Annotated in this window: 60 protein-coding genes and 2 pseudogenes (1 of these 62 only partly in view); 38 read left to right on the top strand and 24 right to left on the bottom strand. The window is 67.2% G+C overall.

All coding sequences use genetic code 11. The features are described 5' to 3' along the window. The coding region (locus AC1DWT_RS16400) for a mycothiol transferase (protein WP_477921414.1) at positions 1-433 on the bottom strand (433 nt) is incomplete at its 3' end. A gap of 616 nt (positions 434-1,049) precedes the next feature. Next, entirely contained in the window at positions 1,050-2,267 is a 1,218-nt protein-coding gene (locus AC1DWT_RS16405) for an MFS transporter (protein ID WP_477921416.1), read from the bottom strand. A 91-nt stretch (positions 2,268-2,358) separates the two neighbouring features. On the opposite strand from AC1DWT_RS16405, the gene AC1DWT_RS16410 reads away from it, so the two are divergent. Next, positions 2,359-2,928: a TetR/AcrR family transcriptional regulator gene (locus AC1DWT_RS16410; protein WP_072948679.1), complete on the top strand. Its 570-nt coding sequence runs from the start codon at positions 2,359-2,361 to the stop codon at positions 2,926-2,928. Between the two features lie 111 nt (positions 2,929-3,039). On the opposite strand, the gene AC1DWT_RS16415 is transcribed toward AC1DWT_RS16410, so the two are convergent. Further along, entirely contained in the window at positions 3,040-4,317 is a 1,278-nt protein-coding gene (locus tag AC1DWT_RS16415; RefSeq protein ID WP_206015472.1) for a PucR family transcriptional regulator, read from the bottom strand. 351 nt (positions 4,318-4,668) lie between these two features. Between AC1DWT_RS16415 and AC1DWT_RS16420 the strand changes: the two genes are divergently transcribed. After that, positions 4,669-4,965, top strand: a complete 297-nt coding sequence (locus tag AC1DWT_RS16420) for an antibiotic biosynthesis monooxygenase family protein (RefSeq protein ID WP_072948680.1) — start codon at positions 4,669-4,671, stop codon at positions 4,963-4,965. 123 nt (positions 4,966-5,088) lie between these two features. Beyond that, complete coding sequence (locus tag AC1DWT_RS16425) at positions 5,089-5,865, top strand: GMC family oxidoreductase N-terminal domain-containing protein (protein ID WP_477921418.1); 777 nt, start codon at positions 5,089-5,091, stop codon at positions 5,863-5,865. A 15-nt stretch (positions 5,866-5,880) separates the two neighbouring features. Here AC1DWT_RS16425 and AC1DWT_RS16430 read toward each other — a convergent pair whose 3' ends face one another. Further along, a complete protein-coding gene (locus tag AC1DWT_RS16430; RefSeq protein ID WP_477921484.1) occupies positions 5,881-6,696 on the bottom strand; it encodes an IS5 family transposase in 816 nt (271 codons plus the stop codon). 165 nt (positions 6,697-6,861) lie between these two features. On the opposite strand from AC1DWT_RS16430, the gene AC1DWT_RS16435 reads away from it, so the two are divergent. From AC1DWT_RS16435 to AC1DWT_RS16445, 3 genes are all read left to right on the top strand, one after another. Continuing rightward, positions 6,862-7,200 (top strand): GMC family oxidoreductase N-terminal domain-containing protein, encoded by a 339-nt coding sequence (locus AC1DWT_RS16435; RefSeq protein ID WP_259376107.1) that lies wholly within the window; start codon positions 6,862-6,864, stop codon positions 7,198-7,200. A gap of 159 nt (positions 7,201-7,359) precedes the next feature. Then, on the top strand, positions 7,360-7,926 hold the full coding sequence (locus AC1DWT_RS16440; RefSeq protein WP_206015475.1) for a GMC oxidoreductase: 567 nt from the start codon (positions 7,360-7,362) through the stop codon (positions 7,924-7,926). 66 nt (positions 7,927-7,992) lie between these two features. Continuing rightward, on the top strand, positions 7,993-8,691 hold the full coding sequence (locus tag AC1DWT_RS16445; RefSeq protein ID WP_477921420.1) for a type 1 glutamine amidotransferase domain-containing protein: 699 nt from the start codon (positions 7,993-7,995) through the stop codon (positions 8,689-8,691). Between the two features lie 67 nt (positions 8,692-8,758). Here AC1DWT_RS16445 and AC1DWT_RS16450 read toward each other — a convergent pair whose 3' ends face one another. Continuing rightward, complete coding sequence (locus tag AC1DWT_RS16450) at positions 8,759-9,454, bottom strand: type 1 glutamine amidotransferase domain-containing protein (protein WP_206015476.1); 696 nt, start codon at positions 9,452-9,454, stop codon at positions 8,759-8,761. Positions 9,455-9,487: 33 nt separating this feature from the next. Further along, positions 9,488-9,964 carry a MarR family winged helix-turn-helix transcriptional regulator gene (locus AC1DWT_RS16455; protein WP_072948687.1) on the bottom strand — a complete coding sequence of 159 codons (477 nt, stop codon included), beginning with the start codon at positions 9,962-9,964 and terminating at the stop codon, positions 9,488-9,490. Between the two features lie 187 nt (positions 9,965-10,151). Between AC1DWT_RS16455 and AC1DWT_RS16460 the strand changes: the two genes are divergently transcribed. After that, on the top strand, positions 10,152-11,519 hold the full coding sequence (locus tag AC1DWT_RS16460; protein ID WP_072948689.1) for an MFS transporter: 1,368 nt from the start codon (positions 10,152-10,154) through the stop codon (positions 11,517-11,519). A gap of 229 nt (positions 11,520-11,748) precedes the next feature. Here AC1DWT_RS16460 and AC1DWT_RS16465 read toward each other — a convergent pair whose 3' ends face one another. Then, entirely contained in the window at positions 11,749-12,072 is a 324-nt protein-coding gene (locus AC1DWT_RS16465) for a hypothetical protein (protein ID WP_072948690.1), read from the bottom strand. A 215-nt stretch (positions 12,073-12,287) separates the two neighbouring features. On the opposite strand from AC1DWT_RS16465, the pseudogene AC1DWT_RS16470 reads away from it, so the two are divergent. From AC1DWT_RS16470 to AC1DWT_RS16490, 5 genes and pseudogenes are all read left to right on the top strand, one after another. Then, positions 12,288-12,440 (top strand): annotated as a pseudogene (locus tag AC1DWT_RS16470) (serine protease); the annotation flags it as partial. Positions 12,441-12,939: 499 nt separating this feature from the next. After that, on the top strand, positions 12,940-14,784 hold the full coding sequence (dnaK, locus tag AC1DWT_RS16475) for a molecular chaperone DnaK (RefSeq protein WP_477921423.1): 1,845 nt from the start codon (positions 12,940-12,942) through the stop codon (positions 14,782-14,784). Then, positions 14,781-15,431 carry a nucleotide exchange factor GrpE gene (grpE, locus tag AC1DWT_RS16480; protein ID WP_072937400.1) on the top strand — a complete coding sequence of 217 codons (651 nt, stop codon included), beginning with the start codon at positions 14,781-14,783 and terminating at the stop codon, positions 15,429-15,431. The genes dnaK and grpE overlap by 4 nt, the downstream gene beginning before the upstream one ends. Before the next feature lie 22 nt (positions 15,432-15,453). Next, positions 15,454-16,641 carry a molecular chaperone DnaJ gene (gene dnaJ / locus AC1DWT_RS16485; RefSeq protein ID WP_095861292.1) on the top strand — a complete coding sequence of 396 codons (1,188 nt, stop codon included), beginning with the start codon at positions 15,454-15,456 and terminating at the stop codon, positions 16,639-16,641. After that, positions 16,641-17,048 (top strand): heat shock protein transcriptional repressor HspR, encoded by a 408-nt coding sequence (locus AC1DWT_RS16490; RefSeq protein WP_072937428.1) that lies wholly within the window; start codon positions 16,641-16,643, stop codon positions 17,046-17,048. The genes dnaJ and AC1DWT_RS16490 overlap by 1 nt, the downstream gene beginning before the upstream one ends. 109 nt (positions 17,049-17,157) lie before the next feature. Here the strand turns inward: AC1DWT_RS16490 and AC1DWT_RS16495 are convergent, their stop codons facing one another. After that, complete coding sequence (locus AC1DWT_RS16495) at positions 17,158-17,304, bottom strand: hypothetical protein (protein ID WP_167372165.1); 147 nt, start codon at positions 17,302-17,304, stop codon at positions 17,158-17,160. Between the two features lie 47 nt (positions 17,305-17,351). Then, positions 17,352-17,828 carry a hypothetical protein gene (locus tag AC1DWT_RS16500; RefSeq protein WP_072937398.1) on the bottom strand — a complete coding sequence of 159 codons (477 nt, stop codon included), beginning with the start codon at positions 17,826-17,828 and terminating at the stop codon, positions 17,352-17,354. A gap of 263 nt (positions 17,829-18,091) precedes the next feature. On the opposite strand from AC1DWT_RS16500, the gene AC1DWT_RS16505 reads away from it, so the two are divergent. Then, positions 18,092-18,727 carry a response regulator gene (locus AC1DWT_RS16505; RefSeq protein ID WP_072937397.1) on the top strand — a complete coding sequence of 212 codons (636 nt, stop codon included), beginning with the start codon at positions 18,092-18,094 and terminating at the stop codon, positions 18,725-18,727. Between the two features lies 1 nt (position 18,728). Then, positions 18,729-19,913, top strand: coding sequence for a sensor histidine kinase (locus tag AC1DWT_RS16510; protein ID WP_095861291.1), 1,185 nt, complete (start codon positions 18,729-18,731; stop codon positions 19,911-19,913). Positions 19,914-20,013: 100 nt separating this feature from the next. On the opposite strand, the gene AC1DWT_RS16515 is transcribed toward AC1DWT_RS16510, so the two are convergent. The 3 genes from AC1DWT_RS16515 to AC1DWT_RS16525 are packed head-to-tail and all read right to left on the bottom strand — an operon-like array spanning position 20,014 to position 22,152. Then, a complete protein-coding gene (locus tag AC1DWT_RS16515; RefSeq protein WP_072937395.1) occupies positions 20,014-21,195 on the bottom strand; it encodes a zinc-dependent alcohol dehydrogenase in 1,182 nt (393 codons plus the stop codon). Next, entirely contained in the window at positions 21,192-21,599 is a 408-nt protein-coding gene (locus AC1DWT_RS16520; protein WP_095861290.1) for a ChaB family protein, read from the bottom strand. Before AC1DWT_RS16520 ends, AC1DWT_RS16515 begins: the two co-directional genes overlap by 4 nt. Before the next feature lie 58 nt (positions 21,600-21,657). Continuing rightward, entirely contained in the window at positions 21,658-22,152 is a 495-nt protein-coding gene (locus AC1DWT_RS16525) for a CinA family protein (protein WP_477921431.1), read from the bottom strand. Positions 22,153-22,326: 174 nt separating this feature from the next. On the opposite strand from AC1DWT_RS16525, the gene AC1DWT_RS16530 reads away from it, so the two are divergent. Both AC1DWT_RS16530 and AC1DWT_RS16535 read left to right on the top strand, forming a co-directional pair. Next, a complete protein-coding gene (locus AC1DWT_RS16530) occupies positions 22,327-23,904 on the top strand; it encodes an AMP-binding protein (protein ID WP_477921432.1) in 1,578 nt (525 codons plus the stop codon). A gap of 111 nt (positions 23,905-24,015) precedes the next feature. Next, positions 24,016-25,182: an FAD-binding oxidoreductase gene (locus AC1DWT_RS16535; RefSeq protein WP_095861289.1), complete on the top strand. Its 1,167-nt coding sequence runs from the start codon at positions 24,016-24,018 to the stop codon at positions 25,180-25,182. Between the two features lie 9 nt (positions 25,183-25,191). On the opposite strand, the gene AC1DWT_RS16540 is transcribed toward AC1DWT_RS16535, so the two are convergent. After that, on the bottom strand, positions 25,192-25,944 hold the full coding sequence (locus tag AC1DWT_RS16540) for an FAD-binding oxidoreductase (protein WP_072937390.1): 753 nt from the start codon (positions 25,942-25,944) through the stop codon (positions 25,192-25,194). A gap of 60 nt (positions 25,945-26,004) precedes the next feature. Next, on the bottom strand, positions 26,005-27,225 hold the full coding sequence (locus tag AC1DWT_RS16545; protein WP_477921435.1) for a globin domain-containing protein: 1,221 nt from the start codon (positions 27,223-27,225) through the stop codon (positions 26,005-26,007). 149 nt (positions 27,226-27,374) lie between these two features. On the opposite strand from AC1DWT_RS16545, the gene AC1DWT_RS16550 reads away from it, so the two are divergent. The 6 genes from AC1DWT_RS16550 (at position 27,375) to pyrE (ending at position 34,737) form a co-directional block, all read left to right on the top strand. After that, positions 27,375-28,457 (top strand): alpha/beta hydrolase, encoded by a 1,083-nt coding sequence (locus AC1DWT_RS16550; protein ID WP_477921436.1) that lies wholly within the window; start codon positions 27,375-27,377, stop codon positions 28,455-28,457. Between the two features lie 168 nt (positions 28,458-28,625). Further along, positions 28,626-31,178 (top strand): ATP-dependent chaperone ClpB, encoded by a 2,553-nt coding sequence (gene clpB, locus AC1DWT_RS16555; protein WP_477921438.1) that lies wholly within the window; start codon positions 28,626-28,628, stop codon positions 31,176-31,178. A 144-nt stretch (positions 31,179-31,322) separates the two neighbouring features. Beyond that, positions 31,323-32,294, top strand: coding sequence for a hypothetical protein (locus AC1DWT_RS16560; protein ID WP_477921440.1), 972 nt, complete (start codon positions 31,323-31,325; stop codon positions 32,292-32,294). Between the two features lie 112 nt (positions 32,295-32,406). Continuing rightward, on the top strand, positions 32,407-33,324 hold the full coding sequence (locus AC1DWT_RS16565) for a hypothetical protein (protein ID WP_477921442.1): 918 nt from the start codon (positions 32,407-32,409) through the stop codon (positions 33,322-33,324). A 67-nt stretch (positions 33,325-33,391) separates the two neighbouring features. Beyond that, positions 33,392-34,186, top strand: coding sequence for an SDR family NAD(P)-dependent oxidoreductase (locus AC1DWT_RS16570; protein WP_072937385.1), 795 nt, complete (start codon positions 33,392-33,394; stop codon positions 34,184-34,186). A 20-nt stretch (positions 34,187-34,206) separates the two neighbouring features. Next, a complete protein-coding gene (gene pyrE / locus AC1DWT_RS16575; protein WP_477921445.1) occupies positions 34,207-34,737 on the top strand; it encodes an orotate phosphoribosyltransferase in 531 nt (176 codons plus the stop codon). A gap of 54 nt (positions 34,738-34,791) precedes the next feature. On the opposite strand, the gene AC1DWT_RS16580 is transcribed toward pyrE, so the two are convergent. The 3 genes from AC1DWT_RS16580 to AC1DWT_RS16590 form a co-directional block, all read right to left on the bottom strand. Further along, on the bottom strand, positions 34,792-36,054 hold the full coding sequence (locus AC1DWT_RS16580) for an MFS transporter (protein ID WP_477921447.1): 1,263 nt from the start codon (positions 36,052-36,054) through the stop codon (positions 34,792-34,794). A gap of 32 nt (positions 36,055-36,086) precedes the next feature. Beyond that, positions 36,087-36,527 carry a MarR family winged helix-turn-helix transcriptional regulator gene (locus AC1DWT_RS16585; protein ID WP_072937382.1) on the bottom strand — a complete coding sequence of 147 codons (441 nt, stop codon included), beginning with the start codon at positions 36,525-36,527 and terminating at the stop codon, positions 36,087-36,089. 95 nt (positions 36,528-36,622) lie between these two features. Beyond that, positions 36,623-37,078, bottom strand: a complete 456-nt coding sequence (locus tag AC1DWT_RS16590) for an SRPBCC family protein (RefSeq protein WP_206015036.1) — start codon at positions 37,076-37,078, stop codon at positions 36,623-36,625. Positions 37,079-37,651: 573 nt separating this feature from the next. Here AC1DWT_RS16590 and AC1DWT_RS16595 point away from each other — a divergent pair. From AC1DWT_RS16595 to AC1DWT_RS16605, 3 genes are read left to right on the top strand one after another with little or no spacing between them, the layout of a single operon-like run. Further along, positions 37,652-38,023 carry an ArsR/SmtB family transcription factor gene (locus AC1DWT_RS16595; protein WP_095861439.1) on the top strand — a complete coding sequence of 124 codons (372 nt, stop codon included), beginning with the start codon at positions 37,652-37,654 and terminating at the stop codon, positions 38,021-38,023. Further along, positions 38,020-38,664: an SRPBCC family protein gene (locus AC1DWT_RS16600; RefSeq protein ID WP_072937380.1), complete on the top strand. Its 645-nt coding sequence runs from the start codon at positions 38,020-38,022 to the stop codon at positions 38,662-38,664. The genes AC1DWT_RS16595 and AC1DWT_RS16600 overlap by 4 nt, the downstream gene beginning before the upstream one ends. A gap of 16 nt (positions 38,665-38,680) precedes the next feature. Next, positions 38,681-39,190: a DnaJ family domain-containing protein gene (locus AC1DWT_RS16605; RefSeq protein ID WP_095861283.1), complete on the top strand. Its 510-nt coding sequence runs from the start codon at positions 38,681-38,683 to the stop codon at positions 39,188-39,190. A gap of 4 nt (positions 39,191-39,194) precedes the next feature. On the opposite strand, the gene AC1DWT_RS16610 is transcribed toward AC1DWT_RS16605, so the two are convergent. Further along, positions 39,195-40,463: a benzoate/H(+) symporter BenE family transporter gene (locus AC1DWT_RS16610; RefSeq protein WP_206015038.1), complete on the bottom strand. Its 1,269-nt coding sequence runs from the start codon at positions 40,461-40,463 to the stop codon at positions 39,195-39,197. A 243-nt stretch (positions 40,464-40,706) separates the two neighbouring features. On the opposite strand from AC1DWT_RS16610, the gene AC1DWT_RS16615 reads away from it, so the two are divergent. Next, positions 40,707-41,003 (top strand): hypothetical protein, encoded by a 297-nt coding sequence (locus tag AC1DWT_RS16615; RefSeq protein WP_276135468.1) that lies wholly within the window; start codon positions 40,707-40,709, stop codon positions 41,001-41,003. A 1-nt stretch (position 41,004) separates the two neighbouring features. Here AC1DWT_RS16615 and AC1DWT_RS16620 read toward each other — a convergent pair whose 3' ends face one another. Further along, entirely contained in the window at positions 41,005-41,646 is a 642-nt protein-coding gene (locus tag AC1DWT_RS16620; RefSeq protein ID WP_072937376.1) for a ScbR family autoregulator-binding transcription factor, read from the bottom strand. A 102-nt stretch (positions 41,647-41,748) separates the two neighbouring features. Between AC1DWT_RS16620 and AC1DWT_RS16625 the strand changes: the two genes are divergently transcribed. Continuing rightward, positions 41,749-42,477: a lysoplasmalogenase gene (locus AC1DWT_RS16625; protein ID WP_477921452.1), complete on the top strand. Its 729-nt coding sequence runs from the start codon at positions 41,749-41,751 to the stop codon at positions 42,475-42,477. Here AC1DWT_RS16625 and AC1DWT_RS16630 read toward each other — a convergent pair. Further along, a complete protein-coding gene (locus tag AC1DWT_RS16630; RefSeq protein ID WP_072937374.1) occupies positions 42,461-42,907 on the bottom strand; it encodes a DUF3592 domain-containing protein in 447 nt (148 codons plus the stop codon). The genes AC1DWT_RS16625 and AC1DWT_RS16630 overlap by 17 nt on opposite strands. Positions 42,908-43,021: 114 nt before the next feature. Here AC1DWT_RS16630 and AC1DWT_RS16635 point away from each other — a divergent pair, with 114 nt between their 5' ends. From AC1DWT_RS16635 to AC1DWT_RS16655, 5 genes and pseudogenes are all read left to right on the top strand, one after another. Next, the gene (locus AC1DWT_RS16635) at positions 43,022-43,624 is read left to right on the top strand and encodes a hypothetical protein (protein ID WP_095861280.1); all 603 of its coding nucleotides are present in this window, start codon (positions 43,022-43,024) and stop codon (positions 43,622-43,624) included. Between the two features lie 4 nt (positions 43,625-43,628). Continuing rightward, complete coding sequence (locus tag AC1DWT_RS16640; RefSeq protein WP_072937372.1) at positions 43,629-44,321, top strand: TrmH family RNA methyltransferase; 693 nt, start codon at positions 43,629-43,631, stop codon at positions 44,319-44,321. Between the two features lie 34 nt (positions 44,322-44,355). Beyond that, positions 44,356-45,474, top strand: a complete 1,119-nt coding sequence (locus AC1DWT_RS16645; protein ID WP_072937371.1) for a glycoside hydrolase family 76 protein — start codon at positions 44,356-44,358, stop codon at positions 45,472-45,474. Positions 45,475-45,541: 67 nt separating this feature from the next. After that, positions 45,542-46,897, top strand: a complete 1,356-nt coding sequence (locus tag AC1DWT_RS16650; RefSeq protein WP_206015042.1) for an LLM class flavin-dependent oxidoreductase — start codon at positions 45,542-45,544, stop codon at positions 46,895-46,897. Positions 46,898-46,903: 6 nt separating this feature from the next. Continuing rightward, positions 46,904-47,683 (top strand): annotated as a pseudogene (locus AC1DWT_RS16655) (GTP-binding protein); the annotation flags it as partial. Here the strand turns inward: AC1DWT_RS16655 and AC1DWT_RS16660 are convergent. After that, on the bottom strand, positions 47,680-48,345 hold the full coding sequence (locus AC1DWT_RS16660; protein WP_072937369.1) for a DedA family protein: 666 nt from the start codon (positions 48,343-48,345) through the stop codon (positions 47,680-47,682). The pseudogene AC1DWT_RS16655 and the gene AC1DWT_RS16660 sit on opposite strands and share 4 nt — an antisense overlap. A 25-nt stretch (positions 48,346-48,370) precedes the next feature. Beyond that, complete coding sequence (locus AC1DWT_RS16665; RefSeq protein ID WP_275957896.1) at positions 48,371-49,102, bottom strand: VTT domain-containing protein; 732 nt, start codon at positions 49,100-49,102, stop codon at positions 48,371-48,373. Between the two features lie 204 nt (positions 49,103-49,306). On the opposite strand from AC1DWT_RS16665, the gene fbaA reads away from it, so the two are divergent. Continuing rightward, the gene (gene fbaA, locus AC1DWT_RS16670) at positions 49,307-50,341 is read left to right on the top strand and encodes a class II fructose-bisphosphate aldolase (RefSeq protein ID WP_387485304.1); all 1,035 of its coding nucleotides are present in this window, start codon (positions 49,307-49,309) and stop codon (positions 50,339-50,341) included. 59 nt (positions 50,342-50,400) lie between these two features. Here the strand turns inward: fbaA and AC1DWT_RS16675 are convergent, their stop codons facing one another. Next, positions 50,401-51,567 carry an Rv0361 family membrane protein gene (locus tag AC1DWT_RS16675; RefSeq protein ID WP_477921457.1) on the bottom strand — a complete coding sequence of 389 codons (1,167 nt, stop codon included), beginning with the start codon at positions 51,565-51,567 and terminating at the stop codon, positions 50,401-50,403. 138 nt (positions 51,568-51,705) lie between these two features. Between AC1DWT_RS16675 and AC1DWT_RS16680 the strand changes: the two genes are divergently transcribed. The 4 genes from AC1DWT_RS16680 (at position 51,706) to AC1DWT_RS16695 (ending at position 54,730) form a co-directional block, all read left to right on the top strand. Next, positions 51,706-52,122, top strand: coding sequence for a DUF3151 domain-containing protein (locus AC1DWT_RS16680; RefSeq protein WP_072937365.1), 417 nt, complete (start codon positions 51,706-51,708; stop codon positions 52,120-52,122). Positions 52,123-52,186: 64 nt separating this feature from the next. Then, positions 52,187-53,254 carry an FUSC family protein gene (locus AC1DWT_RS16685; protein WP_083395590.1) on the top strand — a complete coding sequence of 356 codons (1,068 nt, stop codon included), beginning with the start codon at positions 52,187-52,189 and terminating at the stop codon, positions 53,252-53,254. Positions 53,255-53,326: 72 nt separating this feature from the next. After that, positions 53,327-54,253: a cation diffusion facilitator family transporter gene (locus AC1DWT_RS16690; RefSeq protein WP_072937363.1), complete on the top strand. Its 927-nt coding sequence runs from the start codon at positions 53,327-53,329 to the stop codon at positions 54,251-54,253. Positions 54,254-54,322: 69 nt separating this feature from the next. Next, a complete protein-coding gene (locus AC1DWT_RS16695) occupies positions 54,323-54,730 on the top strand; it encodes a hypothetical protein (RefSeq protein ID WP_477921460.1) in 408 nt (135 codons plus the stop codon). A 3-nt stretch (positions 54,731-54,733) separates the two neighbouring features. On the opposite strand, the gene AC1DWT_RS16700 is transcribed toward AC1DWT_RS16695, so the two are convergent. Then, positions 54,734-55,195, bottom strand: a complete 462-nt coding sequence (locus tag AC1DWT_RS16700; RefSeq protein WP_072937361.1) for a pyridoxamine 5'-phosphate oxidase family protein — start codon at positions 55,193-55,195, stop codon at positions 54,734-54,736. Positions 55,196-55,258: 63 nt separating this feature from the next. On the opposite strand from AC1DWT_RS16700, the gene AC1DWT_RS16705 reads away from it, so the two are divergent. Further along, positions 55,259-55,866, top strand: the 5' portion of a protein-coding gene (locus AC1DWT_RS16705) for a helix-turn-helix transcriptional regulator (protein ID WP_072937360.1). It continues 349 nt past the right edge of the window; the window shows 608 of its 957 coding nt (coding positions 1-608); its start codon is at positions 55,259-55,261; the stop codon falls past the right edge of the window.

Genomic DNA, 55,866 nt, shown 5'->3' on the forward strand with positions numbered 1-55,866 from the left:
CTCTTGGCTCTTGGATCATGGCGAGCAATGTCCATCGCATGCTGACGGTTCCCTCGCGGGGATTGTCCTTGGTGGCGTCGAGATCGAAGCCGGACGCGATCACTCGTGATCGTTCGCTTGCCCGCTCGAACTCGGCGATGACGTCGGTAAGCGATTCGTCGTCGGCGACGGCGAAGGTACGTTCATCGCGGCGCGAGTATCCATCGCATTCGGATTCGTCGAGGCCCGCCCAGAATCGTTGAAACCAGATCCGTTCCGCGGCAGCGGCATGCTTGATCAATGAGATCGGTGTCGTCAACGACGCGACGAGTCGACGGCGGGCATCGGCATCGGATAGGYCGCGTGTGGTCTCGATAAGTGCTTCACGATTGCGGTCGAGCATGTTCTCGATGATCGCGCGCTCGGTACCGTTGGTGATTCCGTGGGTGCTCATGCTTTCACTCCATTCTGTTGTGTGTTTGATGCCCGGCTCGTGCGATTTTGGGTCGGTCGGGCTGAATGACAGCAGGCGCGGTGCGGCGATCGATCTCGGATGAGGGACGAAATGTCCGGCGCCGGGAACGACCCGGAGAGGAAGAAGGGAATTCGATCCGCTCGCCGCACGAGGCGCGGTTGGGAAGCGGCAGGCGGGTCGGCGTCAACACTGTCGCCCAGGTCCGTCAGGATCCGTTGCCGTCTGGGCCGAGCATATCGCAGCGCCTGTCTCTCGTGGGCAGGGTATTCCGCTTGATCCGTCCTATGTCTGGTGCGTGGAGCAGCGGAGTGTCGAGGGATACGGGGGTGGTGGAGGTTGGCGTGAAGCAGCGCACGAAGTGCAAGTGTGCGGGCGCACGTGGTGGGTGACGGGTCCGGTCTCGCCGGTCGGGGCGTTGTGGAAGGGGACACTCCGCAGTCGCTATTGAATTACGTGCTTGATCGTTTGACCTGCGCTGGCTCGCTGTGCTCGTTTGCGCTACGAGTTTCGATGGAACGGTCGTACATCGGGTGATCTCGATCGTTCTCGGCATGATCCGGCGTGCATTCCTGTACCGAGCCGTGCGGACCGAAAGTTACTGTCGCCGGGCAGGTCCAGGGACGAGACCGGTGATCAGGGCGGCAAGCGCCATCGTGACGAGGACCGCGCCGTAGACGAGTTCGGTCTGCAGTAAGCCGAACGGTGCGACCATGCGGCCGGCGATGATGGCTGGAATGCTGAATGATAGATAGCTGACGACATACAGCGCCGCAAACAACTCGGCACGCTGGTGGGGTTGCACGAGTGGGCTGAGGCATTGAATGCTGCCGGAGAAGGCGGACCCGAAGCCGACGCCGGCCACTGCGGTGCCGATGAAGAACACGGGGCCGGAGCCGAAGACGACGCCGGACATTGCGATTGTCACTCCCGCCGCCAGCGCACCTGCACCGATGAGCGTGGTGGTTCGGCTGTCACGTTTGCGCAGAATGATGGGGGCCAGTGCGCCCACTCCGTTGAGAACGGCGATGGCAACCCCGCTGGCGAGTCCTGCGTGGATGTGCAGAATCTCGGTCATCGTCGACGGGATCAGGGAGAGGTAGAGACCTCCGAGCATCCACACGCTGATGATGGCCGGGACGCTGGCGAGAAAGACCGTGCGGGCCGCGGGTGGAATCGACACTCGGGGGATGAGCGAGGTGAGGGCGCCCGGGCGCGGTGTAGCCGATTCGGGGATGAAGAAGGTYAGCACGCTGGCGACGGCGAAGAACACGGCGAGTGGGATGAAGGTCGACAGCACCGGCGTGTCGGAGAACTGAAGGATCAACCCGGAACTGAGCGCGCCGAGCGCGAGGCCGGCAAGTGGCGAGACGCTGCCCAGCATGGCTCCGATGTGCTYCTTGTCCGGTGGGGCTGCCTCGACGATCGCCGCGGTCAGGGCGCCGGTGACGATGCCCGTCGCGAGTCCCTGCACGATTCGTGCGGCGATGATCCAGTGGACGTCATCGGCCGCGACGAACATGGCCATGGCGCCGACCTGTACGAGAATGCCGGTGACGACGACTGGTTTTCGTCCGATGTGGTCGGACACGGCACCGGCCGTCAACAGTGCGACCAGCAACGCGATCGCGTACACGGCGAAGATGATGGTGAGGGTGGACGCGCCCAGGGACCAGCGGTTCTGGAAGACGACGAACAGCGGCGAGGGAGCGCTCGCTGCGAAGAAGAACGCGAGCAGTTCCACGCTCAACAGCGGCAGGGCGAGGACTCCGGAAGTTCGTGCGGTGCGCTCGCGCGTGTGGATGGAGGTGGACATCCCTCTCCTTAAGGCGAAGATATGTGCATTAAGGATGACCCTAGATCGCATCGAACCCTTAAAGCAAACTACTGTGCGTTAAAGTAGCCTCATGTCGTCCGATTCTGTTCCCACCCGCCGCACCGGCGGCCGAAGCGCACTGGTCATCGCGGCGGTACGCGACGCCGTCGAGGATCTGATCGCCGAGAGCGGCGCGGACAAGGTCACCGTGCCGGCTGTCGCTGCTCGTGCGGGCGTGAGCCCCTCGAGCATCTACCGACGATGGGGGGACGTCGGAAGTCTCGTGGCCGAGGTTGCAACACTGCGCTTGGACCCCGATCGGCCGCTCCCCGATACCGGGAACATCGGCGACGACCTGCGGGCGTGGGCACGGGAGTTGTACGGACACCTCGCTCGCCCGACGAAGGCGTCACTGTTGCGGGCCTCCGCCGTGCTCGCCGACGACGGCGAGACCAACTGCCTGGCATCGCGCCGAGACGAAGCGGAGCGACTCGTCGAGCGTGCGCACGCGCACGGTCAGTTCACTCCCAGTGTGCGGCAGATCATGGACCACCTCGTTGCCCCCATCATCTATCGCATCACCTTCGAACCCGACACCGTCGACGCCGGATTTCCGGAAACACTCGTCGCCGAACTGGATCGGATCACAGAAACGGGGTGATGCGAACGGTCCGCGGGCGATTTCGTGGTGCAGTACCAACCGAATTGGTACCCGGACAACAAACCGAACACACGATGGTGAAGCACCGGCAGCCGCTCTACCTCCGAGAGCTCAGGACTCGCGACCGGACGGACCACGCGGGGTGTCCTGGCGCGCGTGCGGGGTGAGCAACTTGACGGCGACGAGGAGATCCAGGACGTCGTCGAAGCGCCGAAGGTCCTTTCCGGTCCGCTCCGCGATACGGTCCAGCCGGTAGTAGGCGGTGTTGCCGTGGACATACAGTGTCTCGGCTGCCGCCTTCGCATTGAGGTTGGCCTTGGCATAGGCCTCCAGGGTGTCGATGTACACGCGATCGGCGGCAAGGTCGTCTTCCACGAAACGCCGGACTGCGGGATCGATGAGACGGCGCGCGGTGTCGTCGCGTTTGGTGATGAGGTATTCGAAACTTGTCAGATCGTTCAGCGGCTTGACGCCCGGGCTGTCGGACAACGCTTCGCGGGCGGTGACGGCTTCGCCGTAGGCCCGAGGCACTGCACCGAGACCGCGGTGCACCGTGCTGATGCCGATCGTGAGTTCGATGCGCTGTGCGCGCAAGGTGTCGAAGGCATGAGACAGGCTCTGGGTGACCGTGTCGCTGCTGCCGTCATCCGCCGGGAAGATCCCGATGAATTCCCCGTGCCGGAAGGCGATCAGGCCGCGGGTACGGGTGTGGTCTGCGCCCGTGACGCCCAACGCACGGACGATTGCCTGTCGGCTTCCCCCGTCCGAGGCCGCGAGACCGGAAGCGACAACGATCGCCGAGCCGAGTTCGAGTCCCGCGGTCCGCAGCGTCGCCTGCCGGGAACCCACGGTGGGAGTCTTGCCGGCGAGCAGGTCGTCGACGAGGTCCCGCGCCGCCCTGGCCGCGTCCGCGAGTAGGAACTGCTGCGCCTCCAGGTACCCTTCTGCGGCGATCGTGCTGCCCGCTTCGATCACGCCCATGATGAATTTGACGGAGTCGGTCGCCGCGGCCTGAAGGTCGGGGTGTTGCCGGGCGATTTCGAGGACGCTCTCCCAGAGGGTCGACTGGCTGATCCGGAACGCCTGGAGGAAGTCGGCGAGCGGAATCGACTGTGTCACCCGGCGCAGGGCGTGGTTTCCGGTGATCCGGAAATCGTCGCGCGACGGGAATCGGTCCTGCGCCAGACTGTGCGCGAAGGTGTCGAAGACATCGCGGCAGTGAGCTGCGACGTCCTCCCGCAAACCGGGATCGGCATTGTCCCGATAACTCGGCACCTGCTCGCAGATCCGTGTCGCGGCGAGTGCGGCTACCTCGTGCACGGTGTCCTCGACGTGCTGTGCGAGTTCGCACGTGAGGTTCTGTGCGTCGGAGTGCGGTCGGTCGACCACGGGCGTCACCCCTATCGAAGTGCCGAAGACGACGTGCGTCCCGGTACGACACCACACGCCATACCTGGGTGCCGTTCGGAATTGTGGATACCTCACACGCTAGCCCGGTGCTGCGGCGTCCGGTCGCATAAGGCCTTGGTGCCGGTCAACGTACCCGCGCCGGGATCACTGCCGGCGCCCAGGGTGTCGGGCGTGGATAGTGGCCCACATCGATGCCCGGCCGTTGTCGATCGTTCACAGGGCAGTCTGTGATTCGGGCACTGTGTCCGACCGGATCAGTCTGCCTATCGTGTCGGTGGTGCGTCCATCGGGCCACTGCACATGGGTGCTTGTCGATTCCCGAGGGGTGTCATGGTTCGCGAACTCGCACAAATCGATGTCGACGCCGGAACGGCCGACTCGTTCGAAGCGGCGGTCGGAAGAGCCGTTGCACTGTTCGACGCCACCGCAGGGTGTACGGGCATTCGCTTATACCGGTCTGTCGAGGTCCCGAACCGATATTGGTTGGTCGTGGAGTGGGGCACGATCGACCAGCACACCGAATTCCGGAACTCTCCCACGTTCGGGCACTGGCGTGTCCTGGTCGGGGAGTTCTTCGCCGCGAGTCCGGTCGTCGAACACCTCGACCAGGTCGTGCTCGGATTCTGAAAGTCCTGCTGGAGCCTCATCCTGCGCAGGCAGATCTGCGACATGAATCGACGACAGGGCGATCCGAGCGGCGAATAATGTGGCAGGAGGCACGCGCCGTGGAATCGTTCGACGGGAGCATCCATGAGTCTTACCGAGTCGGAATACGAGTTCGTGATCGTCGGGTCGGGTGCCGGTGGAGGCCCACTCGCGGCCAACCTCGCCGCCGCGGGACATCGAGTGCTCCTGCTCGAGGCTKGTGACGACCACTCCTGCGTCTACTACCAGGCGCCGATCTTCCATGCCCAGGCATCGGAGGACGAAGACATGCGCTGGGACTACTTCGTCCGTCACTATCGAGACGACCACGCGCAGGCCGAAGATCCGAAACATACGCCCGACCGCGACGGCGTTCTGTACCCGCGAGGCGGGACGCTCGGCGGGAGTACCGCAATCAGCGCCATGATCACCGTCTGTCCCCACAACAGCGACTGGGACCGGATAGCGACCACCGTCGGCGACGACTCGTGGCGTGCCGAACGGATGCGGCCTCTGTTCGAACGAATCGAGCGGTGGCGGGACCCGACGACACCCGGAGCGGACCCTCCGGAGAACAATCCCGCACGTCACGGCTACAGCGGGTGGCTGGGAACCACGCGTGCCGACCCTGAGGCCGGCGGCCGTGAACCCTACTTCCTCGACATCATCGACACCATGGACCAGGCATCCCGCGAGCACGAACCGCCCGACGAAGACTGGCGGGAACCCCCGCAGGATCCCAACGACTGGCGGGTCGTCAAGTCCGGAGGAACCGGGATGATATTCATCCCGGTCGCCGTCACCGACGGCGTCCGCAACGGGAGCCGCGAGCGAATCCTCGGCGCGCAACGCGACCATCCGCAGAACTTAGAGAGCGTCTGAGAACTCCCGTTCGTGTCACGCTGTGCGGGCGAGTCGGCGTGACATGGTCGCGATCATGGCGATGTAGACCATCGCTTCKTGATGGTCGGGCCGCGTCTCGTAGTCACGGACACAGCGTCGGTGTTTGCAGATCCAGGCGAAGGTTCGCTCGACTACCCAACGCCGGGGAAGAACCTTGAACCCTTTGACACCGTCGGTTCGCTTGACGACCTGAACTGTCAGGGACACAACCCGTTTCGACCATTCGATCAGCCGACCGGCATAGCCGCCGTCCGCCCACACCAGGCTGATCGTCGAGAATCGGGCACGCAACGCGGCCAGCAGTCGGATGGCACCGTCGCGGTCTTGAATCCCGGCCATGGTTACCACGACCGCCAGTAGCAACCCGTTGGTGTCGACCGCGATATGACGTTTGCGGCCGTTGATCTTCTTGCCCGCGTCGTATCCCCGGCTCGACCGGGCAACGGTGTCGGCGCCCTGCACCGACTGGGAGTCGATGATCGCCGCGGACGGCAGCGGTTTCCGGCCGCCGTGGACCCGCGCCCGATCACGTAACGCGTCGTGGATCCGCTGCCATACTCCCGCGCGGACCCAGCGGGCGAAGATCGCGTACACCGTGGTCGCGGGCGGGAACTCCGACGGCAACTGCCGCCAGGCGATCCCACCTCGAACGACATAGAAGATTGCATCGAGTACGAGACGGCGGCAGTGTTTTTCGGGTCGGCCACCGCTGCCGGTGGTGTTGCCGGGTGGAGGCAGCAGTGGTTCGAGAATCGCCCATTGAGCGTCGGTCACCGAGGATGAAGAGTACACCGCGCACCGATGCCCGATCCCCGGATCCGGGGTAGGGCATGACGGACACAGTGCGATGAGCGATGATGGCAAGTGAACTCCTGGTCGGGTCGTGGCGTAAGCACCTACTGACCTACCAGGAGTTCACCCATTCCTCACCAGTCACACGCCGATCATCCCGAGTTTTCAGATGCGCTCTTACACATCGAATATTCGGCACTCGCCACCAAGATCGTGTTCGACGGAACGAGAGCCGTCGGCGTCGAATACATACGTGGGCGGCACGTGTACCGCGCCGACCCCCGAGCGAGACAGACGGACGGAACCTCTATCGCACCGCGCCGGATTGCGACCGCCACCGCCGAAGTGATCATCTGCGCGGGCGCGTTCAATACTCCCCAGCTCCTCAAACTCTCAGGGATCGGACCACGCGCCGAACTCGAATCGTTCGGAATCGACGTGGTAGTCGACCTGCCCGGAGTCGGGGAGAACCTCCAGGATCGATACGAGATCACCGTTGTCGACGAAACAGCCCACAACTAGCCCATTTTCGAGGGTTCGACCCTGGATGCGCCCAAACGTGGAGAGCACCCTGATGGCCTCTTCACCGAGTGGCGCGACAAACTCACCGGGCCCTACACGACCAATGGCACTCTCGCCGCATACGTCAAACGGTCGAGCAGTGCCCACGACGACCCCGACTTGTTCGTCTTCTCGCTACCGGTGTTCTTCCGCGGCTACTACCCGGGTTACTCGAGCGATTTCACGAAGAGTCACAACAGCATTTCGTGGGTCGTTCTCAAAGCACACACGAACAACACCGCCGGCAGCGTCCAATTGCGGTCCCCTGACCCCTTCGACACCCCGGACATCTGTTTCAACTATTTCGCCGAAGGAAGCGACGACGGCGGCGACGACCTGGCCGCGGTGGTCGACGGTGTCGAATTCGCACGCGCCTTGAGTGCCCGACTGCGCGGATTCGTCGCACACGAGGTTCTACCCGGTCCCAGCGTCCGCACGAGGGAGGAGATAGGTAACTACATTCGGCAACAGGCGTGGGGCCATCACGCGTCCTGCTCGTGCAAGATCGGGGCCGACGACGACCCGATGGCTGTTCTGGACGGACGGTTTCGGGTGCGCGGAGTCGAGGGACTCCGCGTTGTCGATGCATCGGTATTTCCCCGCATCCCTGGCTTCTTCATCGCCGCGGCGGTATGGATGGTGTCGGAGAAGGCATCCGACACCATCCTCGCCGAGTACTCCGGATAGCCGCGTTGCATCGCGCTCCACGCCCACCACTGTGAATTTTGTTTTCCGCGAGAGAAGGCGTACAACATGTCGGAATCGACTCGAATCCTGGTCATCGTGACCAACGCAGGGCAATACGAGAAGGTCGGCTACCGCACGGGGTTATGGCTGGGAGAACTGACGCATTTCTACGATTACGTCACCGATCACGGCTGTCAGGTGGACATTGCCAGCCCGGTAGGAGGATTCGTCCCCATCGATCCGGAAAGCCTCGCCCACGACGTCCTCGACGAACTCGGAACAGGCAAGCGGTACCGCGATCGCGAGTTCATGACTCTGCTCGACGATAYGATGAAGGTTACCGACGTCGATGTAGGGGACTACGCCGCCATCTACTTCACCGGTGGGCACGGTGTCATGTTCGACTTCCGGGGTGACGCATTGGGTGCCGTGACGGCCAAGTTCTACGACACCGGCCGCGTCGTGTCCGCCGTCTGTCACGGCCCGGCCGGTCTGCTCAATGTGCCGCTCGGGAATGGGGATCCGCTGGTCAAGGGAAAGAATGTCACCGGATTTTCATGGCCGGAAGAAGAGGCGGCGCAGCGAGCCGATGCTGTCCCCTTCCGATTGCAGGACGAGCTGAAGAAATTGGGTGCCAACTACAGCATGGCCGACAAACCCTTCGAGACCTACGTCGTCGAAGACGGTCGCCTGATCACCGGGCAGAACCCCGGGAGTGCCCGCGCAGTCGCTGAAGCGGTCGTGAAGGCGCTTCAGTCAACCTGAAATCCGGCCACGCATCAAGCGGCCCACCGGCCAGGAGTCGCGACGGACTCCTGGCCGACGGCCACACTCAGCCGAGCTGGCGGATGACGGCCTCGCCGACCTTGCGGGCACTGTTTGGATTCTGCCCGGTGATCAGGTGGCCGTCCTCGACGACGAACGGGTCGAAGGGATTCGGTGCGAGGGTGAACCGAGCTCCGCGGCTGCGCAGTTCGTCTTCCAGACTGAACGGTACCGCGTCGCCTCGCTGTGCAAGTTCCTCCTCCTTCCACGTGAATCCTGTCACCGAGCGGTCTTTCACGAGGTATTCGTCGTCGCCGACTTTGACATTGAGCAAACCCGTCGGACCGTGGCACACCGCGGACACGATCTTCCCGGCCTCGTAGAACTGTGCGATCAGTTCAGCGAGTGTCCGGCTCTGCGGGAAGTCGAACATCACTCCATGTCCGCCGGCCAGGTAGATCGCGTCGAAGTCCGCCGCATCCACCTCGGCCACAGACATGGTCTTGTCGAGAAGATTCATGAAATCGCGATCCGCATACCGGTTTCCGGTTCCGAGATCGCCGAGGAAATCGTGGGACAGGCTCTCGGGGTCGATGGGAACGCGTCCGCCCGCAATGCTGGCGATCGTCAGTTCCAGTCCGGCCTCTTCGGCCACATCCCAGAAGTGCGTGAGTTCCCCGAGCCACAGACCGGTGCGGTAACCCACCTTTTCGTACTCGCCGATGCTGGTGACGATGACGAGAACCTTCGAACGAGTTGTCATGTGCTGTTCTTTCGTGTCGTGAGTTGAGTGTTGTCAGGTCAGGTCGTCGCGGGAACCACGTGCAACTCTGCCGAGTAGCGAACGGAATACAACTCGCTCGTCCGCGGCGAGCACGCGGAGGACGGACTCTTCGGCGATGCGCACATCGTGTTCGAGGGCGGCATGGTGAGCGGTTCCGCGGTCCGTCGGGACGATCTTGCGGGCACGACGGTCCGCCGGATCCTGTACTCGCTCGACGAGACCAGCTTCTACCAGGGCATCGATCACGTAGGTGATGACGGTGCGATCGATTCCGAGGTAATCGGCAAGTCCGATCTGGGTCGGCAATTCCTTGCGCAGCACGGTGTGCAGCAATTGGTAGCCCCGCGTGCCATGGGGGAGATCGGCAACAGCCGGCGCCACGAGATCACTGAAGTGGCGCTGAAGTGTGCTGACCGACCAACCCAGGTCGCAGTCGACGTCCGCGGCACTCCCCGGCAGACTCGGCGGTTCCCCCGATGAATTGACCATGGAACGAACTGTAGGAATCGGCGTTCTGCGTCACCAGTGGATTGGTGACAAACTCATCTGTGCGCCCACACAAGTGAGAGGGACTGCGCCCCCGGGACTGTGACGCAGACCCAAATCGTCCCGTGGATGCTCACAATCTTCGCCGCCGCATCTCGCCGCCAGGTGAGAGGGCGGTCACAGTATGGCAATGACTTACACCGCCACTGCCGCCCCGCCCAGCCTCCGCGCCCAAGCCCGGAAGGCCTCGGTCGCTGCTGCGCTCGCCTCGTCGCTCGAGTGGTACGACTTCTTCATCTACGGCACCGCTGCCGCGCTCGTCTTCAACAAGACCTTCTTCGATACCGGGGACCCGGTAGTGTCCGCAGTCAATTCTTTCGCAACATTCGCCGTCGCGTTCGCTGCCCGGCCATTCGGTGGTGTGATTGCCGGGCACTTCGGCGACAAGGTCGGCCGCAAGCCGGTGTTGATCACCGCGATAGTCCTGATGGCCGTCGCGACGTTTCTCATCGGATTTACCCCGGACACCCAACTGATCTGGCTTGCACCGACATTCCTGATCATCCTCAGAGTTACGCAAGGACTGTCTCTCGGCGCCCAATGGGGAGGAGCGATGCTCCTTGCCACCGAGTACGCCCCGGAAAATCGGCGCGGCTTCTACGGGAGCTTCGCGCAGATCGGTGTGCCGATCGGCGTGCTCACGGGAAATCTGGTCTTCCTTGTGTTGAACGGGACTGTCGGTGAACCCGCCTTCCTGGCGTGGGCGTGGCGGATACCGTTCTGGATCAGCATCGTGATGCTCGGAGTCGGGCTCTACATTCACCGGTACCTCGAGGAAACCCCGGCATTCCGTGCCGCCGAGACGTCCCTTGCTTCCGCGGCGAAATCCACCTCACCCGTGCTCGAAGTTGTACGGAACAACTTCGCGACGATTCTGCAAGCGGCAGGCACGTTCATCGTCGTGAACGCCATCTTCTACGCCACTATCATCTCGTCGTTGCAGTACGCGAACGTGGTGCTGAAGATTGCGACACCCCAGGTCCTGCTACCAATCCTCGTCGGCGCGGGTGTGCAGGTAGTTCTCATGCCGGTGGCTGCGCTCGCCTCGGACATCTTCGGCAGACTACGTGTCTACGCGATCGGAGTCGTGGCGATCGGACTGTGGTCCGTACCGATGTGGTTGATTTTCAGCCAAGCGACCCCGCAGAACACTGTGCCGATCTGGGTGGCCGTCGTCGTCGCGTCGGCCTTGATCAGCATCTGTTACGGCCCACAAGCCGCGCTCTTCGCGGAGATGTTTCCCCCGCACGTGCGGTACTCAGGTGCATCGTTGGGATACCAGATCGCCACGGTCGTCGGAGGCCTCACACCAATCGTCATGGTGGCCTTGATCGACGGAGAACTCGGCAACGCGTGGAGATTCGCCGCATACGTCGTACTCCTCGCGTTGGTGGCGCTCGTCAGCGTCGGACTAATCCATCGCGGACACAACAACACGCACGGCGCCACCAGCAAGGGGATTGCCCCCACCTCTCGCAGCACCGCCGAAACTTGGTGAAGTATTGATCGACGTCGGAGAGGAGCGACACGCCTTGACGCTGCAAGCAAGGGGAGTTCGTGTGTATGCGTCGCTCTCTTGACCCTCGTGTTGTGGCTCGTGATTGAGGTGTGCTCATAGAACTCGACGCCACACCGGTCGAACAGGCCCACCCGTGTACTGGTCTCCGCAGGTGACAGACGGGCTGCCGCACCTCTCCGATAGCTGAAGGATTATCAGCCAACGATTTTCACCGTCCCTCCGGCGGCCACTTCCAGCCGCGGAGGGCGTAGTACTTCTCGCGGGGCTCACCGGTCCAACCATTGATGCCTTTCCGTGGAAGCCACCAGGCGTGGACCAGCAGGACGATCATGACCAAGGCGCCGAGCAGCACGAAGAACCAGAATCGCCCCGCTGTGCTGGAGACCAGGACCGACAGGCCACAAAACACGACCATCTTCCCGATCCGCCGCCATTTCGGGGTGTGCTCCTCCCAATGTCCCCACACGATGGTGCCTACTGCGGTGATCCCGCAGATCACGGCGATCTCAAACCAGTAGGGCCAGCTGCTCATCGTTCACCTTCCCATGATTCCGCAGCTACCGCAGCACCGATCCACACAATGCCTGACCCAACGTCATGGTGTAGCCGTCCCGGCCCATTCAAGGGTGCGATCACACAACTCGCGGGGCCGCCCTCGAGCGGACGGCACGGTCTGCGTGAGCTATCCGAGGAGCCCGCTGCGCTGGCAGGGTCGCCGCGCGGCTCGCGGCAATGTCCGTGCCCGGCGGCCCACCGGTGGTCGTCGGCTCCACGCTGGTGGCGATGGTCAACGCCAACCCCGTCGCCCCGTGTATCGGCCCGGAGATCGGCACCAACATCAATTCGATTGTCGCCGACATGAATGCAACGGGCGGGTACGGCGCCGGCTACCGGCCCATCTCAGTAGGCGGATACATAAGCTCCCGACCGACTGGCGGATCCGTCGTTGCACAGGCGCATCCAACCGCATCACTGTCCCGCCGGTCAGCACCCCGTCGGTGAAGGCGAAGTTGCCGTGGAATCGGGTGTTGATCGTGGCCAGTTTCGACCACCTGAATATTGCGGTGTTCCGTCGATCGAGTGGTTCGATCAGATGCCCTGGCACCATCGCCTCCTGGTGGGTCGTGTCGGGCGAGATTCGACCCCCATGGTTCGACGGGGTGCCCCGGTCCTCCAGCCCGCGCACGGGTCGTGTTGTTCCCTCCTTCGATGAGGTGGGACGCGGTGGTGCCGCGGCATCCAACGAACACTCCAATGTTGAGCGTCTAACGCTCAATTCTTCTTGACCTCATTTTAGGTCCGAGGGAAAATTGAGTCGATAACACTCAGGTTCGGTGGGTGTGAGGTCTAGCGGTTCCGCGAAGGACCACGCCCGCCAGGTGTGGTGCTGGAGGCGGTCATGGCTCGCGCGGTGGGAATCGATTTGGGGACCACAAACTCGGTGGTGTGTGTACTCGAGGGTGGCGACCCGGTGGTGGTCGCCAACTCGGAGGGTTCGCGCACGACACCGTCGGTCGTGGCGTTCGCGAAGAACGGTGAGGTGCTGGTCGGCCAGCCCGCCAAGAACCAGGCCGTCACCAACGTGGACCGGACGGTGCGGTCGGTAAAACGGGAGATCGGCACCGACTGGCATGTGGCAATCGACGACAAGAAATACAGCGCTCAGGAGATCAGCGCCCGAGTGCTGATGAAACTGAAGAGGGACGCGGAATCGTATCTGGGTGAGGACATCACCGACGCCGTGATCACCGTCCCCGCGTACTTCGAGGACGCCCAGCGTCAGGCCACCAAGGAAGCCGGCCAGATCGCCGGCCTCAACGTCCTGCGCATCGTCAACGAGCCCACCGCGGCCGCACTGGCCTACGGCCTCGACAAGGGCGACAAGGAACAGACCATCCTGGTCTTCGACCTCGGTGGCGGCACCTTCGACGTCTCGCTGCTCGAGATCGGCGACGGCGTCGTCGAGGTCCGCGCCACGTCCGGCGACAACCACCTCGGTGGTGACGACTGGGACGAGCGCATCGTCACGTGGCTCGTCGACAAGTTCAAGGCTCAGAACGGCATCGATCTGACCAAGGACAAGATGGCCCTGCAGCGTCTCCGTGAGGCTGCCGAGAAGGCGAAGATCGAACTGAGCTCGTCGCAGAGCACGTCGATCAACCTGCCCTACATCACCGTCGACGCGGACAAGAACCCGCTGTTCCTCGACGAGCAGTTGTCCCGCAGCGAATTCCAGAAGATCACGTCCGATCTCCTCGACCGCACCCGGGCGCCGTTCCAGGCCGTGATCAAGGACAGCGGCATCGCCGTCAAGGACATCGACCACGTCGTGCTCGTCGGTGGTTCCACCCGTATGCCCGCCGTCTCCGACCTGGTGCGCGAGCTGACCGGTGGTCGTGAGCCCAACAAGGGCGTCAACCCGGACGAGGTCGTCGCCGTCGGCGCCGCCCTGCAGGCCGGCGTGCTCAAGGGCGAGGTCAAGGACGTGCTGCTCCTCGACGTCACCCCGCTGTCCCTCGGCATCGAGACCAAGGGTGGCGTGATGACCAAGCTCATCGAGCGCAATACCACCATCCCGACCAAGCGGTCCGAGACCTTCACCACGGCTGACGACAACCAGCCCTCGGTGCAGATCCAGGTGTTCCAGGGTGAGCGCGAGATCGCCTCGCACAACAAGCTGCTCGGCTCGTTCGAGCTGGCCGACCTGCCGCCCGCCCCGCGTGGCGTGCCGCAGATCGAGGTCACCTTCGACATCGACGCCAACGGCATCGTGCACGTGACCGCGAAGGACAAGGGCACGGGCAAGGAGAACACGATCAAGATCCAGGACGGCTCCGGTCTGTCCAAGGAAGAGATCGAGCGGATGGTCAAGGACGCCGAGGCGCACGCCGAGGAAGACAAGGCCCGCCGTGAGGAGGCCGAGGTGCGCAACCAGGCCGAGTCGCTGGTGCACCAGACCGAGAAGTTCATCAAGGACAACGAGGACAAGGTGCCCGCCGACGTCAAGGAGAAGGTCGAGGCTGCCATCAAGGAAGCCAACGACGCTCTCGCAGGCACCGACATCGCGGCAGTCAAGACTGCGGTCGAGAAGCTGGCCACCGAGTCGCAGGCCCTCGGCCAGGCGATCTACGAGGCCAGTGCCGCCGAGGAAGCCGCCAACACCGACGGCTCCGGCGCGAGCGGTGCCGATGACGTCGTCGACGCCGAGGTCGTGGACGAGCCGTCCGACGCGGAGAAGAAGTGACGTCCGACAACACCGAGCAGGAACCGGTCACTTTCGTGGACAAGCGGAAGATCGACCCCGAGACCGGTCTCACACGGGACGCGGAACCGGTAGTGGAGCCCCTCGCGGGCGCCGCTGCCGCTCCGCAGCCCGGCTCGGTGGACGAAGGGGCCCTGTCGGAGACGGCGGCACCGGAGACGGACGAGTTGGCGGAGCGCACCGCCGACCTGCAGCGACTGCAGGCGGAGTACGCGAACTACCGTCGCCGCGTCCAGCGCGACAAGCAGGCCGACATCGCGAACGCGAAAGCGTCCGTCGTCGGTGAGCTCATCGCGGTGCTGGACGACCTCGACCGCGCCCGCAGCCACGGCGACCTCGACTCGGGGCCGCTGAAGGGTGTGGCGGACAAGCTCACCGGCACCCTCACCTCGCTCGGTCTGAGCGAGTTCGGTGCCGAGGGCGACGCATTCGACCCGGCGCTGCACGAGGCAGTGCAGCACGAGGGCGAGGGTCACGACCCCGTTCTCGGCACGGTGATGCGAAAGGGCTACAAATTCGGTGATCGCGTCCTGCGGCATGCGATGGTAGCTGTGATCGACCGCGCCGGCGATGCCGACGCGAACACCCCCGACGGGGCGGCGAAGCCCGCCGCGTCGGAACAAGAGTAAGAGCGAGAGGAGGAGACGCCCAGTGAGCCAGCGGGAGTGGATCGAAAAGGACTTCTACAAGGAGCTGGGCGTCTCGTCCAACGCATCCGCGGACGAGATCAAGAAGGCGTACCGCAAGCTCGCCCGCGACCTGCACCCCGACGCGAACCCCGGCGACACGAAGGCCGAGGAGCGTTTCAAGTCCGTCAGCGAAGCACACGCCGTGCTGTCCGATCCGGCCAAGCGCAAGGAATACGACGAGGCCCGTCGGCTGTTCGCGAGCGGCGGCTTCGGTCAGGGCGGCGGCGGATTCAACCCCGGAGCCGGCGGTTTCGGCCAGGGCGGATTCGACATCAACGACCTGTTCGGCGGCGGCGGCGCGGCGGCCGGTGACGGCGGCCTCGGCGACATCTTCGGCGGCCTGTTCAATCGGGGCGCCGGCGCCGGTGGCGGAGCAACCCGCACCACCAACCGTCCCCGCCGGGGCAGCGACGTCGAGACGGAGACGACCCTCGAATTCCGCGAGGCCACGCTGGGTGTAACGGTTCCGCTGCGGCTGACCAGCCCGTCGCCGTGCACCACCTGCCACGGCAGCGGCGCCAAGCCGGGCACCAGCCCGCGAGTCTGCCCGCGCTGCAACGGGACCGGGATCGTCAGCCGCAACCAGGGCGCGTTCGGGTTCAGTGAGCCGTGCGACGACTGCCGCGGCACCGGATCCATCATCGACTCGCCGTGCGAGGTGTGCCACGGCAACGGCGTCACCAACCGGACCCGCACCATCACCGTCCGCGTCCCCGCGGGTGTCAGTGACGGACAGAAGATCCGGCTGGCAGGCCAGGGCGAGGCGGGCCTGCGCGGCGCGCCGTCCGGCGACCTGTTCGTGACGGTCCGGGTGCGTCCCGACAAGGTGTTCGGCCGCAACGGCGACGACCTCACCCTCGTCGTCCCCGTCAGTTACGGTGAGCTCGTGCTCGGAACCACCGTCTCCGTCCCCACCTTGGAGGGTCGGGTCGGTGTGAAGATTCCGGCGGGCACGGCCGACGGCCGGATCCTGCGCGTACGCGGTCGGGGAGTCCCCAAGCGTGCCGGTGGCGCCGGTGACCTGCTGGTCACGGTCAAGGTCGCGGTTCCGCAGAAGCTCGACGACCCGGCCACCGAAGCACTGAAGACCTATCTGGAAGCAGAGAAGGCCAGCGGATTCGATCCGAGGGCCGGGTGGGCTGGTGCCTGATGAGCGACACGACCGGGGATCCACGCGAAACCGCCGTTGATCCGGATGCCCAGATCTTCGTGATCTCGGTGGCCGCGGAACTCGCGGGCATGCACGCCCAGACATTGCGCAACTACGACCGGCTCGGGCTCGTCACCCCGCACCGCACATCCGGTGGCGGGCGACGCTACTCGCCGCGGGATGTGGCGTTGCTCCGCGAGGTGCAGCGCCTCTCCCAGGACGAGGGTGTCAATCTCGCCGGGATCAAGCGGATCATCGAACTCACCAACCAGGTGGAGGCTCTGCAGCACCGGGTTCGCGAGCTGGCGGAGGAGATCTCGAAGGTCCACGCCGGCTACCGGCGCGACCTCGTGCCGATTCCGCGGAGCAACGCGCTCGTCGTGTGGAAGCCGCGGCACCAGCGCTGACCGGGCGTTCCGCCGTGTGAACCGGAACCGATGTCGCACTGATCCTGTCGGAGTGGATCAGTGCGACATCGTGCCCCCGGCCCGCGGCCCCCGGCCCCCGGCCCCCGGCTTATCGGTCGCGGCTGCCCCAGCGGGGCCCGCGGCGGGTGTGTGAGCGTGGAATGTCCATCTGCTCGAGTCGTGCCTTGATCTCCTCGGTGCTCCACAGTGCCTTGGAGACGGTGGGTGTGGGGGTGGGGGTGACGTGCATGATCATGGTCTCGGTCTTTCGGCGAGTGTTCGGTGGATGGTTGTGGTCGTCGATCAGGGCTGTCCGTACAGGTGGTAGCCGGCGTTCATGTTCGGGTAGCCCGAGTCGATCCAGCTGCTGATGCCGTAGCCGTGGCCGAAGTTGCCGTCGATGCGGGTCCCGTCCACGTCGGTCATGTTGTTGTAGTTGTCGGCGCGGAACACGGCCTGGGCGCCACCGGGCAGCGCGTAGGTGGCGTCCACCTCGACGCCGTTCGGGTCGTTGGAGTATGCCTTCACGATCTGGCTGCTGTGCGGGGCGAGGTAGTCCGACGGCGCCTGCATCCACTGCCCGTACGGGTTCGACGATCCGGCGAGGACCATCGGCAGGTCGGTGTCGTTGCTGATCGTCATCGCGATCGTCGGTCCCGACGTCGGCATCGTGCCTGCGGTGGCGACTCCGGCGGCCGCGACGGCGAATCCGGTGACGGCCAGTGCGGTGGCGGGCAGTGCGATGAAGAGGGCGACGCGGCGGCGGGCGTTGGTGCGCATGATGGCTTCTCCTGAGTGGTGGCTCTGAGGGGGAACGTCTGGGGCCGTGGGGGTTTCGTTTTCCGATCTCCCCGTTTTCCGGTGTGCACCAACTATGTCGCGAATGCGCGCCGCAGTCTGTCCACCGACAGGACCGAGGGCGGGATGAATCCGGTGTCCCCCGATCGGGGGACACCGGCGCCGCGAAGTGCTCCGCGCGGGCCTGCTCTCGTGAGAAAGTGAGCAATGGACTTCGCCGGAGTCGACACGGATCGGACCGCGCCGTGACCGCCGTGCGGGTCGTGGTGGGCGACGACCACCCGATCTTCCGGGACGGTGTCGTCCGTGCCCTCCTCGCGAGCGGCGACATCGAGGTGGTCGGTGAGGCGGACGACGGTGCGGCGGCGCTCGCCCTGATCCGCGAACTCGCCCCCGACGTCGCGCTCCTCGACTACCGGATGCCGGAACTGGACGGTTCGCAGGTGGCGGCGGCCGTGCGGCGTGCCGAACTCGCCACCCGTGTGCTGCTGTTGTCGGCGCACGACGAGTCCGCGATCGTCTACCACGCGTTGCAGGAGGGGGCGGCGGGATTCCTGCCGAAGGAGTCGACGCGGGCGGAGATCGTGAAGGCCGTCCTCGACTGCGCTCAGGGACGCGACGTCCTGCCCGCCTCCCTCGCCGTCGGGCTGGCCGGCGAGGTGCGGCGCCGCAGCGAACCGGTCGGGCCGGTGCTGAGCGGCCGGGAGAAGGAGGTGCTGGCGCTCATCGCGCGCGGCCAGAGCATCCCCACGATCGCCGGCGAGCTGTACCTGGCGCCGTCGACGGTCAAGACCCACGTCCAGCGGCTGTACGAGAAACTCGGGGTGAGCGACCGCGCGGCCGCCGTGGCCGAGGCGATGCGACGCGGTTTGCTGGAGTGACGTGCGCGAGACGTCGCAGAGTCGCGTAGTCCGCCGCTACACCACCGAGGCGGTCCGGGTGACCGCCATTCTCCGGTTACCGCTGATCGGGCTGATGGCGCTGCTCGGGCCGGTGATCAGCGTGACGCACTGGCAGCCCGACGTGTTCGCGGGGCTGCTGATCGGATATGCGCTGCTCTCGGCCGGCTGGCTGATCTTCGTCCTCGTCCGGGACGTCGGACCGTGGGCGGGCTGGGTGTCCACCGCCGCGGACGTCTCCGCGGTGGTGGCGTTGTGCATCGCGTCGGGCGGCGCGACGTCGGTGCTGCTGCCGGTGTTCTTCCTGCTGCCGATCTCGGTGGCGTTCCAGTACCGGCCGCGGCTGACGGCGATCGTCGGGGTCTGCACCGCCGTCGGGTACCAGGTGGTGTGGATCGTCTACTCGAAACGCGACGACCTCGTGGGTTTCCCCGACGAGGTGTACCTCTACTTCGGGTTCCTGTTGTGGCTCGCGGCCGCGACGACGGCGTTGTCGTACGTGCTGGTGCGGCGTTCCGCGACGGTCATCTCGCTGATGGATGTGCGCAGGCAGCTGATCGCGGAATCGATGGGCGCCGAGGAGCGTGAGCGGCGGCAACTCGCCGAGCACCTCCACGACGGGCCTTTGCAGAATGTTCTCGCGGCGCGGCTGGACGTGGAGGAGGCGCTGGAGCGGCACCCGGACGCGCAGCTCGACGCCGCCGAATCCGCGCTCCGCGAGACCGCGGCGCAACTGCGTTCGACCGTCACCACCCTGCATCCGCAGGTACTCGCGCAGCTGGGCCTGACCGCGGCGCTGCGGGAACTCGCGGACCTGTTCTCCCGGCGCGGTGAGATCGAGATGTCGGTGAGCCTCGACGACGTCGGTCACCCCGACTGTCAGGAGCTGCTCTACCGGGTGGCGCGGGAACTGCTCACCAACGTCACCAAACACGCCGGTGCCACGAAGGTCGAACTCGCACTCACCCGCGCCGGCGGGCAGACCACGTTGACGGTCGCCGACGACGGCACCGGATTCGATCCCGCCGTCGTCCCGGAACGGGTGGCGCAGGGACACATCGGACTGGCGTCGCACATCGTGCGGGTCGAGAGTCTCGGCGGCACCTTCGACGTCACGTCCTCGCCCGGATCGGGCACCCGGGTGGTGGTGACGGTCCCGGATCCCTGACGATGACGCCCCGCCGAGTTCACTGCGGGTGGCGGCCCTCGGCGAATTCCTCGACGATCTTCGCGCAGAACGCTGGGCAATTCCTTTCGACGAGAAGGTGTTACGGCTTCAGGAGGATCTTCACCGCGCCGTCCTGCTTCTTCTGGAAGATCTCGTACGCGTGCGGTGCGTGGTCCAGGGGCAGTTCGTGAGTGGCGAACGTGTCCACACCCAGAGGGTCGGCGTCGGTGAGTAGCGGCAGGATCTCCGGGGCCCACCGCTTGACGTTGGCCTGCCCCATGTGCAGCTGAATCTGCTTGTCGAACAACGTGAGCATCGGGATCGGGTCGGCCATCCCGCCGTACACCCCGCTGAGCGAGATGGTGCCGCCGCGCCGCACGATGTCGATGGCCGAGTACAGGGCGTGCAGGCGGTCGATTCCCGCCGTCGACATCAGCCGGGCCGCGACGGCGTCGGGAAGGAACGAGGTGACCTGTTGCAGGAGTTTCGCGGTGGGGGAGCCGTGCGCCTCCATGCCGACGGCGTCGATGACGGAATCGGGACCGCGGCCGTGGGTCATGTCGCGGATCACGCCGCCGAGTTCGCTCCCGGCGTCGTTCAGGTCGACCGTCTCGATCTGCCGCGCCTTCGCGCGGGCGAGCCGCTCGGGCACGAGGTCCACGCCGATGACACGAAAACCCTTGTGCGCGGCGATGCGTGCCGCCATGTCGCCGATCGGTCCCAGCCCGAGAACGACGACGGAGCCGCCCTCGGGCACGTTCGCGTATTCGACGGCCTGCCATGCCGTCGGCAGCACGTCGGACAGGTACACGAACCGCGAGTCCGGTGGGCCCTCCGGGACCTTGATGTGGGTGTTCTTCACGTGCGGCACCCGGAGATACTGGGCCTGGCCGCCGGGGACGCTCCCGTACAGCTTCGAGTACCCGAACAGTGCGGCACCCATGCCCTCGTCCCGGATCTGCGTGACCTCGCACTGGGTGAACAGTTTCCGGTCGCACATGTGGCAACTGCCGCAGGATATCTGGAACGGGATGACCACCCGGTCACCGACCTTCACGTCGGTCACCTCGGACCCCACCTCGCGGACGATGCCCATCGGCTCGTGCCCGAGGATGTCGCCCTCGCTCATGAACGCGCCGAGCACCTCGTACAGGTGCAGGTCGGAACCGCAGATGTTGGTGGTGGTGATCTCGACGATCGCGTCCGTCTTCTGTTCGATCACCGGGTCGGGCACGGTGTCGACGCTGACCTTCCGCCTGCCCTGCCAGGTGACGGCTTTCATCGCGCTCTCCGGTTCGCCTTCACGAGGGCCTCGACGAGTTCGTCCTTGGTCATGGTCGAGCGGCCGTGGATGTCGAGTCGCTGCGCGAGGTGCATCAGGTGCTCCTTGCTCGCGTTGGCGTCGACGCCCTCGGCGGTCTCGCCGGACGGGTTCGGGCCGCCGCTCTCCGCACGTTCGTCGGAGGGGCCCTTCTCGGCCTTGGCCTCCCAGTGGTCGCCGACCTTCTCGTAGCTGTGTTTGAGTGCGTCGAACGCGACGCGATGCGCTCGTTCCTCGTCCCCGTACTGGTCCATCGCGGAGTCGTAGACCTTGGTGAACGTGCGCTGCGCCTTGTCGGACGACTTCTTCAGGGTCTCGGGGAGTTCGCTCTTCTTCGGCTTGCCGCTCTCGGTGGTCTTCGGCACGGAAATCCTCCTCGGGTGTGGCGGTGCCCTCGCGGACGATTACCCGGCTCCCGGAGATTTACGCGACGGGCGGAGGCACGCGGCCGGGCACCGAGGCCAGCGCCTGCTCGAGCAGGCCCAGTGCGTGTTCGGTCGTGGCGGTCACGACGTCCTGCGGTTCGCCGTCGAAGTGTCGCATCTCGGTGTCGATGCAGCCGTGGGCGAAGAGCCCGAACCAGACGGTGCCCGGCGGTTGCCCGTCCTGGGGGTCGGGGCCGCCCGCGCCGGTCACCGCGACGGCGACGTCGGCTCCGAGCAGTTCCGCGACCGCCCCCGCCATCGCGCGGGCGCTGGCCTCGCTGACGACGGGACCCTCCGGCACCTTCAGCACCCGGTGTTTCACCTCGCTGGAATAGGCGACCACGCTGCCCCGGTACCAGTCGGAGGACGCGGGTGCGGCGCCGAGAAGGCACGAGATCTGCCCGCCGGTGAGGGATTCCGCCGTCGCGAGGAAGACGCGCGCGCTCCGGGCCGCCGTCGAGATCCGTTCGGCAACCCGATCCTGCGGAGTCATGGACCTCACGTTATCGGACGTGCCCCCGCCGGGTGGGGCGGTCGGCACCCGCAACGGGAGTGGAACAGGTTTCAGTTTTGCCGGTTTCCGGTTAGGGTGTCGGTGACCCAGGACACAGAAAATCCAGGCCGCCGGACGACGCACCCCGGCCTCGCGGGAGTAGAAGGATCACAGATGACCGACGAGTTCGCAGATCTGCATCGACCCGCCTTCGCTGCAGACCTCCTCATCACTGCGCTGGACCGCAATTCCGACAAGCCGGCGCTCTACCTCGGCGACGTCGTTCTCACCGGCGGTGAGATGCGCGATCAGATCAGTTGCTTTGCGCAGGCACTGGCTTCGCTCGGGATCGGCAAGGGGACGAGCACCGCCATGCTGTCCAAGAACCGGCCCGAAGTGCTCATCAGCATGGGCGCCACCATGATCTCCGGATGCCGCGCCAGCGCCCTGAACCCGATGGGCTCGCTCGACGACCACCTCTACATCGTCGGCGACGCCGGGATCCAGACCCTGATCTTCGATCCCACCGCCTTCGAGGGGCGCGCCGCCGAACTGGTGGCGCAGTCGCAGTCGATCGAGAACGTGTTGTCGTTGGGGCCGTCCGAGGTGGGCACCGACATCCTGGCGCTCGCCGAGACGTTCACCCCGCAACGCCTGCGGGCGGCGGACGTGGCCGCCGACGACAACAGCAGCATGGTCTACACCGGCGGCACGACCGGTAAGCCGAAGGGCGTCGTCGGCTCCTACCAGTCCGGCGCGACACTCAACCAGATCCAGATGGCCGAATGGCAGTGGCCCGACGAGCCGCGCTTCCTCATCTGCACGCCGCTGTCGCACGCGGGCGCCGCCTTCTTCATTCCCACCCTGCTGCGTGGTGGCGCGCTGATCGTGTTGCCCGCGTTCGAACCCGGCGCGGTCCTCGAGGCGATCGAGAAGCACAAGATCTCCGCGACGATGCTCGTCCCCACCATGATCTACCTGCTGATGGACCATCCCGACCTGCCGAAGCGGGACGTGTCCAGCCTGCAGACGCTGTTCTACGGCGCGTCGGCGATGTCGCCTGCCCGGCTGAAGGAGGGCATCGAGAAGTTCGGACAGATCTTCTTCCAGTTCTACGGGCAGACCGAATGCGGAATGACCATCGCGGTGCTGCGGAAGGAGGAGCACCTGCCGGACGACCCCAGCCGCCTCGCGACGTGCGGACGCCCCGTGCCCTGGCTGAACGTGGCGCTGCTCGACGACGACCTCAACGAGGTCCCGCAGGGTGAACTCGGCGAGATCTGCGTCCGCGGCCCCCTGGTCATGAAGGGGTACTGGAACAAGCCCGCCGAGACCGCCGAGGCGTTCCGCGGCGGATGGCTGCACACGGGCGACGTCGCGCGCAAGGACAAGGACGGTTTCATGACGATCGTCGACCGCAAGAAGGACATGATCGTCACCGGCGGATTCAACGTGTTCCCCCGGGAGATCGAGGACGTCATCTCGGCGCACCCCGCCGTCGGCTCGGTCGCGGTGGTCGGCGTTCCGGACGAGAAGTGGGGCGAGGCCGTCAAGGCGTGCGTGGTGCTGCGGGCGGGACGGACGGTGGAGGCCGCCGAACTCGTCGAACGGGTGCGGGCCGCGAAGKGGTCGGTGCACGCCCCCAAGTCGATCGATTTCGTCGACACCCTGCCCCTGACCCCGCTGGGCAAACTGGACAAGAAGGCGCTGCGCTCCCGGTACTGGGAAAGTGCAGACCGAGCGGTCGGATAGCACGACCGGGTCGAGAAACAAGGGACCTGGTCTGCGGCGTGGTGCCCGCGCCTATAGTCTGCCCAAGTACTTCGCGGCGGGGCCGCGTTCAGTCGGTGACGGGGATGCGCGGTGGATTTACAGGCAATATCGCTGGTCCGGTCGAGTTTCAAGGCTATCGCGGCAGTGCCGGACGGGCCCCAGACTCTGTCGCGGTCCTTCTATGCCCTGCTGTTCGCCCGGTATCCCGAAGCCCGCGACTTCTTCCCCGCCGCCATGGACGAGCAACGCGACCGGCTGATCGCCGCCGTCCAGTACGTGATCGAGCGGCTCGAGGAGGACTCCGGGCAGATCCTCGCCTATCTCGCCCAGCTCGGCCGGGACCACCGCAAGTACGGCATCGAGGACGCGCACTACGTTGCCGTCGGCAACTCCCTGATCGCCGCCGTCGAGCAATTCCCCTCGACCGAGCCGTGGACCGACGAACTCGAGCAGGCGTGGCGCGACGTCCTCGCGGTCGTCGCCGCCACCATGATGGACGCGGCCAACGCCGAGAGCGGCCCGCCGGCGTGGGGCGCGACCGTCATCGAGCACCTGCAGGTCCGCAAGGACGTCTCGATTATCCGACTGCAACTCGACGAGCCGATGACCTACACCGCAGGCCAGTTCGTGAGTGTGCAGGTGCCGTCCCGTCCCCGGATGTGGCGGTACCTGTCGCCGGCGAACCCCGCCAACGACCAGGGCGTCATCGAGTTCCACGTCCGCCGCGTGTCGGGCGGCTGGGTGAGCCCCGCCGTCGTCACTCAGACACTCGTGGGCGAGCGGTGGGTGGTCGGGTCCCCGCTCGGCGACCTCGGAATCCGCTACGACAACGGTCGCGACATCCTGATGATCGGATCGGGGACCGGCATCGCCCCGCTGCGCGCACAGATCCTCCAGATGTCGCAGCGCGGCCAGGACCGGCGCGTCCACCTCTTCTTCGCCGGCCGGTACCCCTGCGACCTCTACGACCTGGGCACCCTGTGGGCGCTCGCGGAGCAGAATCCGTGGCTGACCGTCGTCCCGGTCACCGAGGAGGACCAGGACCCGTGGTGGTACACGGGCCCCAGCAGCGTCGCCATACCCGGCATGCACCGCAGGCTGACCGGCAAGGTCGGGCAGGTCGTCGCCGATTTCGGGACGTGGGCCGAGCGCGACATCCAGCTCGTCGGCTCCGAGGCCATGATCAACACCACCAAGTTCCGGCTGCATGCGGCAGGCACACCGCCGGAGAACATCCGGCACGACCCGTCCTACTGATCGGCCCGCTCAGTAGGGGTCGAACTGAATGTTCTCGGTGGGTGTCCCGGTGTCACGGAGACGGTCGAGGGTGGCGCGGACCATCGCCGCCGAACCGCACACCAGCACCTGGTGCTCGGTGAACGCGCCGTAGGACGTGACGACGTCGGGCAGCGAGCCCTCGATGAGGTCGTCCTCGGTGAACCCCACATCAACTCTGGTGCGCTCGTACCACTCGTCGGTCCAATCAGGATCGACCACGTTCTCCACCACCGGAATGACGGTGAGCCACGGCAGATTCTGCAGCAGCAGGTACAGCATGTCGGACGCGTAGAGATCGCGCGGCGTCCGATCGCCCGTGAACAGGAACACCCGCGGCGGATTCGGCCTGCGGGACAGGTCCAGCAGGATCGACCGGAACGGTGCCAGGCCGGTGCCGCCGGCGATCATGATGACGTCCGGTCCGTCCTCGTCGACGGACATCGTGCCGCGCGGTTCGAGGATCTGCCACTGGTCGCCCGGCGAGGTCCCCGTGACGATGTCGCCGCTGACCCAGCCGCCCGGCACCGTGCGGACGTGGAACTCGAGTTTGCCGTCCAGCGACGGCGGAAGGGCGGGGGAGAGCCTGCGCAGCAGCCGCGGGTTCTGGGGCACGCTCACGTCCACGTACTGTCCCGGCGCGAACGGGACGTAGTCACCGACGAGGCGGACGACGGCGAGGTCGTGCCGCAGTCGGTGATGTTCGACGACGGTGCTGGTCCAGGTGGTCTGCGTGGCTTGCATGGCGTGATGCTCTCCCGACGGTCGAACCGGATGGCGGATGGGCAGGGACTGGCTGCGCGACTAGATCAGGGGGTCGTGGCGGATCAGCTCGGGCGGGGTGCCCCCGCCCTGCAGGGCGTACACGGTGGTCTTGATCATCGCCGGCGAGCCGGAGATCTGGATCTGCCGGTCCGCCCACGACCCGAACCGCGCGACCACCCGGCCCAGCTGGCCCTGGAGTCGCTGATGCAACCCCGGCGGCGCCTCGGGGGCGGGAGTCGTGTGCCACCACGGGTCCTCGTCCTCCTCGGAGACGGGAACCACGGTCAGCCACGGATTGCTCAGCGACAGGTGCCACAGGGTCTCGATGTCGTACAGGTCGCACGGGTACTTGCCGCCCACGAACATGTGGACGCGCGGGTTGTTCGACCGCATCGCCATTTCCATCACCTGGGCGCGCAGCGGTGCGATGCCCGTCCCCGAACCGATCATCAGGRCGTCCTGCCCGCTCTCGCGGTCCACCTCCAGCCCGCCGAGCGGCGAGCTGAGCAGCCAGCGGTCGCCGACCTGCGTCTCGTTCACGATGGCCGGACTGACCCATCCGCCCGACACGCGGCGGACGTGGAATTCGAGCTGTCCGTACGGGTTGGCGGGGATGGCCGCCGACAGGTACCGCCACATCCGGGGCCGCTGCGGGATCTGGACGCTGAGGTACTGGCCCGCCCCGTAGGGGATGGGGGAGTCGGTCTCGAGACGGACGATCGCGAGATCGTCGAGGCGGCGCTCGTGATCGACGACGGTGGCGCCCCAGGCGGCGGGCAGGTCGTCGTTGTCCGCGGCGTCGGCCATCGTGTTCAGGAGGAGGTCGAGCAGTTCCGTCCAGGCCGCGGTCAGCGACGGCGTCCAGATGGCCTGGGTGAAGGAGCTCTGCACGGCGACCAGCAGCGCATGGCCCGACGCGAAGTAGTGCCTGCCCTCGACGCCGTACTTGCGGTGGTCGCGGCCGAGCTGGCCGAGGAAACCGAGGACCCGGTCTACGTCCTCGAGGTTGTCGATGACGAACTGCAGCGCCTGGAACAGGCGATGACTCTGCTGATCCAGCGCAGCCGGGAAGAGCGCTCGGAATTCGGGGTGTTCGGCGAACAGGGTGGCGTAGAACGTCGTGGTGAGCCGGTGGTGACCGTGTTCGGTGGACACGATCGACGAAAAGCTGGCGCGCAGACGCGAAATCACGAGCGGGTCGAGGCAATCTCGTGTCAAGCCGTCCCCTGCCTCCGTGCCTGCTGATTCGAACACCCGCATTCTAGCCGTCCTCCGCACGGGACCCCGGGTTACGGCACCGGCCGGTTCGGCCGCCGACCCCGGCATTTCGGCGGGTCGCTATTGAGCCGTGACCACCGGCAGGGCACGATGTGCATCGAGAATCGGACCGGGTTACCGAGGGGGGCTCCATGAGAGTTGGCGTTGCGCGGGATCGGGGTCGGTTTCGCGAGGGGAAACGCAGCTCTGCCTCGGTCCGTCGCACGGGTGCCGTCGTGCTGGCGGTCGGCACCCTGATGGCGTCGAGCGTGGGAACGATCGCCTCCGCGGAACCCAGGGCGACGGTCGAGTCGATCACGGCCGACGAGGCGCCCGACGGTTCGCGGTTGGTCGAGGTCGCCCCGGTCGGCGAATCGCAGATGAACTTCACCGTCCACTCGACCGCCATGGGCAAGGACGTCACGGTCCGGGTCATCCGGGCTGCGTCCGAGAAGCGTCCCACCGTCTACATGCTCGGCGGCGTCGAGGGGAACTCCGAACAGTTCGGCTGGGAGCAGAAGGCGGACGTCGAGAAGTTCTTCTCCGACAAGGACGTCAACGTCGTCATCCCGTTCGGTGGGCAGTCCAGTTACTACGCCGACTGGCAGCGCGACGATCCCGAACTCGGGCGGAACAAGTGGCAGACGTTCCTGACGAAGGAACTGCCGCCCATCGTCGACTCGGCGCTCGACACGACCGGCAAGAACGCGATCGCCGGGTTGTCCATGTCGGCCACCAGCGTGCTCAACCTCGCGATCTCCAAGCCCGGGCTGTATCGGAGCGTCGGGGCGTACAGCGGGTGCGCGATGACGAGCGACCCGGTGGCCCGCCGATTCGTCGAGATCACGGTCGCCGACTTCGGCGGCAACCCGGAGAACATGTGGGGTGCGCCCAACGATCCGCTGTGGGCCGCGAACGATCCGTACGTCAACGCCGAGAAACTCCGGGGGACCACCCTCTACATCTCCAACGGCAGCGGCCTGCCGGGACCGTACGACACCCTCGACGCCCGGACCGTCGGCGGCGACCGCCGCGCCCTCGCGACGCAGGTCGTGGTCGGCGGTGTCATCGAGGCCGTCACCAACGACTGCACGATGCGGCTCGCGGAGAAACTCCGGGCCCTCGACATTCCCGCCACGGTCGACCTCCGTCCGGTGGGCACGCACTCGTGGGGGTACTGGCGTGACGACCTCTCCGCGTCCTGGCCGATGATGGCTGCCGCGATCGGGGCGTGATTTCCCGCCCCGCGGAGCGTCGCGGGGCGAGATGATGGGGTAGTCAGAAAAAATTCAAAGTTGAGCGGAACAGACTCAACTCTTCGCGCGTTAAGAAGATGACAGCGTCGCCACGTGCCACCCGGCCCCCGGCGGCGAACCGCTCTACAACGCCAGAAGAGGTGACCAGTGGACTCGTTCAATCCGACCACCAAGACCCAGGCCGCGATGACCGCTGCGCTCCAGTCGGCGTCGTCGGCCGGTAATCCCGACATCAGGCCCGCGCATCTGCTCGTGGCCCTGCTCGACCAGACCGACGGCATCGCCGCCCCGCTGCTCAAGGCCGTCGGCGTCGACCCTGCCGCGGTCCACCGCGAAGCGCAGAATCTCGTCGACCGGCTGCCCAAGACGACGGGCGCCACCACCACACCGCAGCTCGGCCGYGAGGCCCTCGCCGCACTCACCGCAGCACAGCGCCTCGCCACCGAACTCGACGACGAGTACGTGTCGACGGAACACCTGATGGTCGGACTCGCATCGGGTGAGTCGGACGTGGCCGGGCTGCTGGGCAGGCACGGCGCCACCCCCGAGGCGCTGCGCGACGCGTTCACCACCGTCCGTGGCAGCGCGCGCGTCACCAGCCCGGATCCCGAGGGGACGTACCAGGCGCTCGAGAAGTACTCCACCGACCTCACGGCCCTCGCCCGCAACGGCAAGCTGGACCCGGTGATCGGCCGCGACAACGAGATCCGCCGCGTCGTGCAGGTCCTCAGCCGCCGCACCAAGAACAACCCGGTGCTGATCGGTGAGCCCGGCGTCGGCAAGACCGCCATCGTCGAGGGGCTGGCCCAGCGCATCGTGCAGGGCGACGTCCCCGAATCGCTGCGCGGCAAGTCGGTGATCTCCCTCGACCTCGGATCGATGGTCGCCGGAGCCAAGTACCGCGGTGAATTCGAGGAGCGGCTCAAGGCCGTGCTCGACGACATCAAGAACTCGGCCGGTCAGGTCATCACGTTCATCGACGAACTCCACACGATCGTGGGTGCGGGTGCCACCGGTGAGTCGGCGATGGACGCCGGCAACATGATCAAGCCGATGCTCGCCCGCGGTGAACTGCGGCTCGTCGGCGCGACCACCCTCGAGGAGTACCGCAAATACATCGAGAAGGACGCCGCCCTCGAACGCCGCTTCCAGCAGGTGCTGGTGGGCGAACCGTCCGTCGAGGACACCGTCGGCATCCTGCGCGGACTCAAGGAGCGGTACGAGGTGCACCACGGTGTGCGCATCACCGACTCCGCGCTCGTCGCGGCCGCCGCGCTCAGCGACCGCTACATCACGTCCCGGTTCCTGCCGGACAAGGCGATCGACCTCGTGGACGAGGCCGCGTCCCGGCTGCGGATGGAGATCGACTCGCGACCCGAGGAGATCGACACCGTCGAACGCATCGTTCGCCGCCTCGAGATCGAGGAGATGGCGCTGCAGAAGGAATCCGACGCGGCGTCGAAGGACCGGCTCGAGAAGCTGCGTCAGGAACTCGCCGACGAACGGGAGAAGCTCAATCAGCTGACCACCCGCTGGCAGAACGAGAAGCAGGCCATCGACTCCGTGCGCGGAGTCAAGGTGCAGCTCGAGACGCTGCGCGGTGAGGAGGAACGCGCCGAACGCGACGGCGACCTCGGCCGGGCCGCGGAACTGCGCTACGGGCGGATCCCGCAGCTCGAGAAGGAACTCGAGCAGGCCGCTCGCGAGTCCGGTGCCGCCGCCGACGGCGATGTCATGCTCAAGGAGGAAGTGGGTCCCGACGACGTCGCCGACGTGGTCGCGGCATGGACCGGCATCCCCGCCGGCCGCATGATGGAGGGCGAGACCGCCAAGCTGCTGCGGATGGAATCCGAACTCGGCAAGCGGGTCGTCGGACAGGAAGAGGCTGTCGTCGCCGTGTCGGACGCGGTCCGCCGCGCCCGCGCCGGAGTCGCGGACCCCAACCGGCCCACCGGATCGTTCCTGTTCCTCGGACCCACCGGCGTCGGTAAGACGGAGCTCGCGAAGTCCCTCGCGGATTTCCTGTTCGACGACGAGCGCGCCATGGTCCGCATCGACATGTCCGAGTACAGCGAGAAGCATTCGGTGGCCCGGCTCGTCGGCGCGCCGCCCGGCTACGTCGGGTACGAGGCGGGCGGGCAGCTCACCGAGGCCGTGCGACGGCGTCCGTACACGGTGGTGCTGTTCGACGAGGTGGAGAAGGCGCACCCCGACGTCTTCGACATCCTGCTCGCCGTCCTCGACGAAGGCCGGCTGACGGACGGTCAGGGGCGGACGGTCGACTTCCGCAACACCATCCTGATCCTCACGTCCAACCTCGGTGCGGGCGGATCGCGGGACCAGGTGATGGATGCGGTGCGGCACGCGTTCAAGCCGGAGTTCATCAACCGGCTCGACGACGTCGTGATCTTCGAACCGCTCACCGAGGAGCAGCTCGAGTCGATCGTCGACATCCAGCTCGACCAGCTGTCCCGCCGGCTCGCGGCGCGGCGGCTGACGCTGGACGTGTCCGACTCGGCCCGCTTCTGGCTGGCCGTCCGCGGCTACGACCCTATGTACGGGGCCAGGCCGCTGCGCCGGCTGATCCAGCAGGCGATCGGCGACCAGCTCGCGAAGCTGCTGCTCGCAGGCGACGTCAAGGACGGGGACACCGTCCCCGTGAAGGTGTCCGAGACCGGGGACGCGCTCGTCCTCGGCTGATCCCCCACGTGAGTGGCACGGTGTGCTCCCGCACGCCGTGCCACTCACCTGTGTTTTCACAGGGCCGTCTTAAGTTTCGCCGTTACCCTGGATCGTCCGTAACCGCAGGACACCGGCCAGACGAACCCGAGGGAGGGGCCGATCATGACGAACCCCGACGATCCGCGCACCCCGCAGGAACGCGCGTACGACGGCACGGAGTCGTGGACGACCGACGATTCCGCGTCGCGGGCTCGTGACGAGGACCCGACGCAGGCATGGTCGCGGCAGGACCAGCCGACCGAGCACCTCGGCTCGTCGGACCAGGGCCACCGCACCGAGTACCTGGGGTCCGCCGGCGGGCCGACCGAGCAGTTCTACACGTCCGACCCGACCGCGGCGTACGGGCAGAACCAGCCCAATCCGACGCAGGCGTACCCGACCTACGACCCGCGGTTCGACCAGCAGGCTCCACCGCCGAACGCCACACAGGCGTATCCGCCGTACGAGGCCCAGCAGTACCAGGGCGGGTATCCGGCGGGGCAGTATCCGAACGCCCAGTACCCGGGATCGCAGTACCCGCCGGGCCAGTACCCGGGATCGCAGTATCAGGCGCCGGTCGCGGAGGCCACCGAGGAGAAGAAGCCCCGCAGGATCGGCACATGGATCGCGGCCGCGGCCGCCGCGTTGCTGCTGATCGCGGTCATCGGCTTCGGCGTCGCCCTCTTCACGACTGCGCCGAACAACTCGTCGAGCACCACCGCGGCGGGTCCCACCACGTCCCGCCCGCCGGCCACCACCGCGCCGCCGAAGACGACCGCGCCGCCGTCGACCACTACCGAGTCGCCGCTCGATCAACTTCCCGGCGGAATCGGCGAGGCCATCGGGGCTGCGGGTGCCGCGTTCGGAACGATCAGCACCAACGACGGTTCCACGCTCATCCTCGACGCCCTCGGTGGTTCGAAGCTGACGGTCCAGACCAACGCGCAGACCAACGTGATCGCACTCGACGGCACCACGGTCGCCGATCTGAAACCCGGATTCACCGTCATGGTGCAGGGGACGAAAGTCGAGAACGGCACGATGATGGCCGAGACGATCATCAGCACCGAGCTGCCCAAGCTCGGTGGCAACTGAGTTCACCCGTGTCGGCGGACACGGCCGTCGGGCCGGTTCGGGCAAAACTGACACGGGGTGTCCCGGTACCGCTTACCCTCGTTACGCCCTCGACTCGCTAGGCTGATCAACGATGACCGGAATGTGGTTCTTACTGGCGTTGATCGCACTCGCAGGCGCGTGCGCGTTGCTCTATTTCGATCGCTCGCGTCGTGATCAGACGGGTCGTGTGCGACAGATCTGGGCCAAGGCCCAGGGCTACACGTACGACAACGTCGAAGAGCGGCTGCCCGCCCAGTTCCATCGGGCCGCGCTGGCCAAGCAGGAGTACCTCAGCGCCATCGACGTGGTGAAGGGCGAACGCCGCGGTGAGTCGTTCATCCTGTTCGACCTCGAGGAGACCGCGACCATCGTCGCGGTGCGCCGCCGGGTCGGTTCGGACGTCGACATCGACCTCCGCCTCAAGTCGACCCCGCCGCCGAAGGATTCGGACCTCGACCTCCTCGGCGCCATCGGACCGCGCGTCGTGTTCGCCACCGACCTCGAGATCGCCCGCAGGGTCTGCGATCAGCGGATGGTGGCGTTCACCGAGTCGGTGCCGCCGCACGTGAACATGCTGTGGAGCGAGGGGGAGTGGACCCTCGGTTCGCTGCCCATCGGCAGCAGCGGGCGGGAATGGGATTCGGCCATCGAGGCCGTCGCCCGGCTGTCCGGCATCCTGCACGTCCTGCCCCCGGTCACCGAGCCGAGCGGACTCGACCGTGGCCATCACGACCCCAGCAGGCCGCGACTGCGTGACGGCGCCCCCGTCGAAGCGCGCCCGGCACCGGAGACACGCCCCGCACCGCAGGGGCGTCCCGCACCGCAGGGGCGCCCCACGCAGCAGGGACGTCCCGCACCGCAGGGACGTCCCGCATCCCAAGAGCGTCCCGCATCCCAGGAGCGTCCCGCATCCCAGGAGCGTCCCGCATCCCAGGGACGTCCGACCCCGGAAGCGCGCCCGGCCACACCGCCACGTCCCGCACCTCCGCCGGGCGCTCCGCGCTCGTGAGTGCGTAGCGAGTCTTCGGACTCGTTAACCGCGCACAGGCGCGCAGCGCCTTGCTACCGTCACCGGTATGTCGACGCCCCCCAGCTCAGCCCGACCCGTTGCCCTCGTCACCGGCCCGACGTCGGGGCTCGGTGCCGGTTTCGCGAGGAAGTTCGCGTCCCTCGGTTACGACCTCGTGCTCGTCGCCCGTGACGACACCCGCCTGCACGCCCTCGCCGACGAGATGAAGGCGCTGTTCGACACCGAGTCCGAGATCCTGCAGGCCGATCTGGCGACGGTGTCCGGGCGCGAGGAGGTGGCGCAACGCCTCGGGAAGGGTGTCGAAGTACTGGTCAACAACGCCGGATTCGGCACGTCGGGCGAATTCTGGACCGCGACGCCGGAGCTGTTGCAGTCTCAGTTGGACGTGAACGTCACCGCCGTCATGCAGCTGACCCGCGCGGCGTTGCCCGGCATGATCGCGGCGGCGAACGGCACCGTCATCAACGTGGCGAGCGTCGCGGGACTGCTGTCCGGACGGGGGTCGACCTATTCGGCGAGCAAGGCGTACGTGATCTCGTTCTCCGAGGGATTGGCGAACGGGCTGGGCGGCACGGGTGTGCGGATCCAGGCGCTGTGCCCGGGATTCATCCGCACCGAGTTCCACGAGCGCGCGGGCATCGAGATGAGTTCGATTCCGAATGCGATGTGGCTGAGTGTCGACCAGGTCGTCGCCGCGTCGCTGGCGGATCTGGAGGCCGGCAAGGTCGTGAGCATTCCCGGCCTCCAGTACAAGGTGCTGACGACCGCCGGACGTCTCGTCCCGAAGAGTCTGGTCCGGCGGCTGACCAACGTGTTCGGCCGGGGGCGTGCCCGCACGTAGAGGTGGGTAGGGTTTCTGGCATGAGTGATCGTGAGGATCTGGCCGCGTTGGTGCGCGAGCTGGCTGTTGTGCACGGCAAGGTGACGTTGTCTTYGGGCAAGGAAGCCGACTACTACGTGGACCTTCGCCGCGCCACGCTGCATCACGAGGCGGGCCCGCTGATCGGGAAGTTGCTGCGTGAACTGGTGGCGGACTGGGATTTCGTCGCCGTCGGCGGGCTGACGATGGGCGCCGACCCGGTGGCGATGGCCGTGATGCACGCCCCGGGCAGGCCGATCGATTCGTTCGTGGTGCGCAAGGCCGCGAAGGCGCACGGGATGCAGCGGCAGATCGAGGGACCGGACGTCGTCGGCAAGCGCGTCCTCGTCGTCGAGGACACCACCACGACGGGCAACTCGCCGCTCACCGCGGTGAAGGCGCTGCGCGACGTCGGGGCGATCGTCGTGGGTGTCGCGACCGTCGTCGACCGGGCGACCGGGGCCGGCGAGGTGATCGCGGCCGAGGGTCTCGAGTACCGTTCGCTCCTCGGTCTTCCCGACCTGAACCTCTGACACACGTGAGTGGCGAAGCGTGCCGGGGCACACTTCGCCACTCACGTCAGGGAGTCAGTCGGCGTCGCCGGCCGTGACGGCCAGTGCCTCGTCGACGCTGTGCGGTTCGGGATCGTGCTCGTCGACGTGGGMGAGGACCTTGCGGCCGGTCGCGAGGACGAGGATCGCGGCAGCGGTGCACACCGCGCCGACCCAGAACGGCAGGTGGATATTGCTCTCACCGAGCTTGCCGGCGACCCACGGTGCCGCGGCCCCGCCGACGAAGCGGACGAAGCTGTAGGCCGCGGACGCCGTCGACCGCTCGACGGGCGCGGAGATCATCACGGTCTCGGTGATGAGGGTGTTGTTGACACCGAGGAACAGCCCGGCGAGGACGACGCCGACGATGAGCACGGTCTTGTTCTCGGTGAACGCGGCCATCATGGCGAGGTCGAGGGCGAACAGCGCGAGGGCCACCATCATCATCGGCAGTGTGCCGAAGCGCCGCTGCAGGCGCGGGGCGAGGAACACCGACGCGACCGCCAGTGCGAGGCCCCATCCGAAGAAGATGAATCCGATCGAGTACGTTCCCATGTCCAGCGGGAACGGCGTGTACGCGAGCAGTGTGAAGAAGCCGTAGTTGTAGAGCAGTGCGGTGATCGCGACGGTGAGCAGGCCGCGGTGGCGCAGGGCGAGGAACGGCGCGGCGATCGACGTGCGGTGCTCCGGCTTGGGGGCGGACGGCAGCATCACGACGATCAGGATGAATGCGACGGCCATCAGGGCTGCGACGCCGAAGAACGGTGCGCGCCAGCTGATGTTGCCGAGGACACCGCCGACCAGCGGGCCGACGGCGATGCCGATGCCCAGCGCGGCCTCGTAGAGGATGATGGCCCGCGCGACGCCGCCGCTGGCCGCGCCGACGATGGCGGCGAGTGCGGTCGCGATGAAGAGGGCATTGCCCAGTCCCCAGCCGGCGCGGAAGCCGACGATCTGGGCGATGGTGCCGGAGCTTCCGGCCAGCGCCGCGAACACGACGATGACGGCGAGACCGGTCAGGAGGGTCTTCTTGGCGCCGATCCGGCTCGACACCACACCGGTGATGAGCATCGCGACACCGGTGACCAGCATGTAGCTGGTGAACAGCAGCGACACCTGGGACGGGGTCGCGTCCAGCTGTTCGCCGATCGGCTTGAGGATGGGGTCGACGAGCCCGATGCCCATGAACGCGATGACGCTGGCGAAGGCGACGGCCCACACCGACTTCGGCTGGTGGAGGAGGCTCGGTGGCGCCTCGCTGCTGTTCGTGACGGTTGCGGTCGTGGTGCTCACGGCCACCTCCTTCRATGTGTTTCGGGATGGATGGGTCGTCAGGCGCGGGCCGACGACTTGACGATCGAACGCAGTTCCGACAGGCCCTGCGTCAGTCGTTCGAGCTGCTCGGGTTCGAGGTCCGCGAAGTGCGGGGCGAGGGCGCCCGCGATCTCGTTGCGGGCCACGGTCAGCCAGTCGCGTCCGGGATCTGTGATGGACACCCGGACTGCCCGGGCGTCGTCCGGATCGGGCCGGCGGGCCACGTATCCGCGATCGGCGAGCTTCTGCAGCAGGGCGGTCGCGGACGGTTGCGAGCAGCGGTCGATGCGGGCGAACTCGCTGATGCGGAGCTCGCCGTGGTCGTCGAGCAGGGCGAGGGCACGGGTCCACGGCCGGGGATGGTCCTCGGATCCGAAGGAGCTCGCGAGCCTGGTGAATCGGTGAGAATTCGTGACCAGGTCGACGAGCAGACTCTGCAGCCGCGTGTCGTCGTCCATGGAAAACATATTACATAGGCTAACTAACTATGTATACGGGCGCCAGCTGTTCCACCCGTCACGCGACGGTGAACGGCCGGCGCGTGGACCGGGGGTCAGGCCGACCGGCGCGCGACTTCCTCCACTTGACGCCGCAGCGTGGCGTCGGTGTGGCGGATCGCCTGCGCAACGAAGGGCTCGATGATCCTGCCGAGCGCCTTGCCCGCGAGCCCGCCGGGCAGGTCGTAGTGGAAATCGACCGTCAGGCGGGTCTCGGTCTCGGCGACGGCGTCGAACTGCCACCGCGAGTGGGTGTACAGGCCGTCGATCGATTCGAGCTCGATCAGCGAATTGTGTTCCCACCCGGTGACCTTCACGACGGAACCGAGGGTCTTGGGGCCGATCTTCATCGCGGCGTCGTAGACGGCGCCGAGCCCCCGGTCCTGTTCGCCGATCGGGTCGAACTTCGTGATCCCGAACATCCAGGACGGGACATGGCGATAGTCGTCGACGTAGTCGAACGCGCCCGCGACCGGTGCGCCGGCGACGGCAGTGTGATGGATCTCGATCATCGTGACTTTCCTGACGGGTGAGGGGAGGGGGACGGCTGTGTCCGGTACGGCCGGACGGCGTAGTTCTCGCGGTCGAACGGGCGAGGCGACGGCGCAGGGACCCGGTGGACCACGGCCACGCGGCGAAGTTCCTGCCGTCGGCGTCGAGGTAGTAGCTGCTGCACCCGCCGTTGTTGAACACGGTCCGCTCCAGGCCCTTCTGCACCGCGTCGTTGAACCGGCGGAACGGCTGATCGCGCACCTCGGGCACCTCGATGCCCTGCCGCTCCGCCTTGATGATCCCGTCGATCACGTAGTCGAGCTAGTCGAGCTCGGGCGGCGGCGATCCCGGACAGTCCGGCCCCGACCACGACGACGCGCAGGTGCCGCTCGTCGCCGCTGCTCTCGGGTGCTGCGGCGTGCTCGGGGGTGGTCGCTGTCATGGTCGCTTCCCTGGGGCGGATACGGAACCTGCGCCGTCAGTCCATTTAACTGAGACGTCGTGTCACAGTAAAAGGAGCGAGGCGCCTTGGCAAGTGATCGCCGGTCATTTGCGTCTTGACTTATATAAGCGAAGGCTGAAATATGATCGGCATGCACGCCTTCGACGTACTCGGCGATCCGGTCCGTCGCCGGATCCTCGAGCTGATCGCGGACGACGAGAAGACGTCCGGTGCGGTCAGCGACGTCATCCGTGCCGAGTTCGGAATCTCGCAACCCGCGGTGTCTCAGCATCTGAAGGTCTTGCGGGAGAACGGTTTCGCCACCGTCCGGAGCGAGGGTCCGCGAAGGCTGTATGCGGTGCAGACCGAACCGCTCCGCGACATCGACGCGTGGCTCGGCCAGTTCCGGCGGTTCTGGACGCCGCGGCTCGACGCACTGGCCACGGAGATCGCGCGCGGGCGACGAGAGCAGCGACTGTCCGGCGAGGACGGCAAAGACCCGAAGCAAGGGAGCGATCGATGATCGATGTGACGGAACAGATCAACGCGGTGCGCCGCTCGGTGGGCAGTCGGACGCTCGAGGCGGGCGAGGCCCGCATCGTGACCATCGGCCGCACCTACGACGCCACCGTGGAGGAGGTGTGGGAGGCCTGCACCGACGCCGAGCGAATTCCGCGGTGGTTCATGCCGGTGACGGGCGACCTGCGGCTGCACGGTCGCTACCAGCTCGAAGGGAACGCCGGCGGCGAGATCCTCACGTGTGATCCGCCGAACGGATTCACCGCGACCTGGGAGTACGGCGGCGACGTCAGCTGGATCGACGTGTCCGTCACCGCGGACCAGGGCGGGGGCACCCGCTTCGAGCTTCGGCACACGGCGCACGTCGACGACAAGTTCTGGGACGAATACGGGCCCGGGGCGACCGGTGTCGGGTGGGAACTCGGGGTACTGGGTCTGTTCCTGTACCTGGGGTCTGGGGAGTCGATGGACCCGAAGGAGAGCGAGGCCTGGTCGGCTAGCGACGAGGGCAAGGAGTTCGTCACGGCGAGCAGCGCGAAGTGGCGGGACGCGAGCATCGCGTTCGGGACTCCGGAAGTCGCGGCGACCGCGGCGGGCGATCGCACGACCGCGTTCTACACGGGAGTCGAGTCCGAGGCGGGCTGAACCGGGTCCTGGAAGAATGGCGTGCGTGACCGAGCGCAAACCTCCCGGGGTGAGCTTCGAGAGCTGGATCGACAAGCAGATCCGGCTCGCTCAGGAGCGCGGCGACTTCGATGATCTCCCCGGCGCGGGCAAGCCGATTCCGGCGGGCGATGTCGACGACGAACTGTGGTGGGTGAAGAACTACCTCCGGCGCGAGAATCTGCCCACCGACTCGTTGCTCCCCACGCCGCTGCAGTTGCGCAAGGAGATCGAGCGGTTGCCCGACACGATCCGGGGAATGCCGTCCGAGCAGGCGGTGCGGGACGTGGTGGCGCAGCTCAACCTGCAGATCGTCGAGTGGTTGCGGGCGCCGTCCGGCCCGCGGATCCCGGTGAGCCCGGTCGACGCGGACGAGGTCGTCGCGACGTGGCGGCAGCAGAAGCAGTACGTGCGGAAGCCGCAAACGGCAGCGCACCCGCAATCGCAACCGGAACCGGCACCGGACCCGCCCCGAGCCGGTAGACGGTGGTGGCGGCGGGGACGGTGACCGGTCATCCCGTGCGGAAATCGCCCGATTCCATCACCCGGGACACGAGCAGTCCGGCGACCAGTCCCCAGAAGGCCGCCCCGATGTTGAGGAACTGCACGTTCGAGACGGTCACCAGAAACGTCACGAGCGCGCCCAGCGTGTATCGGGAGCCGAACGCGGCGACGAACGACCCCTGCAGAGCCCGGAGCATCGCCAGGCCGCCGAGCGTCGCGACGAACGCGGCCGGGGTGGCCAGCATCAGCTGTACGAACAGCGGCGCGAACAGGCCGACGACCACGGCGAGCAGTCCGCAGACGACGGCCGCCGTGTACTGCCGGGTGCGCTGCCCCGACGCCACCAGCAGGGCGTTGGTCGGCCCCGTCAGGCACGTCGACACGGCTCCGACGGCGGAGGTGGCGAGGGACCAGACCCCGCACAGGACGGTGCCGACGTTCATCGGCGGCTGGTGTCCGGCGGATGTCAGCACGGCCGCACCCTGACCGTTCTGCACGACGATGACCGTGATCGCCAGCGGGACGACCAGTTCGGCGATCGCCTGCCAGGTGAACTGCGGAGCCTGGAACATCGGCGCCGCAATCCACGGTGTGCCCGTGCCGGTGGGCTGGAAGCGGCCCGTGACCGCGACCGCGGCCGCCCCGACGAGCAGTGCGCCGAGAATCGGGGGCATCCACCGGCCGAGCGCGGCGCGGGACGCGAGGAGGACGAAGGCGACGACCATCGGAACGGCCACGGCCGCATCGGTTCCCACGGCGTGAACGAGGTCGGTGCCGAACTTCAGGAAGACGCCGGCGACCATGGCCATGACGATCGGCATCGGGAGCATCGCCATGACCTGGCGCACCCGTCCGGTCAGGCCGAGGGCGAGGATCAGGAGCCCGGTCACGAGGAACGCTCCGAGCACCTCCGGCCACGACAGGTGGGTGAGTGAGCCGCCGACGATGATCGTGCCGGGGATCGTCCAGAAGAACGCGAGCGGCTGACGGTACAGCCAGCTGGCGAGGACGGTGAAAATGCCGTTGAGGAAGAAGACGCCGAAGATCCACGACGCCATCTGGCCGGGTGACAGTCCGCCCGCGGAACCGGCGGCCAGGATCACGGCCACGGGACCGGTCGCGGAGAAGATCAGCCCGATCAGCCCGTTGGCGGCGTAGGTGCCGCCGAGGTCGCGGAGCAGGCGGCGGGGGCCGGCGGGCGGCCACGGCGGTCGTTCGAAGCGAGGGGGACGCGTCTGCGCGCCTTCGCTGCGGGTCGGTTCCTCGGTGGTCGTCATGAGGCCTTCCTGCTCGGGAGATGCTCACGTGTACGCAAAGCGGACAGAACTTTCGCTGTGCGTACAGATAGTGTGGTCCGGATCATAACCGCCCACGTCCCGGGGTTCCGGGCCGGACCGTAGAACCCTGGGTGGAGTGCATTCCATCCCTGGGGTGCAGCGACACCCGGCCGCCGCCACGACAGACTCGTAAGCGTCGACCCGACACCATCCGCACCGACCGATCATGCGAAGAAGGGCCACATGGTGGAACTCAGCCGAAATCCCCGAGAGCGAAGGGCCGCGTACGCGCGGCGCACCACGATGGCATTGGAGGGCGAACCACGATCAGCTGTCGAGCGGACATCGACGTTCCTGGCCTACGGCCTGCTGGCGTTGTTCGGCGGGCTCGGCGTCTTCGGAACGATCTGCTCCGTCGATGCCATTCCGGACGGCGCACGCATCGCCGTCGTCCAGCCGGCGCCGACGCAGTCGCATCCGCTCGACCTGCCGCAACCGGCGCCGGACGGTCCCGAGGAACCCGCCCACACCGGCGTCTGAGTCAGGACGCGACGTCGTCGCGCAGTGCCGCGAGTTCGAGCAGCCGCGGCAGCATGTCCGGCGATGCGATCGAGGGCAGCAGCAGGCCCCACATGTCGGCCAGCCGCTCGTACAGGTCGGCACGCCCGGTCAGCGCCTCGGACACCAACTGCATACCCGTGAACGAACTGACCAGGAAACGGGCCAGCGCCGCGGGATCGACGGTCGCGCGCAGTTCCCCGGCCTCCCTTGCCTTGCCCGCGAGTGCGACGAGGGTGTCGGTCCAGTCGATGTAGGGATCGGTGGCCGGGCCGCGGGACGTCCCGAGTTCGAGGGTCAGGCGCACGCCCGCCCGCACGATCGGCTCGGTCAGCAGCTGGCGCGCCATCTCCTTGGCGCACAACAGGATCGCCTCCGTCGGTGACTGCGCCGTCGCGAGCACGCGCTGCGCCGCCAGCATCGCCATCGCGTGCTGCTCCTTGATCACCGCCCAGGCCAGCGCCTCCTTGGACTCGAAGTGAAAGTACAAGGCGCCCTTCGTCACGTCGGCATAGGAGAGGATGCCGCTCAGGCTCGCGCCGCCGTACCCGAGCTTCTCGAAGCTCAGTGCCGCACCCTCTAATACTTGATGACGGGTGGCCGCCGCGCGCGCCTGTTTTGCCATCACCTGTGCCTCACAATCGCGGATTCTCCGTGGCATCCACTCTCCAGTCAACCACTGTTCGGACCGGTAACCTCGGCACATCCGAAAGCGTGGGAGGAAGACGTGAAGTCGAAGAACAACTGGGGTGTCGAGCACGCGGTATTCGCCGGTGCGACGCTGGCCACCGTGGTCGGAGCCGTCACCGGGCGGGAACGGTTGCAGCGCGTGGCGAAACCACTGATCGCGCCCGCGCTCGCCGCCCGGGTGCTGCGGCGGCGCGCGGACACCGACCCCGCCGACGTCGCGCTCCTCCTCGCCGGTCTCACCGCCGCGACCGTGGGGGACGTCTTCATGATCGACCCCGACGACGACGCCCGTCTCGTGCGCGGCGCGTCCGCGTTCGCCGTCATGCAGGTCGGCTACTCCGCGCTGCTGCTGCGCCGCGGCGCCCGGCCCACCGTGCCCGCGTTGCTGCCCCGGCTCGCGGGGTGGGCAGGCGCGGCGGCGCTTCTCCGCGGGCGGGCGAAGGAGGTCGCCGCACCGCTGACCRCGTACGGTGCGCTGCTCGGCACCACGTCGACCCTCTCGGCCGACCCGTCCCTCGCGCCCGGCGCCGACGTGTTCGCGAATGTGGCCGTGCCGGGAACCGACCGGCGCAGCTGGCTCGGCGTGGGCGGGATGCTGTTCACCGCCTCCGACGGCCTGATCGTGGTGCGGCGCTTGTTCATCCGGGGAGAACGGGGGAGGGCCGCGGCCGAAGGGGCGATCCTCGCCAGCTATGCGGCGGCCCAGCTGCTGCTCGTCGAGGGGATGCTCGCGCTCGGGCGTCGCCGGATCACGGGCAGAGCATGATGTGGTCCCGGTCCTCCGGGTCCACCAGGATGGTGATCGTCTCGCCGGGCACGAATCGTGTCGCGTTCTCCCGCCGCACCTCGTACACCACCCGTCCGGCGTAACTCTCCGATCCCGGCACGGTCAGCCGGAGGTCCAGTTCGGTGAGCTCTCCGTCGTCCGGGGTGCGGCGAAGCGGGGTGACGTGCTCGATGCGGGCCCAGCCCTCGAGTCCGTGCCGTTCGAGTTTGCGGTCGGCGCGGCTGGGCCGCCCGGCCGCCATCATCCCGAATCCCAGCGCCGAGCCGAAGGCCGCGACCAATCCCATGATCTGGTACGGGATGGTGGCCGGCGGGGTGTGCTGGATCAACCATCCCAGCCAGACGGCGAGGACGATGACGTAGCCGACCGTGACGAAGCAGACCGTCCGCACGATGCGCTGATGATTCATCGAATGCCTCCACCTCCAGATTAACCCGTCCCGGCCTCGCCGAAGCGGCCCCGCCGCCGCACTGCCGTTAGAGTGCAGTGTCGGCAGCAGGTAAGCATGTGTGGAGGTGGCCGTATGGCGTGGCGTCGGGTGTCGTTGGTGTGTCTGAGCATTGGCTCGGCCATGATGCTCGCAGGGTGTGGTGGGTCCTCGGACGCGGTGGCTCCGCCGACGTCCACGACGACGGCCGCGGCCCCTGTGACCACCACCACGACGACGGTTCCGCCGACCACCACGACCACGACCGTCGCGCCGCCGCCGCCGACGACGACGGAAGCGCCGACCACGACGCTCGTCGACGTCCCGTACGAGCACAACGAGTCGTACTTCTTCACGTCCCCGGACGGCGGGTTCCAGTGCGGCATCATCAAGCTGCCGAACCGCACCGAGGCCGGCTGCCAGGGGTCGACGAGCCCGGTGCCGCCGCGCCCGGACGACTGCATGGTCGACTGGGGTCACGGCATCCGCGTCGAGAACGACGGCGAGGCGTCGTTCATGTGCGCGGGCGGCCTCGTCTACACCTCGGGCGGCGACGAACCGGACGCGGCACTGCCCGCCGGGTCGAAACTGACGAAGCTCGGCTACACCTGCGGCACCACCGCCACGGCCGTCACGTGCACCAACGACGAGACGTCGCACGGATTCACCGTCGCCCCCGATTCGAACAAGACGTTCTGACGTCGTGAGCGGAGTCGAGACGGGCCCGGTGGAGGTCGAGGTCGCCGAGACGGGTCCCACCGAATGGGGAGAGAACCCGAACGGCGTCGGCCCGTGGACCGAGGAGCACGACACCCCGGCCCCCACCGACCTGCGGTACGACCCCGAACTGCTGGCCGGTGGCGATCGCCGCAACGTGGTCGACGCCTACCGGTACTGGACGCGGGAAGCGATCGTCGCGGACATCGACAGCCGTCGCCACCCGCTCCACGTGGCCATCGAGAACTTCGGGCACGACGCGAACATCGGGACGGTGGTGCGCACCGCCAACGCGTTCGCCGCCGCGGCGGTCCACATCGTGGGACGCCGACGCTGGAACCGGCGCGGCGCCATGGTCACCGACCGGTACCAGCACGTCCTCCACCACCCGGACGTCGACGGCCTCGTCGACTTCGCACGTGAGAGAGGTCTCACCATCGTGGCCGTCGACAACACGCCCGGGTCGGTGCCGCTCGAGACGGCGAGCCTGCCCCGCGACTGCGTGCTCCTGTTCGGGCAGGAGGGGCCGGGAGTCACCGACCAGGCGAAAGAGGTTGCGGCGATGACGGTGTCGATCGCGCAGTTCGGTTCCACCCGCAGCATCAACGCGGGTGTCGCCGCAGGAATCGCCATGCATGCGTGGGTTCGTCAGCACGCCGACCTCGGTCGTGCGTGGTAGCGGAACCCCCGGCGAATAGGCAAGATCAACTCTTATGCAGGACTCGTGGTCGGCGCGCGCGGACGCCGCTGAAGAAGCGGTGGTGAGCAGGCACCTTCGCCGGCTGTGGGCGCTCCCGGGCACCACCCTGGGCGTCGTCGCCTGGCCGGCGGTGCGGCGCGAGCGGCTGTTCCTCAGCTGGCACTACTGGTGGCAGGCCCATCTGCTCGACTGCGCCGTCGACGCGCTCGAACGCGACCCCACGCCGCGTCGTCGTCGTCGCATCGTGAAACTGGCGCGCAGCCACCGTCTGCGGAACATCTCGGGCTGGACCAACAACTATTACGACGACATGGCCTGGTTGGGGATCGCCCTCGAGCGTGCCCAGCGAATGCACTTCATAGACAACAGAAGTGCGGTGCAGGCGCTCGAATCCCAGTTGTTCGACGCCTGGGCGCCCGAGGCCGGAGGCGGCATCCCGTGGCGGAAGGGCTCGAATTTCTACAACGCGCCCGCCAACGGACCGGCCGGGATCATGCTGGCCCGCACCGGAAAGCTGTGGCGCGCCCAGGCCACCGCCGACTGGATCGACGACACGCTGCGGGACGTGCACACCAACCTGATCGCCGACGGCATCCACCCCGGCGGCGAGATCGAAAAGAACATCTACTCCTACTGTCAGGGCGTCGTGCTCGGACTCGAAACCGAACTTGCCGTGCGCCTCGGTTCGCCCCGGCACCGCAACCGGACCCACCGGCTGGTCGACGCCATCGACGAACACCTCGCACCCCACGGCGTCATCGACGGCGGCGGTGGGGGAGACGGCGGCCTGTTCAACGGGATCCTCGCACGGTATCTGGCGCTGACCGCGGTGATGCTGCCGTGGGAGTCGCCCGCCGACATCCGGGCCCGGGAGATCGCCGCCCAGCTCGTGCTGACCTCCGCGGAATCGGCGTGGGAGAACCGGCTGCAGATCGAGGGGCAGCCGCTGTTCGGCCACGATTGGACCCGGCAGGCGCAGCTGCCGGGGATGGGCGGGGGAATCGCCACGTTCACGGGGGGCACCGTGCGCTCGTCCGGGATCCCGGAACGCGACATGTCCGTGCAGCTCGGTGGCTGGATGCTGATGGAGGCCGCGCACATGGTGTCCGCGGCGGGGTATCCGCGACGCTAGGCGACGGTTCGAATCACGCGAAAATTAACCGTATCGCCCCGGATTCGGCGCTGTTAGACAGTTCGTTATGTCAGATCAACAGCGGCAGCTGAGTCTCAACGCGTTCATCTACCCGGCCGGGCACCACGAGTCGGCGTGGCGGCACCCGCTCACGACGCCCGAGCGGCTGTACGACGTCTCCTACTTCCAGGAGATCGCGCAGACAGCGGAAGCCGCGAAGCTGGACGCGATCTTCTTCGCCGACGGCCCCGCCCTGCGCAGCGACGTCGAGCACGGTGCCGCCGGGGCACTCGAGCCCATCACGCTGCTGACGGCCATCGCGACGGCCACCGAACGGATCGGGCTGATCGCGACCGCGTCCACGACGTACTTCGAGCCCTACAACCTCGCACGGCTGTTCGCGTCCCTCGATCACATCTCCCGAGGCCGGGCCGGCTGGAACATCGTGACCACCGGAACCGAGGTGGCGGCGGCCAACTTCGGACTGCCCAGCCATCCGGACCACGCCGACCGCTACGCGCGGGCGCGGGAATTCGTCGACGCGACCGTCAAGCTGTGGGACAGCTGGGAGGACGACGCCATCCTGATCGACAAGGCCGCAGGCATCTACGCGGACCCGTCGAAGATCCACGAGATCAACTACGTCGGACGCCACCTGCGGGTGCGGGGACCGTTCAACGCGCCGCGCTCGCCGCAGGGACACCCGGTGCTGGTGCAGGCGGGTGCGTCCAACGAGGGCCGCGCGTTCGCGGGACAGTACGCCGAGGCCATTTTCACCGCGCACCAGCGGTTGTCGGACGGGCAGGCGTTCTACGCCGACGTCAAGCAGCGGGCGGTGCAGTTCGGCCGCAACCCGGAGCACGTGAAGATCCTTCCCGGCATCAGCCCGTTCCTCGGCGACACCGAGGCCGAGGCGCGGGACCTGGAGCGGGAGTTCAACGAACTGACCTCGCCCGAGTACGGGATCGCCCAACTCGAGGCTCTCACCGGCTCGAGCGTGCGGCACCTCGATCTCGACGCCCCCGTGCCTGCCGGACTGTTCGGGGACGCCGGCGACGTCACGGACAACAAGCAGAGCCGTCTGCAGGTGATCGCCGGCATCGTCGAGCGGGAGAACCCGACGCTGCGCGGACTGCTGCACCGTCTCGCAGGTGCGCGCGGGCACCGGGTCGTCGTCGGGACGCCGGTGCAGGTCGCCGACACCATCGAGGAATGGTTCACGCAGGGCGCGGCGGACGGGTTCAATGTCATGCCGCCGTACTACCCGGGCGGCCTCGAGGTGTTCGCGCAGAAGGTGGTCCCGATCCTGCAGGAGCGTGGACTGTTCCGCACCGAGTACTCGGGCACCACGCTGCGCGACCACTTCGGGTTGCCGCGCCCCGAGAGCCAGTACGCGGACGCGTCGGGCACCGTCGCGCTGTAGTCGCACGAGCCGAGGTTCAGCCTCGGCTCGGTCGCCGCCCTCGACACGATGGTGACGGTGGTGGATGCGTCGACGTTCCTCGGCGAACTGGCCAGGGGTGAGCGTCTCGACGACCGGAATCTCGAGGCGGGGGAGGGCGACGAGCGCAGCATCTCCGACCTCCTCGTCGACCAGGTGGAGTTCGCCGACGTCGTCCTGCTCAACAAGACGGATCTGGTGAGCGAGAGTGCCGCCGGCGCGGTCGAAGCTGCTCTGCGCAGACTCAACCCCGCCGCGACACTGCTGCGCACCACGCGCGGCGTCGTCGATCCCGGCGAGGCACTCGGCACGGGTCTGTACGACCCGGAGGCGTCGGCCGAGCTGCCCGGGTGGGCGGAGGAACTGGCCGCGGGGCACACCCCGGAAACCGAGGAATATGGCATCCGCAGCGTCACCTACCGGGCGTCGCGGCCGTTCCACCCGGCACGGCTCGAGCAGGCGCTGGGACGGTTCACCGGCCTGCTCCGCAGCAAGGGCTTCTGCTGGATCGCGAGCCGCCCCGGCCTCGCCGCCGTCTGGTCGCAGGCCGGCCCGAATCTCGTGATCGAACCCGCCCAGCTGTGGGCGTCCACGGACGAACGTCCGGGGCAGGAGATCGTGTTCATCGGCGTCCGCCTCGATCCCGACGGACCGCGGCGGATCCTCGACCCGGCGCTGCTCACGGACGACGAGCTGGCGTCAGGACCGGCGGCGTGGGTGCGGTTCGACGACCCGCTGCCCGCGTGGGAGCCGGTGCATCGGCACTAGTCCAGTACTTCTTCGACGGCCACATCTTCGGGTGGCCGCGCCATCTCCTGCCGGTAGTGCCACACCCCGAGGGCCGTGCCGATCACCAGCAGTGTGACCATCCCGGCGAGCACCGCCGGCATCAGCCACGACACCCGGTCGAGGAACGAGCCGAAGTAGAAGCCGATGAGCAGCAGTACGGGCGCCCAGAAGATGGCGCCGATAGTACTGGCGATCGTGTATTTGGTGTGGTTCATCTTGGCCGCACCGGCGACCAGCGGGCACAGGGTGCGGATCCACGGAATCCAGCGCGCGACGAGAACTGCCCAGAAGCCGTGCTTCTCCAGCAGGACATTCACCTTGTGGAGGTTGGCGTAGTTGAGATATTTCCCGCCCTTGCGGGCGTGGATGCGGTTGCCGGTGCGGTGACCGATGACGTACCCCACCTGATTTCCGCAGATGGCGGCGATCATCGCCCCGACCGACAGCGCCCACACGTGGCCGGAGCCCGACGCGTGGTTGGACAGCACGATTCCGGCGGTGATCAGCATCGAGTCGCCGGGCAGGAACAGACCCAGGATCACCGCGCACTCGATGAACACGAACGCGAGGACGACGACCCAGACCAGCGCTGGGCCGGCCGAGACGAGAGGCCCGAAGCTGCCTGCTGCCGTGGTGACCATCGTCAGTGCGCTACCCCGATCGGTGTCAGGAAGTCGGATCGGTGGGGGTGGTGACCGGTTGCGGATCCTCGGTCGCGGAGTTCGTGCCCTGGCGGGACTTCACGATGCGCTTGCCCACCTCCACGATGATCGGCAGCACGGACACGAAGACGATCAGCAGGAAGATGACGTCGACGTTGTCGCGGATGAACTCGATCTGCCCGAGCAGGTAGCCGAGCAGCGTGACGCCGGCGCCCCACAGGATGCCGCCCACGATGTTGTACGTCAGGAACAGGGGGTACTTCATCCGCGACGCACCCGCGACGACCGGCGCGAACGTGCGCACGATCGGAACGAACCGGGCCAGGATGATGGTGATGGGGCCGTGCTTCTCGAAGAAGGCGTGCGACTCGTCGATGTACTTCTTCTTGAAGAACCGCGCGTCGTCGCTCTTGAACAGGGCGGTCCCGCCCTTGCTGCCGATGAAGAAGCCGACCTGGTCGCCGAGGATCGCGGCGATCGGGATCAGAACCAGCAGCGCCCAGAGGGGAGCGAACGGTTCGATCTCCGTCGACTTCGACGCCGCGATGAGTCCCGCGGTGAAGAGGAGCGAGTCGCCGGGGAGCAGGGGGAACAGCAAACCCGACTCGATGAAGACGACCAGGAGGAGTCCGACGAGCACCCACGTGCCGAAGGAGTTGAGGAGGTTCACCGGGTCGAGGAATCCCGGCAACAACGCGAGGTTGGTCACGGAATCCGATGCTGCCTGCACAATCACGGCCCTCAGCGTACCGGCGGAATCCCCGACTGTCGGAATAGTGCAGGTCATGGAGTTTCGGCCGGGCCGCGGACCCGCCGAAACGGGGTGCCGTGACAGCCACCGGGAGACGTACGCTACCGGTATTGCCATACTGCTAGGACCACATCGCGCGCTGCGCTGATCGCGCGCGCCGAAATCGACTCTTTATGGAGGACTGCCGCCGTGCCAATCGCGACTCCCGAGGTCTACGCCGAGATGCTTGGTCGGGCCAAGGAGCACTCCTTTGCCTTCCCCGCCATCAACTGCACTTCTTCCGAAACCATCAACGCCGCCATCAAAGGCTTCGCGGACGCCGGCAGTGACGGCATCATCCAGTTCTCGACCGGTGGCGCCGAGTTCGGTTCGGGCCTGGGCGTCAAGGACATGGTGACCGGCGCGGTCGCACTCGCCGAGTTCGCTCACGTGATCGCCGCGAAGTACGACGTCACGATCGCCCTGCACACCGACCACTGCCCCAAGGACAAGCTCGACACGTTCGTCCGCCCGCTGCTCGAGATCTCGCGCCAGCGCGTCGAGGCCGGCCGCAACCCGCTGTTCCAGTCCCACATGTGGGACGGTTCGGCCGTTCCGATCGACGAGAACCTGGAGATCGCCCAGGAGCTCCTCGCGAAGGCGAAGGCAGCCAACATCATCCTCGAGGTCGAGATCGGCGTCGTCGGTGGTGAAGAGGACGGTGTGGAAGCGGAGATCAACGACAAGCTCTACACGTCGCCCGAGGACTTCGAGAAGACCGTCGACGCGCTCGGCACCGGCGAGAACGGCAAGTACCTGCTGGCCGCCACGTTCGGCAACGTGCACGGCGTCTACAAGCCGGGCAACGTGAAGCTGCGTCCCGAGGTGCTCGAGACCGGCCAGAAGGTCGCCTCCGCGAAGCTCGGCCTGTCCGACGGCTCGCAGCCGTTCGACTTCGTCTTCCACGGCGGATCGGGCTCGCTGAAGTCGGAGATCGAGGCCGCGCTGAACTACGGCGTCGTGAAGATGAACGTCGACACCGACACCCAGTACGCGTTCACCCGTCCGCTCGTGGGCCACATGTTCAGCAACTACGACGGCGTGTTGAAGGTCGACGGCGAGGTCGGCAACAAGAAGGTCTACGACCCCCGCAGCTACCTGAAGAAGGCGGAGGCCGGCATGACGGCCCGCGTCATCGAGGCCTGCAACGACCTCAAGTCCGCGGGACGTTCCGTCTCGGGATAGGCCCTTCGGGCTCGTGCGCCTTTCTGGTAGCTGTAGCTACCGGAAAGGCGCACAGGCGTTTACCTGGGGTCGCAGATCTTCCAGGTACCGTCGACCTTCTCGAGGTTGAACGTGCGCCACGACTGCTCGCCCGGGTTGGCGGCCGTGTGGGCCTTCACCTGGGCGATGGCCGTGTCACCGGTGATCTGCACCGCATCGACGCCGCCGACCACCGGAATGTTCTGCTGCGTCACGGCGACCTGGTGGACCTCGGCGAAATCCTGATCGGAAATGCCCTGGTAGTACTCGGCGAGGCTGCCGCAGGTGCTGGTGCGCAGCGTCGCCAGGTCGCCCTGGGTGAGAGCCGCGACGAACGTGTCGATCGTTCCCTGCACCTGAGCTTCGGGTGAATTCTCGGCCTGGTTGTTGTTGTAGACCACGATCCCGGCGACCGCGATGGCGGCAACGACGATGACGCCGGCGGCGATCGCGGCGAACAGCCACGCCTTCCCGTGCTTCTTCGCAGGCTTCTCGGCCGCGGCGACGCGTTGCGGCGCACTCTGCTGCGGCGGCAGCACTCGCTGCGGTGCGGCCTTCGGCGGTGCGGGCGCCGGGCGCGGGGGAGCGGGCGGCGGGGGGACGGGCCGCCCGTTCTGCGGCTGCTGAGGCCGGTTCGCCTGAGACGCCGGCCGGGGTGGCGGCGGTGTCGACGGGACGGCGGGCCTGGTCACCGGGATCGCGACCGTCTCGTCGCCGGACGGCGCCTTCGCCTGGCCCCGCTGATTCTGCGCCTTCGGGTTCTGAGTGTTCGGGGTGCGGTGCATCTGCACCGTCGCGGCCTCGGGTGCGGCCCGTCCACCCGTCTGCGTGGGGATCGCGGTGGTGGCCGCCTCGGACGCCTTCTCCTGCGGCTTCGCTGCGGAAGCCGCGGCGCCCTGAGGTGCCTCCGCCCGCGGGCGGGGCGCCGGGGGCTTGGGCAGTTCGGACTGCGGCTCGGCGGGCTTCTCTGCCGGCTTCTCGGGTGCCTTCTTCTGCGGGGGCTTCGGCTCGGGCGACTTCGGCGCGGTGGGCTCGGCGTCCGCAGTAGGCGCTGCCTCGGGCGAGGACTTTGCCTTCGGCACGGGCTGCGCGGACTTCGCAGGTTTCGCGGTCGCGTCCGCGGCCTTGCCAAGGTTGGCCGCAGCCGGGCCGGACGGTGTGTCCGTGGCCGGCTTCTGAGTCGGATCGTCTTTCTTCGGGTCCTGCACGCGCTGCCCCTCGGTCTGCAGAGAAATGAACGTTGGAGGCAGCCTAACGACATCGCGAGTCATCGGAGACCACGACAGGGCGCGTCGCGGACGTGGGCCGACGCAGTGACGGCGCCGCGGCGGGGGCACAATAGGCGCATGACGTCTTTCGGTGACCTTCTCGGACCACAGCCCACGCTGCTTCCCGGGGACGACGAGGCCGAGTCGGCCCTGTTGAACCACGAGGATCCGGCTTCCGTCGCAGCCGCCCATCCCACCGCATCCATCGCATGGGCCTACCTGGCCGAGGCTGCCCTCGACGCCGACCAGACCATCACGGCCTACGCGTATGCGCGTACCGGGTACCACCGTGGCCTGGACCAGTTGCGTCGCAACGGCTGGAAGGGTTTCGGCCCGGTTCCCTACAGCCACGAGGCCAACCGCGGTTTCCTCCGCTGCGTCGCCGTCCTGGCGAAGGCGGCGAAGGCGATCGGCGAAACGGACGAGTACGCGCGGTGCCTCGATCTACTCGAGGACTGCGATCCCCGAGCCGCCGAAGCGCTTGGCGTCGGTTAACGCCCTCAGCACGGCGAAAGTCCGTGGCCGGGACGGGCTGAGGACTTCGGCCCAGCGGCTGCGGGTGTCGGCACTTCCCATCCTGCAGTGCGCGATCGCGGCCGGCGCGGCCTGGTGGGTGGCGACGGTAGTGATCGGCCACCCGACGCCGTTCTTCGCGCCGATCGCCGCGGTGGTGTCGCTGGGACTCTCTCTCGGCGCCCGCCTGCGCCGTTCCGTCGAATTGGTGGCCGGTGTCACGATCGGGATCGGGGTCGGCGACCTCATCGTCTCCGTCATCGGGAGCGGCGCCTGGCAGATCACGCTCGTCGTGGTGCTGGCGATGTCGGCGGCGGTGTTGCTGAACAGCGGTCCGATCTTCTCGATGCAGGCGGGAAACTCCGCGGTGCTCGTGGCGACGCTGCTTCCGCCCGGCGGCGCTGCGGGTATAAACCGGATGGTGGACGCACTGACCGGTGGTCTGGTGGGGATCGCCGTCGTCGCGCTGATTCCCACGCATCCCGTGGGGCGGGCGCGGAAGTACGCCGCGAACGTTCTCGGGACGGCATCCGAGGTGATGCAGCTGGTGGCCGACGGTTTGGTGGCCAACGACGACAAGCCCATCGAGGAGGCGCTGCAGAAGGCGCGGGCAACGCAGGCGTCCATCGACACGCTGCGCACCCACCTCGCGGGCGGCCGCGAGATCAGCCGGATCTCGCCGCTGTACTGGAACACCCGCGGCCGGCTCGAACGACTCACCGCGGCCGCGGACCCACTCGACAATGCGTTGCGCAACATCCGGGTTCTCGCGCGGCGGTCGCTCACGCTGGTGCGGGACGACGAGATCCTCAATCCCCGGCTCGTCGACCAGGTGGAGAAACTCGCCCACGCGTTGGAAACCCTCCGGCAGATGGCGCTCGCGGACCCCGGCCAGCAACCCGACCAGGCCGAGGCGGCGCGGGTGCTGCGGTCGGTGGCGTCCGGATTGAAACCGGAACTGGTGGAGAACGCGGGCCTGTCGGCCACGGTCGTCTTCGCGCAGATCCGGTCGTTGACCGTCGACCTTCTGCAGGTCGCAGGGCTGAAACGCATCTCGGCCATCGCGACGCTGCCGCCGACCGTGGAGAAACCGGCGTATCGTCCCGAGCTCTGACCGCCCGAGYACGCTGTTGAACATATGCGCATGTACGCATATGATCGGCACAACTCGGGAGGAGGCTCACCCATGGGAGTCGGTCACGGCCATTCGCACGGCAACACGCAAGGCAGCGGTGAGGTAGGCCCGTCACGAGGGCGGATACGCCGCATGGTGATTGCACTCGTCATCCTCCTCGCGTTCCTGGTGCTCGAAGTGGTCGTGGGTCTGACCGTGAACTCGCTGGCGCTGCTCGCCGACGCCGGGCACATGCTGACCGACGTCGTCGGAATGTCGATGGGGCTCGTCGCACTTCTTCTGGCACGCAAGGGAAGTACCACCGCCGCCCGGACCTTCGGCTGGCACCGCGCCGAAGTGCTCACGGCCATGGCCAACGCCGCGATGCTGCTCGCCGTCGCGATCTGGGTGTTCTACGAGGCCATCTCCCGCATCGGCGACGTCCCCGAACTTCCCGGCATGGCGCTGATCCTCACCGCATCCGTCGGTCTCGCCGCGAACCTCGTGGTGATGCTCATGCTGCGCGCCGATTCCAAGGACAGCCTGGCCGTCCGCGGCGCCTACCTCGAAGTGCTCGCGGACGCCGTCGGCAGTGTCGGCGTGCTCATCGCCGGCGCCGTTGTGCTGGTGTTCGACTGGACCTACGCCGACATCATCGTCGGCGTCCTCATCTCACTGTGGGTGGTGCCGCGGGCCATGAAACTGGCCGCCGCGTCGCTGCGCATCCTCACCCAGGCCTCACCCGAGGACGTCGACGTCGAATCGGTGCAAGCCGACCTCGAGGCGCTACCCGGGGTGACCGGCGTGCACGACCTGCACGTGTGGACGCTCACCACGGGAATGGACGTGGCCACCGTCCACCTCACCACCGACGCCGACTCGTCCGCTGTCCTCGAAGCGGCGCGGACCGTCCTCGAGAGCCACCACCTCTCGCATGCGACCGTGCAGGTCGAGTCCACCGCCAACGGACGCCACTGCGCAGAGAACGTCACCTGGTAGGCGCCCTGTCTGTTTCGTCCGGTATCGCGGCGGGCAACCGTTGTGGGACGACTTACGGAAGGGAACACCATGCCCACTCTCGCAGCGTTCGCACGACCCGTCGCCGTTGCCGCACTCGGTGCGGCCGCCCTCTTCGCAGCACCCGCCCCCGCCTCGGCCGCGCCGTTCATGCCCGACCCGCTGGCGAACTGTAAGCCCGCCGCGACGCTCGGTGTCGACAAGGAAGGCAATAAGGTCGAGTGGCAATTCAAGGGGCCGGAGAAAGCCACGACCGACGCCCAGGTGACCTACCTCAACTTCGGCGGCCAGGCGCCGACGATCGGCACGTCCGGGCCGTTGACGAACGGTAAGGGTGTCGAGAAGGATCTGCCCGGCTTCACCGCCCACCTGATTCCCGGCGGCAGCTATGACGCCGATGGTGCGGGTACGGCGTCGCAGCCCTGCACGCTCGGCTTCGGGTTCGCCGTCACGCAGTGACCGTCACTTGGTGAACCGGGTGACGCCGGCACCCGGCCGCCACAGATCGACGTACAGGTGCTCGCCGTCGACGGTGGTGTGCACGACCTCGTCGAGGTCGAGTTCGAAGACGTCCGCCTCGGGAATCTCGTCGGGGTAGCGGTCGACGATCTGCTGTTTCCGTTCCCCGCGGATCTCCCGGGCGTGGCCGCTGATCTTGGCGTCGCCGCCCTCCATCGTGTGGTGACCGGGGTTGCTGTGGAGGGAGTACCGCGGATCGCGTTGCAGGTCCTGCACTTTGCGGGCGCCGACCATCGAACCGAGCAGCAACGCCCCGTCGTGGAACTCGACCTCGGTGCCGCTCACCCGCGGAGAGCCGTCCTTGCGGAGCGTGGCCAGCACGTGGTGTTTGTGCGCCTCGAAGCGCGTGGCGACGGCCTTGGCGAGGTCGGGTGCTTCTGTCTCGAACTGTGCCCAGTTGGTCATGTGGACCAGTGTGCGCCCCAATCCCTGACATCTACTGTCAGGGATATTCTCTAGACTCGGAGGATGCGTTCGAGTCGGCTCGTCGAGGTGATGCTCCGTCTGGAGGGCAGTCGCGGGGCCACCGCGCAACAACTCGCGGACGAACTGGGCGTGTCGGTTCGCACCGTGTATCGCGACGTCACGGCGTTGTCGGCGGCGGGGGTTCCGGTGTGGACGGAGAGCGGACCCGGGGGCGGGATCCGGTTGCTGGACGGCTGGCAGTCGAACCTCGGCGGCATGACGGGGGAGGAGACGTCCGCGTTGATGTTGCTCGGGGTCCCGTCGATCGCCGAGGATCTCGGTCTGCGCGACGTCACCGCGGCGGCGCAGTCGAAGCTGTTGGGGGCGTTGCCGGTTCCGTTGCGGGCCGGGGCGCAGCTGTGGCGGGACCGGCTCTACGTTGACGCCCCCGGCTGGTTCGACGGACCACGTGACAACGGCGACCTCCCGGTCGTCGCGTCCGCGGTGCTCGAGGGGCGGCGTCTGGGCATTCGTTACCGCAAGGGGAACCGTGTGGCGGCAAGAACACTCGACCCCCTGGGTGTGGTGGCGAAGGCCGGCGTCTGGTATCTCGTCGCACAGCATCGGGGACGGACGTTGTCGTACCGCGTGTCGCGGATCAGTGATGCGAC

The sequence above is a fragment of the Rhodococcus sp. P4_B6 genome (assembly GCF_056402215.1).

Bases quoted from the DNA above. Each gene is read 5' to 3' on its own strand.
- AC1DWT_RS16620 (WP_072937376.1), bottom strand. From the start codon at position 41,646: ATGGCAAAACAGGCGCGCGCGGCGGCCACCCGTCATCAAGTATTAGAG.
- AC1DWT_RS16495 (WP_167372165.1), bottom strand. From the start codon at position 17,304: ATGATCATGCACGTCACCCCCACCCCCACACCCACCGTCTCCAAGGCA.
- AC1DWT_RS16540 (WP_072937390.1), bottom strand. From the start codon at position 25,944: ATGCAAGCCACGCAGACCACCTGGACCAGCACCGTCGTCGAACATCAC.
- AC1DWT_RS16635 (WP_095861280.1), top strand. From the start codon at position 43,022: ATGGCGTGGCGTCGGGTGTCGTTGGTGTGTCTGAGCATTGGCTCGGCC.
- AC1DWT_RS16605 (WP_095861283.1), top strand. From the start codon at position 38,681: ATGGCGTGCGTGACCGAGCGCAAACCTCCCGGGGTGAGCTTCGAGAGC.
- AC1DWT_RS16455 (WP_072948687.1), bottom strand. From the start codon at position 9,964: ATGGTCAATTCATCGGGGGAACCGCCGAGTCTGCCGGGGAGTGCCGCG.
- AC1DWT_RS16690 (WP_072937363.1), top strand. From the start codon at position 53,327: ATGGGAGTCGGTCACGGCCATTCGCACGGCAACACGCAAGGCAGCGGT.
- AC1DWT_RS16610 (WP_206015038.1), bottom strand. From the start codon at position 40,463: ATGACGACCACCGAGGAACCGACCCGCAGCGAAGGCGCGCAGACGCGT.
- dnaK (WP_477921423.1), top strand. From the start codon at position 12,940: ATGGCTCGCGCGGTGGGAATCGATTTGGGGACCACAAACTCGGTGGTG.
- AC1DWT_RS16660 (WP_072937369.1), bottom strand. From the start codon at position 48,345: ATGGTCACCACGGCAGCAGGCAGCTTCGGGCCTCTCGTCTCGGCCGGC.
- AC1DWT_RS16695 (WP_477921460.1), top strand. From the start codon at position 54,323: ATGCCCACTCTCGCAGCGTTCGCACGACCCGTCGCCGTTGCCGCACTC.
- AC1DWT_RS16645 (WP_072937371.1), top strand. From the start codon at position 44,356: ATGCAGGACTCGTGGTCGGCGCGCGCGGACGCCGCTGAAGAAGCGGTG.
- AC1DWT_RS16565 (WP_477921442.1), top strand. From the start codon at position 32,407: ATGACCGGAATGTGGTTCTTACTGGCGTTGATCGCACTCGCAGGCGCG.
- AC1DWT_RS16515 (WP_072937395.1), bottom strand. From the start codon at position 21,195: ATGAAAGCCGTCACCTGGCAGGGCAGGCGGAAGGTCAGCGTCGACACC.
- AC1DWT_RS16410 (WP_072948679.1), top strand. From the start codon at position 2,359: ATGTCGTCCGATTCTGTTCCCACCCGCCGCACCGGCGGCCGAAGCGCA.
- AC1DWT_RS16460 (WP_072948689.1), top strand. From the start codon at position 10,152: ATGACTTACACCGCCACTGCCGCCCCGCCCAGCCTCCGCGCCCAAGCC.
- AC1DWT_RS16420 (WP_072948680.1), top strand. From the start codon at position 4,669: ATGGTTCGCGAACTCGCACAAATCGATGTCGACGCCGGAACGGCCGAC.
- AC1DWT_RS16550 (WP_477921436.1), top strand. From the start codon at position 27,375: ATGAGAGTTGGCGTTGCGCGGGATCGGGGTCGGTTTCGCGAGGGGAAA.
- AC1DWT_RS16500 (WP_072937398.1), bottom strand. From the start codon at position 17,828: ATGCGCACCAACGCCCGCCGCCGCGTCGCCCTCTTCATCGCACTGCCC.
- AC1DWT_RS16615 (WP_276135468.1), top strand. From the start codon at position 40,707: ATGGTGGAACTCAGCCGAAATCCCCGAGAGCGAAGGGCCGCGTACGCG.
- AC1DWT_RS16595 (WP_095861439.1), top strand. From the start codon at position 37,652: ATGCACGCCTTCGACGTACTCGGCGATCCGGTCCGTCGCCGGATCCTC.
- AC1DWT_RS16600 (WP_072937380.1), top strand. From the start codon at position 38,020: ATGATCGATGTGACGGAACAGATCAACGCGGTGCGCCGCTCGGTGGGC.
- AC1DWT_RS16650 (WP_206015042.1), top strand. From the start codon at position 45,542: ATGTCAGATCAACAGCGGCAGCTGAGTCTCAACGCGTTCATCTACCCG.
- AC1DWT_RS16560 (WP_477921440.1), top strand. From the start codon at position 31,323: ATGACGAACCCCGACGATCCGCGCACCCCGCAGGAACGCGCGTACGAC.
- AC1DWT_RS16465 (WP_072948690.1), bottom strand. From the start codon at position 12,072: ATGAGCAGCTGGCCCTACTGGTTTGAGATCGCCGTGATCTGCGGGATC.
- AC1DWT_RS16630 (WP_072937374.1), bottom strand. From the start codon at position 42,907: ATGAATCATCAGCGCATCGTGCGGACGGTCTGCTTCGTCACGGTCGGC.
- AC1DWT_RS16525 (WP_477921431.1), bottom strand. From the start codon at position 22,152: ATGACTCCGCAGGATCGGGTTGCCGAACGGATCTCGACGGCGGCCCGG.
- AC1DWT_RS16680 (WP_072937365.1), top strand. From the start codon at position 51,706: ATGACGTCTTTCGGTGACCTTCTCGGACCACAGCCCACGCTGCTTCCC.
- AC1DWT_RS16490 (WP_072937428.1), top strand. From the start codon at position 16,641: ATGAGCGACACGACCGGGGATCCACGCGAAACCGCCGTTGATCCGGAT.
- AC1DWT_RS16570 (WP_072937385.1), top strand. From the start codon at position 33,392: ATGTCGACGCCCCCCAGCTCAGCCCGACCCGTTGCCCTCGTCACCGGC.
- AC1DWT_RS16700 (WP_072937361.1), bottom strand. From the start codon at position 55,195: ATGACCAACTGGGCACAGTTCGAGACAGAAGCACCCGACCTCGCCAAG.
- AC1DWT_RS16450 (WP_206015476.1), bottom strand. From the start codon at position 9,454: ATGACAACTCGTTCGAAGGTTCTCGTCATCGTCACCAGCATCGGCGAG.
- AC1DWT_RS16590 (WP_206015036.1), bottom strand. From the start codon at position 37,078: ATGATCGAGATCCATCACACTGCCGTCGCCGGCGCACCGGTCGCGGGC.
- AC1DWT_RS16585 (WP_072937382.1), bottom strand. From the start codon at position 36,527: ATGGACGACGACACGCGGCTGCAGAGTCTGCTCGTCGACCTGGTCACG.